Below are 54,503 nucleotides of genomic sequence, written 5' to 3'. Positions count from 1 at the left end.
CCCAAGCTCCGGTACACCGCCGGCTCGATGGCCGGACGCGTCAGCGTCCTGCGCCGGATCGTGCCCTCGCGCGCCTTCAACAGACAAATCCGCAAGCTCAACCGACTGGCCGGCTGACCCCGCAGTACACCCGGCGCCTGAGGAGACGCACATGTCCAAAACCAGAGACACCGAAGCCAGCATCAGCATCTCTCGTCCGACCGCTCTTGGAGAAGGCTGACACACATGGAGTTCGAACACGTCACCTTCGACCTGCCACACGGCACCTTTCACGCGCTGCAGGGTGGTGATCCCGATGGTCAACCGACGCTCGTCTTGCACGGCTTCCCGGACCATCCGCCGACCGCGAAGCCATTCCTTGCCGAGCTCGGCCGCCGCGGACGTCACGTCGTCGCACCCTGGCTTCGCGGTTACGCGCCGTCCCCGACCGCGGGGCCGTTCGACTTCGCAGCCCTCACCAGCGACGTGCTCGCACTGATCGACCGCTGGTCTCCGGGGCGAGCCGTGGAGTTGGTTGGCCACGACTGGGGCGCCCTGATCACATACGATGCCTGCGTCACCGCGCCGGAGCGGATCGAACGCGCGGTCACGCTCGCAGTCCCCCACCCACTCACGTTCCTGAGCCGGCCGCGCCCCGCTCAGCTACGCCGGAGCTGGTACATGGGGCTCTTTCAACTGCCGGGAAGCGGCTGGATGGTCACCGCCCGCGATCTCGCCCTCATCGACCGCCTCTGGCGTCAGTGGTCGCCCAGCCTCTCGCTCGATCCAGCTCTCCAGGCGGAGCTACACGAGCACCTGCGGGCGAGCATGCCCGCGCCTCTAAAGTACTACCGGGCGATGCTGCGACCCGGCATGCTTGGGGCGACGCGCCGCCTGTCTCAGCCGATCGCGGTGCCCCTGCTGCAGCTTCACGGTGCCGACGACGGCTGCATCCTCCCCCCGCAGGTCGACGACCGACATCGGTTCGCCGCCCCGCACGCGCTGGAGGTCGTCCCCGACGTCGGTCACTTCCTGCACATCGAGGCCCCCGAGGCGATCGCGGAACGGATCGCGGCATGGGCCGAGTAGCGGATCACTCGACCCTCGCGGCGAGACCACCGGGATGGGCGGCGCGGGGCGGACTCTGACATGGCGTTGTTGCGGACGGCGGGAGGGGGCGGATCTCCTCGTTCTCCTCGATCGTGACCCCGGGCGCCTCGCCGCCGTCAATCTCGGCCTGGGCGCCCCAGCGCCACAACGAACTTCTGCCTACCCCGACCTGCTTGGACACCGTCAGCACCGCCGCGGTATTTGGTCGGGTACTCGGCACGGCGCTACAGCACCAGCCGACGGCTCGGGCCCTCAGCTCGGGATCCAACTCTTCGGCATGACATGCATCCTTCCAACTCAGAAAGATGCGACATCAAACCGGCCGTACTTGACAACTCAGTACAGAACTGCCTAGGTTTCTGACTGTTCAGTACACAACCGTCCTGAGCTCACCGGACAGGCTGCGTGCACGCCTGGCGCCTCACCGTCCCGTCGCTCTACCTCCACGGGGCCGACGACAACTGCATCTCCGTGGAGTTGAGCGACGGCATGGACGACCTGTTCACGAACGGCCTCGAACGCATCGTCATACCCGGCGCAGGGCACTTCCTGCACCTCGAACAGCCCAAGACGGTCGCCGACCACATCCTGGGCTTCCTGAACGGCTGACCCCTCTCCGACCACCCAGAACTCGAAGGGCTGACCGAACCATGACTGACAAGGAAAGGCAGGAGGCCATGGCTGTGGCGACTCCTCCGTACGCGAGCGACGCACTGGCCGAGGGGACCGTCGACGCGGTGGTGATCGGCGGGGGCGCCGCGGGGCTGAACGGTGCACTGATCCTCGCCCGCTCCCGCCGCTCGGTCGTCGTGATCGACAGCGGCTCCCCGCGCAACGCGCCCGCGAAGGCCGTGCACGGCCTCCTCGCCCTGGACGGCACCCCGCCGCCCGAGATCCTTCGACGGGGCCGGGAGCAGGTGCGCCAGTACGGCGGACGCGTCGTGTTCGGCGAGGTGGTCTCGGCCGAGTCCGCCGCCCCGTCGGCGGACGGGGACCTGCGGTTCACCGTCACCCTGGCCGACGGCCGCAGCATCACCGCCCGCCGCATCCTGGTGGCCACCGGCCTCACGGATGTGCTGCCACAGGTGCCCGGGCTCGCCGAGCACTGGGGGCACAGTGTGGTGCACTGCCCGTACTGCCACGGCTGGGAGGTGCGCGATGAGCCCATCGGTATCCTCGCCACCGGACCGGTCTCCATCGGCCACGCGTTTTTGTTCCGTCAGCTGACCGAGGACCTGACCTACTTCACCCACGGCACCGACCTGGACGAGGACAGCCGCGTCCGCTTCGCCGCCCGCGGCATCCGCGTCATCGACACCCCGGTCACCGAGGTCGTCAACGACGAGGACGGTGCACTCGCCGGAGTGCGCCTGGCCGACGGCCAGATCGTGGCCCGCCGCGTCCTCGCGGTCGCCGCGCCCTTCCAGGCCCGCACCCAGGGCCTGGAAGGTCTGAGCCTGCCGGTGCAGGACCTGCCGAACATGGGCCGCGGTTTCGCCTCCGGCATCGCCGGCACCACCGAGGTGCCGGGTGTGTGGGTGGCCGGCAACGCCACCGATCTGACCGCCCAGGTCGGGGCCTCCGCAGCGGCCGGCGCACTGGCCGGCGCCGACATCAACAGGATGCTGGCCACCGCGGACACCGACGCGGCCCTCCAGAGGATCGCCGAGGGAAGCCCCAAAGCGGCCACACGATGATCTCGAAGCCCTGAGATCTCAGCCCGTCACCCGCTCGCCTCACCTTCATTGGTGAGAAACCGATCTGTTTCCAGACGGTTTTCAGCCATGCCCAGCAAGCAAGGGGAAAAATGAGTACCAGCATCGACCGCGGGGCGCCCGCCTCCGGAAAGACAGACTAGGGCCTTCGCGGCTCACATGCCGTGCGCTGGTGGGTGCTGGTCGTAATAGGCATGGCACAGCTCATGGTCATGCTCGATGCGACCGTCGTGAACATCGCGCTGCCCGAGGCGCAGCAAGACCTCGGCTTCAGCGACGGCAGCCGGCAGTGGGTCATCACGGGTTACGCCCTGGCGTTCGGCAGCCTGCTGCTGCTCGGCGGCCGACTCGGTGACCTGTTTGGGCCGACGTACCCTCTTCGTGATCGGCTTGGCAGGTTTCGGGGCCGCATCCATTCTCGGCGGCTCGGCCTCCAGCTTCGAGATCTTCGTCGCGGCACGCGTGGCCCAAGGCCTCTTCGCTGCACTGCTCGCACCCGCGGCACTCTCACTGCTCAGCGTGACCTTCACCGAACCGTCCGAAAGGGCGAAGGCCTTCGGTATCTTCAGTGCGTTGGGTGGTGCGGGCGGCGCGATCGGGCTGCTGCTCGGCGGCATGCTCACCGAATGGGCGTCGTGGCGCTGGGTGATGTACGTGAACGTCGCCTTCGCGGCCCCCGCCCTGATCGGTGCATTGCTGCTGCTGGCCAAGCCCGTGATCACCAAGAAGCCCAAACTCGACATTCCGGGCATCGTCGTGGTGAGCGCCGCGCTGTTCGCCATCGTCTACGGGTTCGCGCACGTAGAGTCCACCAGTTGGACCGACCCGGTCGCACTCGGCTCCATGATCGTCGGCGCGGTGCTGCTCGTGGTGTTCGTATGGCTGCAGTCCAAGGTCGCGCATCCGCTGCTGCCGCTGCGCCTCGTGCTGGACCGGACCCGCGGTGGTTCGCTCGCGGCGGTGTTCGTCATCGGCATGGGGATGTTCTCGATCTTCCTGTTCCTGACCTACTACTTTGCGGCCAGCCTCGGCTACTCGCCGATCAAGACCGGTCTGGCGTTCCTGCCGATGGTCGCGGCCGTCGTCGTTTCGTCGACCACGATGTCTTTGCTGGTGCTGCCCAAGGTCGGCCCGAAGATCGTCGTCAGCGCCAGCTTCCTGGTCGCCGCAGCCGGTATGGCCCTGCTGACCCGGCTCGAGCTGGACAGCACCTACGCCGCCCACATCATGCCCGGCATGATCCTGCTGGGTCTCGGCCTCGGCGGGGTGATGACCACCGCGTTCCAGGGGCGACCTCAGGCCTGCACCGCGATGACACGGGCGTCGCCTCGGCGCTGATCAACACCGGTCAGCAAATCGGCGGCTCCATCAGTACGGCGCTACTGACCACCGTTGCCTCGTCGGCCACGACCGACTACCTGACTTCGCACAGGCCCAGCGCGCTGGCCGCGGCGCAGGCCGGGGTCGAGGGCTACACGGCCACCCTGGCGTGGGGCTCCGGGTTCTTCGTGGTCGGTGCGGTGATCGCGGCGTTCCTGATTCCGAATCGGGCTCTGGAGCCGTCCGAGGGCGAGCCCGTGATGGCCCACTGAGCTCCAGGCGCCCGGGCGGGGACAGTGACGGCCCCCGCCCGGGGCGCCTGCCGGGTGCGTCTACCAGGTCTGCCCGCCCGACCGGGGCACTTCGCTGATATCCGCTCCCGCTGTGCACCGGCGCCCCCTACCGTCCGGTCCGACATGTGATCACGGGGGCGGGCGGAGCCGAGCAGTGGGGCGGGATCTGGGCCTGGACGGGGTGGTGGACCACTTCACCCTGAACAGCGACGAGGCGGGCTGGCTACGGAACAAGACCGGCGCCACCAGGCTGGGCTTCGCCGTTCAGCTCAAATTTCTGCTCTGGCGCGGCCGGTTCCCCCGGATGCGCCTGGAGCTGCCGCCCGACGCTATCGAGCACGTCGCCAAGCAGGTCGGCGTGGCCGCGTCCGAGCTGGCCTTCTACGACTTCACCTCCTGCGCCGCCAAGCGGCACCGCAGCGAGCTGCGGGATCTGACCGGCTGGCACGAGTGCACCAAGACCGACCAGGTGAAGCTCGTCTCGCACCTGGTGGACGTGATCTGGCACGACGAACGCCGCGAGGAGCAGGTGCGGGCCGAGTTGCTGCGGCAGATGCGCGCGGGCCTGATCGAGCCGCCGACCGCGGCCCAGGTCGACACGATCGTCCGCTCCGCGCTGCACCAGGCCGACGAGCGCGCCGTCGCCGAAGTCGCCGCCCGCCTCGCGCGGGCCGAGGGCTGCACCCGCCGGCTGGACGCGCTGGTCTTCACCGACCCGACCGCCGAGCAGGGCGACACGGCCGCCGAGGACGACGGCACCGACCAGGATGAGGACTTCGTGGAGTCGGTCCTGGCGGACATCAAGGCCCACCCGGGCAACGTCAGCCTCAACTCGCCGCTGGACGAGATATCCAAGCTCAAGCAGGTCCGCGCCGTCGGCGTCCCGGAGAAGGCGTTCGCCGGGATCGGCGTGCAGGTCATCAACGCCTGGCGGGCCAGAGCCTCGGCGTCCTCACCCAGCCACCTGCGGCGCTTCAACCCCGAGCTGCGGCACGTCCTGCTCGCCGCCCTGGCCGAACAATTCAGGGCCTCGGGCTTCGCCCTGGAATTCCTCAGCGGCGAGCTGCAGGGCTCGCACGACCCGGCCGGGATCGCGTTCACCGTGCTGGCCGCCCAGTCGGGCATGGAACGCGAAAACATCCGCGACCGCACCCTCGAAGGCCACGATTCCGCGCGCAGCCGCGGCAAGACCATCGGCGGCGCCGGCGTCACCGACGAAGCCATGCTCTCCCACGCCCTCCACCTGCGCGAACAGAACCACAGCCTGCGCGACATCGCCGCCCGCCTCGTCATCGCCACCGGCAAGAAGAAAGGCCGACACCCTCACCCGCAACCGTCATGCGCATGCTCCGCGACCACGACGAACAAACCGGCCACCTCGACCGCAGCCGATTCCCCGGCCTACTTTGCGGCTCGCCGCAGCTTCAGGAGTTCCGGGCCGTGTCTCATTCACCCGGGGCGATACGGCGATCGGCCATCGGCGATGCCGGGCCGGGAGACACGACGTACTGCGCTATCCCGTTGCCGAGCGACCAGTCGATCGCCTGGTTCTCGGTCACGGTGATGAACACGTTGCGCGGCTCGGTCCCGGCGTACTGGTGGGTCAGTTCGGCGATCCGCCGGTACAGCGCCTGTTTCTGGGCGGGTGTGCGGCCGGCGCGCATCGTGATCGCGACGTAGACGATGCCGTCGTCGCGGTGCACCCCGAGGTAGTCGTCGTAGCGCAGCGTGCTGCTGGTTCCGTCGTGGCTGGTCAGGATCTGGAACCGGTCGTCGGGCGGGAAGCCGATCGTCTCGACCAGTGCGTCGTGCACGGCGCGGCCGAGCGCGTCGAGCCGATCGCCGTCGGCCCCCAGCGCGTCGATGCGAACCAGAGGCATGTCAGCGGTTCTCCCTTCACTGATGCGGGTCATCGGGGTGCTGGGCACCGGGGTCAGGGTGCGGCGGGTAACGGACGTGCCCGGCGAGCAGGCCGAGGGCGCCGTCGATGGCCTGGGCGTAGATGCCGGGTGAGCCGGCGGAGCGGGCCAGCACATAGCCGCCCTGCACCACCGCGACCAGCGCGGCGGCCGTGGCCGCAGGGTCGAGCCCGATGTCGAGCTCGCCGTTGGCGCGGCCCTCCGCCAACAGCCCGGCCAGCCGGTCGGTGAGCCAGGCGAAGACGTCCTGGACCGGCCTGCGCAGTCGCGGATCCGCCATCACGTCCGGGTCCTGTGTGAGGCGCCCGACCGGGCAGCCCTTCACCGCGTCCCGTTCCCGCCGCAGGTAGCCGGTGACCCGCTCGACCACCGTGCCCGGGCGGGCGAACTCGACCTCCGCCGCGGCCTTGAGAGCCCCGGCGCTGCGACCGATCGCGGCGAGCGCCAGGGCCGGCTTGCCGTCGAAGTGGTGGTACATGCTGCCCTGGCCCGCGCCGGAGCGCTGCTGGATCGCCTTCGGGCTGGTGCCCACGTACCCGCGCTCCCACAGCAGCTCGCGGGTGCTCTCGATGAGCCGCTCCCTGGTATCCATGACCACGATCATACATACTAGTAGGTACAGTCGCGGCCCGGCCGTCCGGCACATTGATCCGGCAATGCCGCCACGAGCGACCACGCCATCGCGCCCATCGACCCCGAACGGTTGCCCTTCGACTCGGCCGCGTCCCGCGGCCCCGAGGCAGCCTCTTCCCGGTCGTGATCAACCGGTGGGGTCCCCGCGATGGCGACGACGACCTGATCAAACCGATCCGCGAGTGCGAGATCCACACCAACGCCGCCGAGAAGGGGCTGGTGGTCACCCGGTACGCCTCCAGCGGCACCGCGCTGCGAGCCCGCAAAGGCCAAGGGCGGCCGTAGCCGTCCGCTTGGTCATCGTGGACTTTCCAAACCGCGGTCGATGGCGTCGGCGTGTTGCCTCAGCCAGGCGATTTCATGGTGCAGCCAGGATCCGGGGGCGGCGACGCGCCCGGCACGTTCATGAAAGTCGCGCTCGGCCTCGACCCGGGCAACGATGCGCCTGCCGAAGCCCCGCCGGTACTCGTCCTCGAGCCCGTAAACGTCGAGGAAGGTGCGCAAGAGGGCCAATTGGCGGTCGAGAGGGCCGGTGATGTCGGCGCCGAGCAGCCACAGCCAGGCGGCGTAGGCGAGGTCACGCGTGCGGGGGCCGGGGGCGGCCTGGTCGAAGTCGAACGCGGAGACAGGAAGGCCTTCGACGAAGGCGACGTTGAGCGGGGAGAAATCGTTGTGGCACACCGTCTGCCGGCCACCCGCGATCGGCGTGCCGGCGGTCGCGTCGTGCAGCCGGCGCAGCAGCCGCGCCGCGGCGGTGATCTGGGCGGGCGACCAGTCACGGGCCCGAAAGGCGGTCGTGGTTTCACCGTGCTGGAAGCTGAGGATCTCGCGCCCCCTGCCATCGGTTCCGAGCAGCCTCGGCGCGGCGTCGCAGCCGACGTCCTCGAGATGCCGGAGCAACCGGTGCACGAACGGCGAGTGCGGCCCGATCGGCCGCCGCACCGTGTCCCCGACACGGACGACTCCCTTCGTGATCCGGCCTCCGGTCAACGGGATCTCCAGTTCCTGTTCCGTGCGCGTCGGCGCTTGACGGCCGGTCTCTGACGGCGCGGGATGGGCCACGCGCAGGAGTGAGCGCAGTTCGGCGGTGTCGATGATGTGGGCCAGTCTCGGGAAGACGCTGCTCATCAGGGTCTGGTGGGTGTGGGGGTCCGGGTCGGTGACGCCGTCGGACAGGATGTAGAGCTGGTAGTCGTGGTCGGCGGCGTCGGTGACGGTGGAGGCGCCGCTGGTGGTGATGCCAGCGATGACCAGGGTGGTGATTCCGCGGTCCCGCAGTTGCCGGTCAAGGTCTGTCGTGGACAGTGCGCCGTAGCGGGTTTTGCGGATGGTGATGTCGCCGGGCTCGGGAGTGAGCTGATCGTGGATGGCTGTGGCGGGATCTGTGTGGTGCAGGAGTCGCTGCCGGCCGATGAAGGAGAAGGTCTTGTTGGCCGTCGGGATCGCCGCCCAGTCGGCTTCGGTGAAGCCGACGCGCACATGGGCGATGGTGGCGCCGTGCGCACGCATGTCGGCGATGACGCCGGCCACCCGTGATAGCAGCGCTTCCGGGTCGGCCAGGTCGGGGAGGGAGGCCAGGACTGCCTCCTGGTAGTCCATGACGAGCAGTGCGGTTGTCCGGGGGGCTAGCGCCGGGGTCGTGACGGTCATGTCTCTCCTTAGGAGGTGAGGGGTGTTCTGGCTCGCGAGAGTGCGCGCCGTGCCGGCTGGGGCCTGCCAGCGGCCGTGGTTACGGGGGCGTTTTCCGAGCCTGCGATGGTGGCTTCACTGTCTGGCGGGTTCGGCCGGCGTGGCCGGTGCGGCGGCGATGGTCGTGCGCAGCGGCAGTTCCCTGATCAGCAGGGCGAGGGCGGCCGCCATCACCGCGGCGGCGGTGAGGAAGGCGATGTCCAGCGCGCTGGTGAAGCCCTGCCGGAAAGGCCGGGCGAGAACAGGGTGCAGGTGTTGCAGGAACGCTGTGTTGTCCAGGGCGGACTGGGCGCCGTCCGAGGCCAGGCGCAGGGGTTCGGTCTGTTCGCGATGTTGCGCCACCGCGGTGTGGAAGGCAGGGGTGGGACTCGCTCGCGTAAGCCGTCCTGATCGTGCTACCGGCGGTGCTGTATGTGATGGACAGGAACACCGCCGTGCCCAGGGTGCCACCTATCTGTCGGAAGAAGGTGGTGGACGAGGTGGCTACGCCAAGGTCGGCCTGGGGGAGCGCGTTCTGCGTGGACAGCGTGATGGTCTGTGCGTACAGGCCCGCGCCGGTGCCGAGCAGGAACGAGCCCGCTACTGGTAGGACCTTGTAGCGGCCGGTTCGCGAGGTGAACTGGCCGGCGATCACGGCGTAGGTGGCGACGAAGGCGGCGAGCATCAGGCCGGACAGGATCACCAGCACCTGACGTCGGCCGTGGCCGTCTGACGGGGTCACTTATACTCCTGGCGGTTGTCATGACATCCTTGGCGCCGCTCATCAGATCGGAGCTTGCCGTGCGGTGTCCAACAGCCGACACGCCGCCAGCGGACAACCAGGAGTTGTGAATGGAGCTCGATCTGGGTGCCGTCCGGGCCTTTCTCGCCGTCGTCGACGGCGGGCATTTCACCGAGGCGGCCGACCGCTTGGGCATGACCCAGCAGGCCGTGTCCAAACGGATCGCCAGGCTGGAATCGGACCTGGGCGTGCCGCTGCTGAACCGCTCGCGCGCCGGAGCCAGGCCTACCGAGGACGGTGCGGCCTTCCTCCCGCAGGCCCGGGCTCTGATCAGCCTGGCCGACCACGCCACCGCGATGCTCCGCGCGCGCGGCCGCGCCCTGCGCATTGACGTGCTCGGCCGTGCCGCGGCACCCATCGACATCGTTCGGGACTTCTATGAGGCCGGTGACGTCGAGGTTGACATCGTCGTCTCCCGCGGCACCGTCTCACGGTGGACGGCGCTCACCGACGGCTCGGTCGACGCGGCGTTCGGCCGCGTGAACGGGCCTCTTCCTCCGGGGATCGAGCGCATGCCGGCCTGCCTGGAGCCGATCCCCATCCTGGTCGGACACCGGCACAGGCTGGCCAGGCGCAAGCGCATGCCGATGGGAGACCTTTCGGGCTTGACGGCGTGGATGCCCGGCAACGCCCGCGACAGCGAGTGGGCAGAGTACTACCGCTTCCTCAGCGCCGAGTTCGGCGTCCAGATCGACACTTCCGGGCCGGTCTTCGGTCGTGACCACATCATGGAGAAGGTCGGAGCCTCATCGGACCTCATCATGTTCGGCAACAAGGCACAGTTTCCCGGGTACCCGGAGGTCGTCCAGATCTCCGTCATCGATCCCACGCCGGTGTACCCCTGGTCCCTCATGTGGCACGAGGCGAACCGCCATCCGTCGCTGCCGCTGCTCATCGCCCATGTGAAGAACCACTTCCGTGCCTTCGCCGCCGGGGATCAGTGGCTGCCCGCCCGGGACCGCCCCCTCTTCCCGGCCGATCCCGAACCAGCCCTTTAGGAGGACTGCAAGCCCTCGGCGTGTTGGCGGTCGGTGCTGCTCAGCACTCCGTCTCGGCCGTAGAGGTTTTTGTCGTCGGCGCTGTTCCGGCTCTCCAGCACCTGCCCTCGTGGATTTCCTGGCGGACAGGGTGCGGATGACGGGTCCGAGCTCGTCCAATGCCAGGGAGACCGGGTGCTTTGGGCCAAGAGCGGCGGTGGCATGACGCCTGCCGTGGGACAGGCAACCGGCCGGTGACCTCGAATGTCCCGGTCGCCACAGCCACCGGGCCGACTTCAGGAGCTATCGGTGCGGACGGCGTGGCATTGGCCCGCTCGAGCCGGGTCTTGCCGTGGGCCGGGTTCAGGAACTGGCTGGGGAGTGAGGAGCGGCCAGTGGCCGCTCCTCACTCCCATCCTCGTCCTTCTCAGCCGTGGGGGACCAGACCGAATACCGCCCGAGCCGGCGTCAGTCCGTCGGGCGGACGCGGGGACCCGATTGCGTCCGCATGCGGTTCCCATGGTCGGTGGCATCAGACTCGGGGGTTTGAGGCCATTAGGCGGCGGAGGCCAGGGCGAGGGTGGCGGCGACGGGCGCGAGGTAGAGCAGCGGGTAGGGGATGTGGGTGTAGGAACGGGCACGCACGATGGTGATGACGGCGCCGGTGAAGTACAGGATCAGGGCGATGCCGGCCAGGGTGCCCAGGGCGGGCACGAGCAGGCCGGCCAGCAGGCCTGCGGCTCCCGCGGCCTTGGCGGCGCCGAGCCAGGGCCACCAGGAGCGGGGGACGCGGTACTCGGTCAGCGGTTCGACGACCCACTGGGCGCGGGTGAGGATCGCGTAGGCGGAGAAGGCCACCCAGGCGGCGGCGAGAACGGTGACGACGATGTGAGCGGTGGACATCTGAGGCGCTCCTTGCCTGTGGTGCCGGGGCGGTGCCGCTCCGGCGGGTGAGTCCGTCACTGCCCTGACCCGGTCCGGGAGGCCGATGTGACCGGCGGGCTTGTGTGACGTGTGTCACCGGAGGCTTGCGGCGGGGAGCGTCTGACGGCGTCAGTCGAGGACGGCGAGTTGGAGCCGGTGGAGGCGGTCTGGTTCGGCGATGACGTCGATGGTGGCGATGAGGCCGTCGGCGATGGTGAAGGCGAGCGCCACGCGCAGGCGGCCGCCGGGTGCCATCACGAGGCCGACCGCGCCGTCGATGAGAGCCATCCCGGTGAACCGGGCCCGCTGCACGGCGGCCAGCGCGCCCTCGGCGACGGGTTCGGCTCCGAGGACCGTGATGGGCTCGGGGGTGGGGATGACGGCCTTGTCGGCGTGCAGCACCACGTCGGGGTGGAGCAGGGTGACCAGTGCCTGGAGGTCTCCGCCGCGGGTGGCGGCCAGGAAGGTCTCGACGATCTCCCGCTGCCGGGTGAGATCGGCGTCGGGTGCGGGGGCGGCGCCTCGCACGCGGCGGCGCGCACGGCTGGCCAGTTGCCGGGTCGCGTCCGGGGTGCGTTCCAGCATCGGGGCGATCTCCTCGAACGGCACCGCGAACATGTCGTGGAGCACGAACGCGACGCGTTCGGCGGGCGTCAGCGTGTCGAGGACCACCAGCAGCGCCACTCCCACCGAGTCGGCCATCACCGCCTCGTGCTCGGGATTCCCGCCGGACGCGGGGTCCAGCAGCGGGTCGGCGGCCTGGACGTCCAGGGACTCCTCCCGCCGGTGCTCACGCGAGCGCAGCATGTTCAGGCACACTCGCGCCACCACCGTGGTCAGCCACCCGGCGAGATTCCGCACGTCGCCGAGATCGGCCCGGTCGGCCCGCAGCCAGGCGTCCTGCAGCGCGTCATCGGCCTCGCTCAGCGAGCCGAGCATCCGGTAGGCCACGGCCCGCAGATGCGGCCGGTGCTCCGCGAACCGCTCGGCCAGCCAATCGTTGTCGTTCATCGGTCACAATCCTCGGTCCCCGGGCGCCAGTGCAGCGGGCCGGCGCCACACAAGATCAAACTATCGGACGTCGGACCTTCCGGACACTGTCGCTCGCCTTGAGGAGGCCCGTGACGTTCCGGCCCAGAACTCCGGTGAGGTAGGTTCGGCTCCTGGCGGTAATGAGTGCGGCTGGGTTTCAGCTTGATGAACGAAGCCCTATGCCGACCGGGTTTGCCCGCCACTGGTGACCAGGATGATAAGAGCGGAGTGCGGGAGACCGTCACGCTCTGTTCTGCGGGAATCCGGGGCTGAACTGCCCCGGGCTACCCGACCCGAGAATCTCAACTCGCCATGGAGGGATTCAACGGCGATCTCAGATGCCTAGTATTTCTACCACCCCGGCGAGGGACGTTACCTCGTAGGCGTGATAGAACGGCGCTGACGGCTCGTTTCCTCTGTTGAGGTACACCGTGTCTCTCACGCCGAGGTCGGTCGCTGACTGCAGGTCGTAGCGCGGGCTGGACGACACGTGCATCGTCTCCTCCGGCCGGCAGCCCAACTGCTCGTACATGAACTCGAATGCGCGCAGTCTTGGCTTGTAGGCCTGCGCCATCTCTGCTGTGTACACCGCGTGGAACGGCGCGCCGAGCTTCCCGGCGTTCTGATCGGCGTGTCCGTTTGCGGCGTTGGAGACGATTACGAGAGGGAAATGCCCAGCGAGCTTCGCGAGAGGCTCCGGGACATCGGGGTGGGGCCCCCATTCTGGGATCGCCGCGAAAATCTTGGCGGGGTCGCTCGGCCGGAACTCGACTCCGGTGCTATTGCAAGCCCGTTCGAAGGATCGAGCGATTACCTCATCATAAGGTCGCCAATCGCCCATCGCTTCATCGAGCTGGTAGCAACTGAACCGGTGGAGAAAGATGTCCAGCGTCTCGGGCGGGGCCACATCCTTGATCACCTCTCTGGCGGCGGGCACGATGGCGAAGTCCGTCAGAGTTCCGTACATGTCGAAGGTGATGAACTTGGGGTCAGGACCGCTCAACGGACTCTCCTTATAGAAGGTGGCTCTTTCAGCAGCCGCCACAGCGTGCCGAATCAGCCTTGCTCATGTGCCAACCGACCCGGCTGACCGGTCATTCCTCGCCCCAGCGGGCAGTTGCGCCGGATCCCGATCAACATCGCCGCTTCCTCCCACCCTCTCCTGCGGGGACATCACCCTGGCCCCGGCTCGCCGGGTGGCGTTCCGCGCAGGCCGCGTCTCGAACTCAGCCCGAAGGAGTCCGCGCTCCCTGGAACGCCTGCTCGCCCCACCAGGGCGGCCCCAGCTCATCATGGCCAAGACCCGGCACAAGAACCCCCGCACCGCTCCGTCGGCGATCTCAGGCGGGCGCTCGTCCTCTGAGGAGGCGCGGACGACGGTGCAGGACGTGACGCGAGACCGCGCGCCGGCCCCTCAGCAGCGCGCGCCTTCCCGCGCCTCCAGGAGCGGCAGGCCCGCCGCGTACCGCCGGAAGAAACCGGCGGTCGGGGTGTCCGCCATCGCGACGGCGTCCGGGGTGCCCTCGGCGACCACCGCACCCCCGTCCGGACCGGCTCCCGGCCCCAGGTCGATCACCCAGTCCGCGGACGCGGCGACGGGGATGTCATGTTCGGCCACGACGACGGTGTTGCCCGAGTCGAGCAGCACATCGAGCGCATCCACCACGCGCTGGATGTCAGACGGGTGCAGGCCCGAGACGGGCTCGTCGAGAACGATGAGGCCGGCCTTGCGGCTGGCGGCACCGCGCTGGATCGCGGACGCCAGCTTCAGCCGCTGCGCCTCACCGCCGGACAACTCTGTGGCGCTCTGGCCGAGTTGGAGATAGCCGAGCCCGACCTGGTTCAAGGCTCCCAGTGTCTCCGCGAGCTGCCGGGGCTCGGAGAACTGCTCCACCGCCTCGGCGACGGTCAGCTCCAGCACCTGGTCAATGGCCAACCCCTGATACGTGATCTCCAAAGCCTCCGGCTTGTAACGCCGACCCTCGCACGCGTCGCAGACCACCCACACGTCCGGCAGAAAGTGCATGTCGACCAGCCTGCGGCCATGACCGGTGCAGGTCTCGCACCGGCCGCCGCCCGCGGTGTTGAAGCTGAACCAGGAGGCGTTGACCCCGCGTCCGCGCGCCACGCCGGTCCCGGCGAACAGCTTGCGGACAATGTCGAACGCCTTGCTGTAAGTGGCCGGGTTGGACCGCGGCGTCCGCCCGAGCGGCTCCTGATCGACGACGGCCACCCAGCCGAACCCCTCAAGACCGGTCACCTCCCGCACCGTGTCGGTCGCCGTCCCGTTCAGGGCGGCCTCCACGCTCGTCCCGAGCGCGCCGAGCAGGCTGCTCTTGCCGCTGCCGCTCACCCCGGTCAGGCAGGTGAGCCGACCGGCGGGGAGACGCACCAGGTCCGCGGCCACGTTGTGCGCACGCAGGCCGTGCAGCTCCACCCAGCCGGTGCCATCCCCGGCCGGGCGGCGGGTCCGACGCAGCCGCGGCCCCTCACCCGCCAGATAGCGCCCGGTCAGCGACTTCGGGTGGGCGGCCGCGTCGGCGGGAGGCCCCGACACCAGGACCTCACCGCCGAAGCGGCCCGCGCCGGGCCCCACGTCGATCACCCAGTCGGCCCGCGCGATCAGCTCAGGGTCGTGCTCGACGAGGAGCACCGTGTTGCCGGCCTCGCGCAGCTCCAATGCGATGTCGAGCAGGTGCGCCTTGTCCACTGGATGCAGGCCGGTCCCGGGCTCGTCCAGGACGAAGATGATGCCGCTGAGCTCGGTGCCGAGCTGCGCGGCGAGCCGGGTCCGCTGCAACTCGCCCCCGGACAGCGTCGCCGCGCTCCGGGACAGCTGGAGATGGGCCAGGCCGAGCCGGTCAAGGATTCCGAGTCTGCGGCCCAGGTCCTGCAGCAGCGGCCCGCCCACCTCCTCGTGCCGGGCGTCCAGGCCGTCCGCCACGCGCTTCGCCCAGCTGCGCACCTCCCGTACTTCCACCTCGACCAGGTCGGGGTAGGTCAGCCCGCCGAGCCGCACGGACCGGGCCACCTGGTCGTACCCGCTGCCGCCGCAGGTGCCGCAGGGCTGCTTGCGCATGTACGGCAGGTAGCGCTGCTTGGCGCTGGAGGTCTGTGCGTTCACGAACACCCGCTCCACCTCGGCGAGCGCGCCCCGCAGCGGCTGACTCGAGGTGTAGGTCATCAGGGCCGTCTCCTTCTTGTTCGGCATGTCGACGGTCGCCTCGATCTTCTCGTCACCCGTGCCGTACAGCACGCAGTGGCGGAACTCCTCCGGCAGCGACTCCCACGGCCGGCCGAGGTCCACGCCCCGCTTCTCGGCAAGCGCCGGCACGAACGCGTGCTCCCCCGACCGCCACTTCGCGTACCAGGGTGAGGCCCCCTCGAAGAGCGGAAGCTGCGGGTGGGTGATGACCAGGTCCTCCTGCGCCTGCCAGCGCCCGCCCACCCCGTGGCAGTCCGAACAGCCCCCATCCGGCGTACCGCGGTCGAAGTGAGCGGTCGTCAGATGCCCGTCGCCACGCTCCACCGCCGGGTCCGCGCCGATCCCCGGAAGGCGCGAGTACAGCAGCCCCAGATGCCCGTCGATGCCGGTGATCGTCGCGACCGTGGAGCGGGGGTTGCGGTTCAGACGGCGCTGGTCGACCGCGAGCGTCGCGCCGAGACCCAGGATGCGGTCGACCTTCGGCCGGTTGCGCTGGGTGATGTACTGCCGTACGAACGGCGAAAGCCCCTCCAGATACCGCAGTTGGGCCTCGTTGTGCAGGGTGTCGATGGCCAGCGAGGTCTTGCCGCTGCCGCTCACCCCGGTGAAGGCGACGAGCCGCCCCTTGGGGATGCTCACGGACACGTCCCGCAGATTGTTGGTACGAGCCCCTACCACGTCGATGGTCTCGCGGCCCATGCTCGCGACGTCCCGTACGAATGCCGTCAACTTTCGTCCACCCTCTCGCGACGCAGCAGGACAGGGGCGGAGAGGCCCCCGCCCCTGCCGAACAAACCGATCACGCCACTACGCGGCGGCCGCTTCACCAGATCTCATCAACCGGCCGTTTCCGATGCGGCCCGTGCCATCGATCAGGACTGGGACGCCGCAGTGAGCTTTGCGAAGTCGGGGGCGTAGACGCTCATCCAGTGCGGGTGCAGCCGGTAGTAGACCACGTCGTTGTCCCAGTCGAAGAGGTCGTCGCCGTAGAAGTCCTTGAAGTACGCGAGCAGGTCCGGCCAGTCCGCGGCGGGCTCGCCGTCCTGGGGGTTGAGGATCTCCACCGTGCCGTGCGTGAACACGCCCAGGTCCTCACCGCGCATGTGCGCGGCACTGGTGGCGGACCGGGCGGCGAGGTGGCGGGCCTTGGCGGCCCCGCGCGCCGTGCCGAAGTGCCACTTTCCGTGCAGGAAGTGCCCGTCCACGCCGCTGATCCGCGGTTCGCCCTTCGCCGTCACCGTGGACAGGGCGAGGGTGCGCATGCCGGTGAGGACCTGGGTGAGCCGCTCCGCGGTCAGTGTCCTCTCGGTGTTGATGATCGAGCGGAGATGCGAGGTGGAACGGGAAAGGGAGGCGTCCAGGAGGGCTTGCAGCTCTTTGAGTTCTTCTCGCGTTTCGCGCATCGCGGTCCTTGTCCATCCGTAGGGCTTGGCCCACGCCGCCATCGGCGCCGACCGGTGAAACCATGCTGGCCCCAAAACCTGACATCTTGTGTCGGGTTTTTTTCATCCGTCTGCGGACACCACCGGTGGGCCCGGCCAGCGTCCTTCTCTCGAACGTGTCCCCAGCCGTCAGGTAGGCCTCCGGGGAGGGGCGGACCGGATTTTGGCGGTGCGCCATAAGGGGCCCCACTCGGGTCGGCGTCACCACGGGCAAAGTAGCTCCATGTGACGGGTTAGGTTGCGATCGCCGGTCATCGCGGTCGCGTTGTTGTGCCTGTCGGGTCGACTGCACGACCGAGGAGCTGCGCACACTGGAACAACGGCTGACCGAGTTGTGTGAGTCCATCGCAGCGGCGAACCGCCGGTCATGATGGGACTGAATGACGGCATGCCCGTACTTCGATGAAGAGCGCCGCTGGTTTGACCTTGACGCTGCGTCAACTTCTAGCATCGGGGCCATGTCGATCACTGTTCTTGATACCTGCTCCGCCATGAGGCGGATCCTGCTGGCCCCGGTCGCGGACCGCGTTGACCTGCTGCGTTCGATGCTGGAGCCCACCAGGGGCATGTACCGCTACCACCCCGGCGAGGTCGACCTGCCGGCCATGCACCTCGAAGCGTCCGGGTTCCCCATCGACCGCGACGAGGAGCGCTGCCTCGACGCGCTCGAAACCCTGGCGGCGGCCGGAGCCTGGGAGCGGATGCAACGCGCCCTCGACGACGCTCTCACCGTACTGCTGGAGGCGACGCCGGGGCTGGGAGCCCCGGACATCACCGTGCTGTTCGTGCTCGGCGATCCGGGTGACGAGCACTTCATGGGTCCCTGCCAAGGAGTGACCGGGTTCGGCGGCATCTCGGGCCACATCGTGATCACGCTCTGGCCCTTCCCTGAGAACGTGGAGCGGCTGGAGGCCACCTCCGTGCACGAACTCCACCACAACCTGCGGTTCGGCCCGGGCGGGGTCGTGTGGGACCCGGTGACCGTCACGGTCGGCGATCACATCGTCTCCGAGGGCCTGGCCGACGCCTTCGCCCGGCAGCTCTACGGCGACGAGCTCGGCCCCACCCGCATCGGCGTGCCGCACCTGCACGACGACGAGATCTTCGGCAAGGTACTCACCGGGCTCGACGTGAAAGGCATGCAGAACTTCACTGCCTGGGTGCACGGCGACCCCAGCGCCGAGCGCTTCGGCCTCACCCCGGTGGGACTGCCGATGGGCGCCGGGTACGCCGCGGGCAACCGGCTGGTCGACACCTACCTGGCGGCGACCGGGCAGACGGCGGCGCAGGCCCTGCACGCCGAAAGCTCGGAGATCATCGCAACCACGCTCCGCCGCAGGTAACACCGGAACGATGGAGTGGACGATCCAGGAACTCGCGACGAGGGCCGGCATCACCAGCCGTACCCTGCGTCACTACGACCGCTTCGGACTCTTGGCCCCATCCCGGGTCGGCGAGAACGGGTACCGCTACTACAACCCCACCGCGGTCGCCCGGCTACAGCGGATCCTGCTCATGCGCCGGCTCGGCATGGGCCTGCCGGCCATCGCCGAGGTCCTGGCCGACGATGTGGACACGTGCGACGGGCTCCGCGCCCACATCGCCGCACTGGAAGAGGAACGGGATCGCATCGAACGGCAGATCCGGTCTGTGCGTCACACGCTCGAGGCCCTGCAGGCGGGGGCGGAACCGCGGATGGACGTCATGTTGGCGGGCTTCAACGACCGCTACAAGGACGAGGTGATCTCACACTGGGGCGAGCGCGCGTTCCAAGTGAGCAACGACTGGTGGCACGGCAAGACCCTTGACCAGCAGCAAGCCTGGAAGCAGGCCACCGAAGACCTCGTCGCCGCATGGGTCGCCGCAGCGAAAGCCGGGGTTTCTCCGACATCGGAACACGCTCAGTCACTGGCTGCCCGGCACGTCCAGTGGCTGAGCCAGATCCCGGGTACCCCCACGGCCGAGGGCGACCGGGAGCGCTCGATCGAGATGGTGAAAGGCCTGGGGGACATGTACGTCGACGACCCCCGCTTCGCCGGCATGTACGACGACGCCGCGGGGGCGACGTTCGTCCGCGACGCACTGCGAGCGTACGCGCGGACCCGGATGTAGCTCGTGTTTCGCAGAAATATCGTCGTAGGACTGCGTACGACCCCGGTTCTCGGCAACCCCCTGGCCTGGTTCCTCGGCCTCACCTCCTCCTTCTTCGCCCCGCACGCGGACGGCAAGGTCTCGGGGCTGTTCACGCTGGAGTCCGCGGCGGCGATCGGCGCTGCGGCGGCCCTGCGCTGCCGGCGGCCGCAACGCGGCCTCGGCGACGCGGCGGCGTTCCTGCCCCGGGCCGTCAGGCCGATTGAGGACGCCGCAGCCCTTCGAGGAGGAGGTCGATCAAGCGCCGGGGGTCATAGGACGGGTCGCTGTCGCGTCCGATGCAGAGGTTGCCGATGCCGCGCATCAGTTCGTAGGGCTGTATGCCGGGCTTGATGGCGCCGGCGTCGGCCGCGGCGTCGAGAAGTTGGGCGCTTACGGGCAGCAGGCGGTCGATGAAGTAGGTGTGCAGCGTGGCGAAGCGGTCGCTGTCGGACTGCAGGGCGTCGGCCAGTCCGTGCTTGGTGACCAGGAAGTCGACGAAGAGGTCGACCCACTGGCGCAGTGCCTCGAACGGGGAGTCGGCACCGGCCAGGAGGCTCGGGCCCGCCTCGGCGCATTCCTCGATCTGGTGGTGGTAGACGGCGGTGACGAGATCCGCCCGGGTCGGGAAGTGGCGGTAGACCGTGGCCATCCCGACGCCCGCCCTGGCCGCGATCTGGCGGATCGGCGCGTCGACGCCGGAGGTGACGAACACCTCGGCGGCGGCGGTGAGCACGGCCCGCTGGTTGCGCTGCGCGTCGGCCCGCTTGCTTCGGGTCGACGCCTTCCCGCTGGGGCTCTCGGCGGTCATCACGTCTTCCTTCCAACGCCCCTTGACAAAACGGAGCAACGTTCCGGATATTAATTGGAGCGGCGCTCCACTTCAGCTTAGCCGAAGCGGGACGCCCCTGACCGCCTCGTCAGTCGCCGGTCGACCGAGACCGGCGGCAGGGGCCACAGAAGGGCAACCAACGCATCATGAGCGCATCCACCTCCACCACCGACACCTTGGGCTCGCCCCTCCCGGTCCTGTCCTACAGCCCGGTCGTGCTGCCCGTACCCGGACGTCCCGTGGACCTCCAGATCCGTGTCACCGCGCCCGAGACCGGAACCGGCCTACCCGTCATCCTGCTCTCCCACGGCCAGGGCCCCTCGAACAACCTTTCCTCGCTGAACGGCTACGCGCCGCTCGTCAACTTCTGGGCGGCACACGGATTCGTCGTCATCCAGCCCACCCACCTCACCTCCAGGACGTTGAGCCACCTGGTCGCCGAGGCTCCCGGCGCCCCCTTCTTCTGGCGCTCGCGCGCCGAGGACATGAGCCACATCCTCGGCCGGCTCGACGTGATCGAGAAGGCCGTGCCACTGCTCGCCGGGCGGATCGACCACACCAAGGTCGCCGTCGCCGGACACTCCTTCGGCGGCTTCACCTCCAGCCTCCTGCTCGGCGCCCGGGTCACCGACCCCGACAGCGGGGAGGAAGTGAGCCTCATCGAGCCCCGGATCAAGACGGGCGTGCTGCTGGCCGCGCCCGGCAGGGGCGACGTCCTCAACGGGCCCATGGCCAACGCGCTGCCGGTCCTCGGGACCATCGACTTCTCCACGATGACCACACCCGCGCTGGTCGTCGCCGGCGACGAGGACGACTCCCGGCACTTCACGGACATGGGACCGGACTGGCACGCCGACCCCTACGCCCTCGCCCCCAGCCCCAAGTCCCTGCTCACCCTGTTCGGCGCGGGGCACGCACTCGGCGGGATCCCCGGATACGACGTCGCCGAGACCACGGACGAGAACCCCGAGCGAGTCGCCGTCGTCGGCCGACTCACCGCGGCCTACCTCCGCAGCCGACTCCACCCCGGTGACAACGCCTGGCAGGCCGCACGCGAGGCGCTGGCGACAGGCCCCGACCCGGTCGGACGGGTCGAAACCAAGTAGCCGCCTGCGGGCACGACCTGCACGGGCGGTCCGCGCCGTCGCCGACCGGCCCGACTCTCCGCCCTGAACGACTGGCTGATCGCATGGCGGGCCGCCTCACCCTCGTACGCTGTGCCGAGGGGATCAGGACTGGCGGGCCAGGCGGACGCCAGCAGCCCGGGCTGGGAGCATGACGGCCCCCACCCGGGCCCCGGCGTCCCCCTCAGAGTCACAGTCGTCGGCGATGACGCCGCGGTTGCCGAACCCGAGCCACTGGGAGAAGCCGTTGAACGCCTCGACCTTGTTGGTCGCCGCGGTCACCCGCCGCCGCAGCGGGCCATCCGAGAGGTAGCGCAGCCGCAGCACGGTGCGGATCATGCGCTAAACGGCCCTCCACTCAGGCCCGGAGCCCTTAACTACACGGCCTCGGCCCTTGGCGAGCGGCTCGGTGGCATCCGGCCACGGAGCCTCCGCAAAAACCTGTTGGCGGACCACGGCGACCACTGCTACTTTTCCGGAGGCCGTGCCAGAGAACGAGGAGGTGGTACCCGTGAACGCAGTATCGACATGGGTGCTCCCCTCCGGGGTCACGGTCGGGCGATAGGTCGTCCGGGAGCGCCGTTCAAGAGCACTCCCGAAAGGCACGACCATGCAATTCACCTCCGAGCAGCGTCTCGACGACGGCGTCCTCGAACGCGGATTCACTCTCGGCGAGATCCCCGGCATCCTGTGGACACCCGGATCCGCATCCGCACCGGCGCCGCTGATCCTGATCGGCCACCCCGGCGGACTGCACAAGATGTACCCCCGGCTGGTGGCCCGGGCCCGGCACTCCGCGGCGGACGGCTTCGCCGCGGCCACCATCGAGCTCCCCGGAAGCGGTGACCGGCCCCGTTCCGCCGCCGCCGAGCAGGCCCGCGCCGACCTGCGCCGGGCGCTGGAGGCCGGCGAGCCGGTCGACGAGGAGATCGTCGACCGGCTCGTCCTCCCGCTGGTCGAAAAGGCGGTCCCGGAATGGCAGGCCGCCCTGGACGCCCTCCTTTCGCTGCCCGAGATCGGCGGCCCGGTCGGGTACTCGGGGGGAGTGATCGCCATCGGGATCCGGCTGGCGGCGGTCGAGCCGCGCATCTCGGCCGCCGTTCTGTTCGCCGGGAGTTTCGTGCCTCGCGCCCTGTTCGAGGAGGCTCGCCAGGTCACCATTCCGCTGCACGTCCTGCTGCAGTGGGACGACGAAGGGAACGACAGGCAGTCGGCCCTGGACCTGTTCGACGCCTTCGGCTCCAAGGAGAAGACGCTGCACGCCAATATGGGCGGGCACACCGGCGTCCCCCAGTTCGCGGGGGACGCCGCGGCCCGGTTCTTCACCCGGCATCTGAGCTAGCCGCCGACCACCCCCGTCGTCAGGCCGACAGCAGACGGTAGGCGGCGCCGGCCAGGACGCCGCTCATCGAGGACAGGTCCCGGCCCTCCTCGATGGCGGTGGCCAGCAGATGCACAACCGCCCCGATCGCGGCGGTACCGGCCGGTCGGGGCGGCGCCTGGCCACCAGCGCCTCCATCGGCTGGGACCACGCCGTCATGCACTCGGTCCGTACCTGCCGATCGCCGGCAGGCGACCGACTCGACCACCAGCACCTGGGCCGGGCCGGGGCTGGCGGCCGGCCGTCTGCGAACCAAGCGCGACATGGAGCACCACGCCAAATCCCACACCGAATGCTCGTCACAGGCCGTAGTGATTACTCCGCAGGGCTACTTGGGTCTCCTCGCAGCTTCCCGAGTGGAGGTCCTGAACGACCATGATCGTTCTCAGTGCCAACCGCCGCGCTTCTTGCTGGTGCCGCAACTGCGGGCGGAGTTGGAGATGAGGACGCCCCTCGATCGCGGTCCCGGCCGCATCTGGCAGCGGGCGCGGCGCGCGAGGCCGGCGAAGCCGCCCAGGCCGGGTCGGTCATGCCCGGTGCAGTACCGCGCAGCAGGAGCTGCAGAGCCAAATGGACGCCCTGTACCAGGCGGGGGGTGACCCGATTTTCTCGGAGAGGATCAGCACAGGTGTGAAGGTGCGGCCGGAGTTTCACCAAGGCGATGGACTTCGCCCGCACCATCAAGACGGCGGTTCCGCATCAGCAGGTGATCTTCACGGCGCACGAGATGAAGCGCCTGAAGCGGCGCGGCCGAACGGGTGACCCTCGCCGAACAGCTGCGGCGGGCCGAAATCCAGCTTGAGCTGCTCATCGGCCCGCCGCAGGGTGTGTGTACGACCCGCGCGGAGACGGGGCCGCGCTGTTCGCGCCGGGATGGCCGAGTCCGAACACGAGTACATCTGGGAGAAGCCGCTGGAGGGCCAGGCCTCGGCACGCGAGCGCGGAGGCCACGGCGCCGGAAGGTGTCCGGCGACGACATGGCGGCCTACACCCGCAGCCTGCGCGCCCGGGGCGTGTCCGTGCCGGAGATCAAGCTGGCCATTCCCACCGGCAAGAGCAAAGGCCGCCACCCGACGCTGGCCAGCGTCTATCGGGTCCCGGCGTCGGTGCCTGACCACTCTGGCGGCGGGCGCGCGGCCGAGCTGGATCACTCTCATCGCCCTGGGGCTCAGGCGCTCTCATGAGCACCGTCGTGGAAGGGACACCATGTCGGCGCGGGAGAAGGCGTAACGGCCCAGGGAGTTGAGGTGGTCGTACTGGATCGGCGACGGCCGCGCGCACACCTCATCGGTGACCGGGAACCCGTGCTCGCGCAGGTGGGCTCGTTCTGCTCTGCACGCCCGGCAGACCCCTCAGTGGGTGGATTGCATCGCAGCGAAGTCGGTGTGGGCCTGTTCGATGGCTTCGGGGTAGGTCTGGGCCTTGTCGTGTTCGGCAAGGGCGCGGTAGGTGCTGGCCAGTAAAGGGTTCTGTCCGCGGCGTTTGCCGGTGGGGATGATGAGGTCGCGGCGGATGTCGTCGGTGATGACGTGGGGGCGGCCGCCGTGGTGGCCTTTGCGGGCGGCGGCGTGGAGGCCTTCGAGGGTGGCTTCGCGGATGTTCTCGCGTTCGGTCTCGGCCAACGCGGCGAAGAAGGCGAGCAGCATCCGGCCCGGTCCGGCCGGGTCGTAGATGCCAGCGAGTGGTCCGGCGAGCATTTCCAGGACCAGGTCGTGGGCGGTGAGTTCGGCGGCGTCGCGGCCCCGCCGCTTCATCTCGTAGACGGTGAGGATGACGCGGCAGTGCGGGGCGTGCGCCTTGATCTGGCGGGCCAGGGTGAGCGCGGCCTCGAACTGCGGGCGAACCTTGACCCGGGTGGAGATCTTCTCGAAGAAGATCTTGTCTCGGGGAATGCCGTGCGCGGCGAGCGCGTGCAGTTGCGACTGTAGTTCCTGGTGAGGGAGGAGCAGCGGGCGTACCCGATGCGGATGTCGGCGGTGACCTGGTCGGGGTCGACCGGTGCGGGGGGTGCCGGGGTGGTGACCCACAGCAGCTTGGCCAACCGGGTCACCTTCGTGAACCGGCCGGTGTCCCGGCCGCCGCGCCCGAACGCGACCGGCACGGCGATCCGGGCTTGGATTCGGGCGTCGCTTCCGGGGCGGCGCTCGCGTTCTGGGAATCGACCGTTTATGAGAATGATCGATCGTGCGGATCCGGCCTCTGGATTCGGAGGAGGGCTGCGGCGGGTCAGCGGGTGGCCAGATCGAGCATGAGGACGTCCAATAGCGGAGCGCCGGGCCAGCCGGGCCGCGGCTGGGCGGTCTTGTGCCAGCCCCATTTGGTGTAGCGCTGGTAGGCGTGGCGGACCCGCAGGGTGGCGCGTTGTTCGGCACGGGGGCGCAGGAGCTCGTCGTGCAGGGCGTAGGCGATGTCGCGTCCGGTGCAGGACTTGCAGACCATGATCTCGCTCGGGGCGAAGGTGCGGGTGCCGTCCTCGGCGGTGAAGCCGGGTTCGGTTTCCAGGCCGTCCCACCATGCGGTCTCGGGGCCGACACAACGATGGGGAAGAAGCCCACGAACGCTACCGCAAAAGTTTTTAACCGAGACCCCTCGCCGCGCACAGCGTTCGACGCGCAGCTCAGATTGCCGGACTTATTCCGAGTCCCGGCACCCAGTCGCGTTCACCGATTAGCGGCCAGCACTGCCGCGAGGCCTTCTTGTAGATCCTTGACGAAATACTCGGGAACCTCCAGCGACGGGAAGTGTCCCCCGGTTTCGGGCGACCTCCATCGGACGATCTGTCGGTACCGCTCCTGTGCCCAGGCGCGCGGACACTTCTCGATGTCGCGGGGATACACAATGATTGCCGACGGGACGTCGACCCGAAGTTCGGGGTCGAGCGAGAGGTGGCTTTCGTAGTAAATGCGGGCTGACGATGCGCCGGTCCGCGTCAGCCAATACAGGGTGACGTTGTCAAGAATGCTGTCTCTGGAGATCGTCTCGAACGGGCTATCTTCGGTATCTGTCCACTCAGCGAACTTGTCAAGGATCCAGGCGAGAAGCCCGACTGGTGAGTCGACGAGCGAGTAGCCGATGGTCTGCGGTCGGGTCGCCTGCTGCTTCGCGAACGCCGCGCGCTGGCCGCCCCAGAAATCGCGGGTTTCCTCGGTCCATTTCCGCTCGGCCGCCGTCAGCCCGTCCGTTGTCAACCCGGGCGGTGCCTGCGCGGTCGTTGTGTGGATGCCGAGAACGTGCGCCGGGAACCTGCCGCCGAGGACCGTGGTGATCGGGCCTCCCCAGTCGCCGCCGTGGGCTGCGAACTTGTTGTAGCCGAGCCTTCCCATCAGTTCCACCCATGCGGCCGCGATCTTTTCGGTTCCCCACCCGGTGGTGGCCGGCTTGTCGCTGTAACCAAAGCCTGGCAGCGACGGGGCCACGACGTGGAACGCCGGCGCGTCTGCGTCTTTCGGGTCTGCCAGCTCGTCTACTACATCGATGAACTCAGCAATGCTGCCTGGCCAGCCGTGCGTCAAGATCAGAGGAGTGGCATCCGCGCGCGCGGATCGGCGGTGTAGGAAGTGGATTCCCAGGTCATCGATGGTCGTGCGGAACTGGCCGATCCGGTTAAGGCGCGCTTCGAACGACCGCCAGTTGTACCCGGTGCGCCAGTAGTTCACGACATCGACGAGGTCGGCGAGCGGAACGCCCTGTTCCCATCGGCGAGGGTCGGGCGCGGCGCGATAGACCGTCTCGGCCTCCGGTAGCCGCGCCGCGGCCAATCGCGCGCGCAGATCGTCGAGGTCAGCGTCAGTTGCGTGGGCTTCAAATGCTTGCACGCCGCTGGTTGGACGGGGCATGAGACCTCCTGGCCATCGTGGAACCGGCTAAGGCGGTTCTAGCATGTCTTCATGCCAGCGTGCAACCAGCCAACCCCGGTCTTTCATGAAGGTCGCTGGACCGGGGCGTTTGCGGCGTTACCCGTGACCAGGCTCTCTGGGTGCACTGGCGGGCATGGCGGGGTGCCGGCTGGCGCTGCCGGGCTACGGGTCTCTGAGGTTCCTCGTGGGTGGACAGGGTCTGGTCAGGCGGGTTGCGATGTTGACGGAGATCGCGGCTACCCAGGGCCAGGTTTCGGGTACGCCCGTCGCCTGCGGGCGCCGAGAGTGAGTCGGCCTGGGACGTGCAGGAATCGGTAGCCCATGGCCTTCGGCTCGCACGCGGCCAGGACCTGCGCGTCGCCGGTCAGGGCGAGCAGTCGGGTCCAGGCGACCAGGTCGGCGGCGATCTGGGTGAGCATCACCAGGTGGTGCTGATCGCGAACTCCCGCGACGGGAACCGGCCCAGCCCCGAGTCTTTGGCGTGCCGGATGCGGTCCTCGAATGGACGATCGAGGCTAAGGTGGTTCCATGCGTGCTGGCTTCCCTGACTTTCGCCTCGGTAACGTGCTGGCGACCAGCTTCACGGGGACTCTGACGGAGCGTCATGGCAACGCTGTGGAGCGCATTCCCACGCCGCAGCGACTCGTCGACTGGCTGGCAGTGAACGGCCTAGCCGTGGACTCCTGCACCACCGCCCAGCTCGAACTCGCTCGGGAACTGAGGGAAGCCATTCACGCGGCCGCGACAGCGACCGCGATCCAAGACGCTCTCCCTGCGTCCGCTATCCAAATCATCAATGACTGCAGCATTCAGGGTCGGGCCGCGGCTATCCTGACGCCTGAGAGCAATCGTCAATGGCGACTCAGCTCGGCTTCCTGCGTAGAAGATGCCCTAAGCGTAATCGCCGCCGACGCGATCAGCATCATCGCAGGCGAACGAGACGGAAAAATGGCCTTGTGCGCATCGCCAACCTGCCAAGCCGCCTTCTTCGACACCAGTCAAAGTCGCACCCGCAAATGGTGTGACATGAACACGTGCGGGAATCGTCAGAAGAAGGCGCGCTTCAATGCCAACCGGCGCAAGAACGGGACTGCGGAACGGACGGGTGTCATCTGATCTGGCTTGCCCGGGAGGGCGGGCCTGGAAGGAGGGACTGATGCACGAGCAGGTGTCAGTCTGACCGGATCGTGCATCAGTCCCATGAGACCTAAATGGCGCGGTGATTGCTCTGTGGCATGGGTGTTCGCCGTCTGATCAGCGTTCCAGGTGGGGCGCACGGAGCCTCGCGTACTCGGCGCGCGTTGCGACAGGCTGCAGGAACACGCTCAACCCGAGGCAGACGAGGATCGACGGTCCGAACACAGCCAGCATGGGATACCCGTCGCCTACGGGTGCGAGCAGAGCGCCTGCGAGGAACGAGATGGCAACGTAGAGGCCTCTGGCCCACGCGACGGAGAGTCCTTGTGCTGCGGCGATTCCGTTGCAGACGCCCGAGCCACTTGCCTTATCGGACGCGACGCCACCCGGGGCGTCCTGTTTCCGTAGTTTTCGGGACCGCTTCGTCAATCTCCGTAGCACGGCCGGCCGCATCCGCTCGAGGGTCGATCGCATCAGGTCTTCGCTGATGACGTCACTCTGGATGGAAGTGAGGTGGTCGCCAATTGACACTTTGAGGTCGCGCAGGCTCTCGTCCTGATCCACGTCTCCTGAGAGCGCATATCTCGCGTCAACGAGATACCTCAGGAGCAGCTGGTGCGCACCGGGGGTGAGGAGGAAGGTGGCCTGATGCCCGGTCAGTCGCAGATCTTCTTACCGCACGGTCTTCTAGGTCACATGGGATAACTCCGAGATCCTGCGCGTCAGCGACACGGCCGCGATTCACCTCCAGCTCCTCGCACGCTGCCAACCCCTCGACGGCGGCGCCCAGAGCACCTCTGCGGTCCCGGCACAGCGCAAGGCCCGCCGCGAGTACGCGAACCGCGTCAACGCCCTCCCAGCGGCTACAACCGGGACCGTGATCATTCTCACCCGATAGCCGCTGTACCGATGTTCCCCAAGGCCGGCCCCAGGACACTCCGCGGTTCCTTGCCATGCCCCTTGATCGTCCTGCCGCCGAAGTCGTAGAACGCGATCTCGGACGCCGGCGCCTTGACCTGTCTGGCCACGAACCCCACGGCCTCGTTCGGCAGATCCGAACGGCCACGCGGGAACCGGCCCCTCCACGGCAGGTACTCCGCCATGACCGCGAACCCCAGACGCGTCGCCCGGTCTTGTTCCGCAGCAGCGCCAGATCGTCGGGCAGCAACGTGAAGTGCTCGACGAGCCCGTCCAGGTCCAATGACGCAGGAGCCACAATCCAATACTGGACGTAGCAGACGGCCCCAGAACCAGCGGATCGCCCCCCCCTCTCAGCTACCTCGCCCCTGGTGCGGCGGCCCTTAACGGCACCCCGTAACGGATCAGCGCGGTCAGCTTCGGGGCTTGAGCAGCAACCGAACGGGCAGTCACGTTAAGGAGCCCGGCGGGCGCCTCTTATCGTGATTGGCCGTTCTGATGCCGATGGCCTACGGAGCTCTCTGGTCAGCCGATGAGGTTCACGGTGCGGCGGAAGGTGGTGGCGGCGGCCTCCAGGTCCGCAAGGGTCTTGCGCCAGTCGGCGGTCTTTTCTTCGTCCATGTCGACCCAGTTCTGCACGGCGAACTCGCGGGCGAACTCGCCGACGTGTTCGGCGGTTTCACATTCCGGGTGGTCGCTCTGCCGCTGCGAGGGTGCTGTCGCGCTGAAGCCCAGCTGATGAAGTGCCGTCGTGGGAGACTTGATCATGCCTGTGACCAATCCGTGGCTGGCCGGCCTGGCCCCCAAGAAGCGGCTCGATCCAGAGCGTCTGGAAGAGCGCATACTCAACCTCCTGTCGTCGCAGAACATGTGCGTGCTCGCGACGGCGGGCCCCGAGGGACCACTGGCGACTCCAGTGCGGTACTTCCATCTCGACTTCACACTGATCTTCACCGCGGCAGCCAGTTCACCGAAGATGCGCAACCTCGCCGCCGACCCCCGAGTCTCGGTGGGGCTGTTCGCTCCACTGGTGGGGCAGGCCAGCAGCCGAGGCGCACAGGTCTTCGGCCGGGCTCGCGTACTGTCTGACAACGACCCGGGCTTCGCGCACTACTGGCCGGCGATCCGGTGGCAATCCGATCATGTCGAGCGTTCACGTTCACTCGACGAGCCGCCCTCGGGACCTGTGGTCGTGGTCGAAGCCGAGCGCATCGTCTATACCGAGCACTGGCTGCGGCGCGAGGGTTTCGCGCCGCGTCAGTTCTGGACCAGGTCGAAGGGATAGGGGACGGTGCAACTTGTGACCGGGAGTGCGGTCAAGGGGCCTGCCGCTCGATCTCGCGGTTGATGTTGCCCAGGCCCGCGAGCGGCCCGTCGTGGATCACCTCCACCTCGGGGACGAGCCCGGCATTGATCGCCGTCTCCAGGTAGTTGCGGGCATCGGGCAGGCTGCCCTCACGTTCTTTGTCGGTCAGCTCCTCCCCAGGTCGGGGCGAGGACTCCTTCGTGAGCGAGCTGCTGGCGTGCTTTGGCCAGGGCCAGGACGCGCGGGTCGTCGAGCGGGATCTACGGCAAGCGTTCGGTGTGCTCGCCGGCCGCGATGCCCTCCAGCACCTTGACGCCGACGTCGCGCTGGAACAGGTCGTTGAGGACGATCAGGCCTTCCAGGAGGTTGCGGCCGAGGCGGTCGACCTCCTGGACGGTCAGCAGGTCGCCGTCGCGGATGTGGGACAGCGCGTTCAGCAGCGCGGGCCGGTCGTCGGTGTTCAGCTTGCCGCTGATCTTCTCCTCGAAGACCTTCAGGCAGATCGGGGCCAGGGCGTCGTGCTGCCGCTGGGTGTTCTGCTTGTCGGTGCTGACCCGGACCAGGCCGATAAGTGCCATCGAGGAGCACCCTCCGATCATCAAACGCGCCGTGTGAGGTAGCTGAACGCCATCGAAAGATGAACGGCTAGATGAACGGTTTGGTGAGACACGGAGGCTCGCCGGGACGCACTCTCGGTGGTGTTCATCAGACGCTCGTTAGACGAACGCCCGGACGCCTGCACCAGTCACACGCCGCAGTGTCTTGCTGCGGTATTCCGGCCGCCCCCAGGTGTTGGGTTTTCGTGGGATCCGTTGGGTCGGACGCTCGCGCGCGTTTGCGATTTGACTGGTCAGATCCGGACATCGGGATCGCGGTGGAGGGGCGAGCAGGAGGCGGCACGCCGCCCGCCGAGCGTTACGCCGCTCCGCCTGGGGCGACGTCGGCGCTCGTTGCCAGTGTTCCGTGGACGACCGCGCCGTCAGCAATGACCGTGCGAACCCGCAGGTTGTCCGTGAGGACGACGAGGTCGGCGTCTTTGCCGGGCTCGATGCTCCCGGTTCGTTCTCCCAGCCCGAGCATGCGCGCCGGCGTGGTGGCGGCGGCGACGGCGGCTTGGGTGATGGGGAGTCCGACGCACTGCACGGCGTGCCGTAGCGCGCGGTCCATGGTGAGGGTGCTGCCCGCGTTGGTGATCCCGTCGAGCAGGGTGACTTTCCCGCCGCGGGCGAGTACGGGCAACGGGCCCAGGTTGAACCGCCCGTCGTTCACCCCGGCCGCCGGGGTGGCATCGGTGACCAGGGCGATGCGTTCGGCGCCGGCGGCGGCGAACGCGAGACGTGTGGTCGCGCTGTGCAAGTGGACACCGTCGTTGATGAGCTCGCATGTGACGTTGTCGTGGGTGAGCGCGGCGCCGGCCGGACCTGGCTCTCGATGGTGGAACGGTCGCATGGCGTTGAACAGGTGGGTGGCCATGCTGGCGCCGGCCTCGAACGCCTGGTGTGCTTCGTCGTAGCTGGCGTCGGTGTGCCCTACCGCCACGACCGCGCCGGAGGCGACGACTTCGCGGACGAGGTCCATCCCACCGTCCAGTTCGGGGGCGAGGGTCACGGTGCGGACGGCGCCGTCGCCGCTGGCGAGCAGGTGCCGCAACGCGTTGACGTCCGGTGCAAGGACGTAGTCATTGTGATGGGCGCCCCGGTGGTTCGGGTTGAGAAAGGGCCCTTCGAGGTGGATTCCGGCGATCGACCGGTGCAGCGGGTCGGGTGACCGCATGAGGGCGGCCACCGTGCGGGCCGCGGCCACCATCTCCTCGACCGGTGACGTGACGAGGCTGGCCAGTGTCCGTGTGGTTCCGTGACGGCGGTGAAACGCAATCGCGCGCAGGATCTCCTGTGGATCCTCCGTGGTGACCTGAGCGCCGTCGCCGCCGTGCATGTGCAGATCCACGAACCCGGGCAGCACGTAGTCCGATCCGAGATCATGAACCTCGGTGTCGGCCGACCGAGGCGGCTCCCCGGCTCCCACGGCCGAGATCCGGTGACCGTCCAGGGCGACCCAGCCGGGATCCAGCAGCCGGTCGGGTGTCACTACGCGGGCGGTGGCGAGGATCATGACCATCAGGCTCCCTTGCTGGGCGTGTACATCACCAAAGGTGATCAACGCATATTATCTTCTGCTAGAGAAAAAATCTGCGCGTGGAGACGAGGACTCTTGGTTGCGATCGGTGTGCCGGATACCGGCGACGACGGCGGGCCGGCGGCCGGACGCGTCCTGACGCTGCTGCATCGGCGTGGCCCGCTGACCCGCGCCGCGGTCACGGCCGAACTCGGCCTGGCTGCGAGCGCGGTGGGCACCGCCTTGGGCGACCTGACGGCGCTGGATCTGGTCCGCATCGGCGAACCGCTACGCGGCTCCTCCGGCGCCCCACCCGGACGCGGCAGGCCGTCTCCTGTCGTCGAGGTGAACCCCGACGGACCCGTGGCCGTCGCCGTCCAGTTGAGTGCGGACCGAGTAACGGTCAGCCTCGTCGGTCTGGATCGCAGGATCAGTCACGTTCGCAAGCACGTTCTGGACGGCTCTGAGACCGACCCCGCCACCCTCATACCGGCACTGGCGGACGCGGTCTCCGATGCGGCACTGCGGACCGAGCGTCGATGCGTCGGGGTATGCGTTGCGATGCCTGGCTTCATCAGGGAACCTGACGGCTTCGTCCGGTCCGCCTTGCATCTGGGCTGGAACGAAGTACCACTCGCACAACAACTGGGCAGCATGTCACCGATCGGCGTCCCCGTCGCCGTGGGGCGGGCCGCCACGCTGGCCGCCCTGGCCGAGTTCCGTTACGGGGCTGGACGCGGCGCCGCGAGCATGCTGGCCCTGAGCAGCGAGCGCGTCGGCGTCGGCGGCGGGTTCATCGACGCGGACATACCGCTCACCGGGGGCGGCCACGCCTTGGAAGCCGGCCACATCATCGTCGAGCCAGGGGGACTGCCATGCCCCTGCGGTGCGCGCGGCTGCCTGGAAATGTACGCCGACTCGCGTGCACTGCTCCGTGCCGCTGGCCCGCGCCCTCACCCCGGCCATGAAGACACCGTCACCGAGATCTTCGATGACGCCACGGCCGGTGACCGCGCCGCACAGGAGGCGATCCGCCTCACCGCCGGCCACCTGGTGACGGGGTTGACCAGCCTCGTCAACACACTCGCTCCGGAGCGCGTGGTACTCATGGGCTTTCTGGCCGACCTGTATCGGGCCGCCAAGGACTTCGTGCGCGATGGGCTGATGGCCTCCTCCGCCGTCGCTCGCGCCGGCCAGATCGACATCGTCACAGGCGACCTTCGACATGCCGCTCTCGTGGGCGCAGCCGAAAAAGCCTTCGCCCCGCTGCTGAGGCAACCGCGCACCATTCTGCGCACCGACCCATCATGAGGCCGAAATCAGCCGACGCAACCGCCTCGGACCGATGTCAGGGTTGCCGAGATGTTCAGCGCCCAGCAGGGATCTACACCGAGCAGGCGGAACGCTTCTTCGTCTGCGACCTCTGACCACGCCGTTACCCCTGGCGAGATCATCCCCCCCGCCAGGTCAGATCTCGTCGTCGTCCTCGGCGGCGTCCGGATCGCGAAGGTCGCGGATGGCACCGGCGGCCAGCTCGGGCATGGCGAAGGTGTAGGTGCCGTGGACGCCCAGGTGGGAGTGGACGAACGGGGACAGCCGGGCCATGTCCTCCTGGCGCACCGGGTAGCCCTGGGCTTTGAGCCGGCCGACGGCGGCGTCCAGGTAGACGGTCGTCCAGAGGGTGACGCAGTTGAGGACCAGGCCGAGAGCGCGGAGCTGGTTCTCCAGGCCGCGTTCGTAGCGGTGGTAGAGCTCGCCCTTGCGGCCGTGGCAGATCTTGCGGGCCAGGGAGTGTCGGTTCTCCTGCAGGTTGCGGATGTCCTTGATGTCGTCTCGTCGACGTCGATGCACTGGAGGATGTGCAGGGTCTTGAAGATCCGGCCGTAGGAGGCGATGGCTTCACCGAGCGCGGTGGGGTGGCCGTCGCGCTGGAGCATGGTGACGACGTCGTAGGCGCGGACGGTGCCGGTGTAGATCGAGGCGACTACGCGCAGGACGTCCTCCCAGTTACGGCGGATCTTGTGCAGGACGATCTTTTCCCGGGCGAAGGTGTTCAAGGACCCGTAGTCGGCGGACGGGCTGATCCGCCAGCCCTTCTGGTCGGGCAGGTCGGCCAGGGCGGGCCGGTAGGAGATGCCGAGCAGTTCCAGCAGGCCGAAAACCAGGTCTGAGTAAGAGCCGGTATCCGAGACGACGATCTCGGGCAGGTCGCCGCCGTCCAGGCCGAAGATGACGTCGACCATGTGCAGGGAGTCGCGGATCGTCCCAGACACGACCTTCGCGCCGCGTCCCATGCCGCGGTCGTTCATGGCGTTCAGCCAGGTCATGCCGCGCTTTGAACCGAAGTACTTGCGGTTGGGGCGGGCGAAGGCGGCCGGGACCGGGACGACGAACCGCATCCCGTCGACCGCGGCGACCAGCCCACCGCCCCACGCCTGGGCCAGCGGCAGCCCGGCCTGCTTGTCGACCAGCGGCGCGTTGGCCAAGCTCAACGTCTCGGCCCTCCGCTCCCGAACGTGTCCCCAGCCCCAAAGTAGGAATTGATCTTGGGTGGCGTCCTCGTTAGAGGGGTGTCTGGCTTTGTAGGCGAGAACGTCAGTGACACAGCCAGGTGTCGGGATTAGATGGTTTCCCGACAGCCTCCCGACCGACCCCAGAAAACCGGACGGCAGGGGATGAAACACCTCCCCGGCAGGCTGTCTTGGGACATGAATTGACGACAGGATTTTCCGCCAGATAGAAGGGGTTCCGAACCTCCCCGAAGGAGCGCCCGGTGCGGATCGTCTACTCCCGCTCGTCCACCGCGACCCAGTCGCTGCTGCGCCAACGGCACATCCTCACCGAGGCTGGCCTTCTCGTCCGATTCGAGGACCCGGCGACCACCTCCAAGATCCCTGCGCTGGAGCGGCCCGCGTTCGCCAAGGTCGCCGCCGCCGCCCACCCCGGCGACGTCCTCACCGTGCCGGAGCTGTTCCGGCTCTGCCGCGACCTGGTCGACATCCAGGCCGTCCGCGACTGGTGCCAGGCCCGCGGCGTCGCCCTGCGCGTGTTGTCCGGACCGCTGTCGAACTTCCACGACCTGGCCGCCGACGACGCGACCACCGCACTGCTCATCAACGTGATCACCGCCGTCGGGCAGTTCCAGCGCGATCTGCAGAATGAGCTCACCGCCGAAGGGATCGCCGCCGCCGAAGCCGCAGGACGCTACCGCGGCCGACCACCCGCCCTCGACGGCGCCCGCCGCGAGGAAGCGCGGGCGGCCTACCAGGGTCAGGGCGCGTCGATCGCCGCCCTCGCACGCGCCCACGGGGTCAGCCGCGCCGCCGTACGGACCGCGCTCGCCGACCTGCTACCCGACCAGCCTGACCCGACCTCCTGAGTGCGGCTCAGCCCTTGACGCCATTACCCGGCCGGATCTTCCAGGGATCCCTACTTTGCCCCCGCCGGCGCTTTGGGAGTTCTGAGCCTTCTAGGGGGCGAGCCGGATTTTGGTCGTCGCGTGGTGCGGAACTGGCGAGAAATGGGTCAGTGCTTCATTTCTGGGTCTCCCAGGGGTTGCTCGGGAAATGCGGTGGGGGCCGGGAGGGCGACGGTGATGGTGAGCCCGCCGTCCGGGTTGGCCGTGGCGTGCACGGTGCCGCCGTGAGCGTGGGTGATGGCGGAGACGATGGACAGGCCGAGACCCGCGCCGTCGGCCGATCCGGTCCGGTCCGGCTGGAGCCTCCGGAACGGTTCGAAGAGCTCGTCGACCTGGTCGGGCCGGATGCGGTGGCCGGTGTTCCGGACCACCAGTCCGGTGCCGGGGGACAGGTCGACCAGGATGTGCCCGCCGGGGCGGTTGTACTTGATCGCGTTCTGCACCAGGTTGGCGACCAGCCGGGTGAGCAGCACCTCATCGCCGGTGACGGTGATCGGGCCGGTGGTGCCACCGATGGTGATCCCGGCGCGTTCGGCGAGCGGCCGGTGCTCGGCGATGGCCTGCTCGACCAGGACGTTGAGCTCCACCGGGGCCGGCACGTCGAGGCCGCGTTCGCCCTGGGCGAGGACGAGCAGGCCCTCGATGAGCCGTTCCGACCGCTGGGTGTTGCGCATCAGTTCGGTGCGGATCCTGGCGATCTTGGCGGGCGAGGGGTCGGCCAGGCCGACTTCGATGGCGGTTCGCTGGACGGCGAGGGGGGTGCGCAGCTCGTGCGAGGCGTTGGCGACGAACCGGCGCTGGCTGGCCACTGCAAGTTCCAGCCGGTCGAGCATGGCGTCGAAGGTGTCGGCGAGGTCTTTGAACTCGTCCTGTGGTCCGGTGAGCGCGATGCGTTCGTGCAGGGTGGACAGCGACAGCCGGCGGGCGGTGCCGGTGATGCGGTGGAGCGGCCGCAGCAGCCGCCCGGTGAGCCACCAGCACACCACGAACGCCAGGACCACGATCACCAAGATGGCGATCAGGGTGCTGGTCCGCTGCGTGCCCTCCAGGGTGTCCTGCAGCTCGGCCGCCGGATGCCGCACCTGCGCACCGGGCGTTTCCGGGGTGAAGGGGAGTGCTTTCGAGGAGTCGTACGGCACGCCCGCACAGGGGGCGCCGGGGGGCCGCGTTTCGCAGGGCGTCCCGCTGACCGGCCGGAAGGCATTGTTCACTTCGCTGTCGAGGATGCTCTTCTGGATCCGCTGCGCGACGATGAGCACTCCCCCGGCGATGACGGTGAAGGCAGCGCTGTAGAGCAGCGTCATGCGGACCCGGACCGAGCCGCGGGCCGCCGGCCATCTCCGCCGTACGGCACGTACCGGCCTCACAACCCGTATCGGCCTCACAGCCTGTACCCGCTTCCCGGGACGGTGACGATGACGGGCGGGGCGCCGAGCTTGGCCCGCAGCTTGCTCATCGTCACCTTGACGACGGTGGTGAACGGGTCGATGTGCTCGTCCCAGGCCCGTTCCAGGAGCTCCTCGGTGCTGGTGACCCTCCCCTGTGCCTGCATCAGCACTTCCAGGACGGCGTACTCCTTACGGGACAGCGCCAGGTAGCGGCCGTCGCGGTGGGCCTGCCGGCGTCCGGTGTCCAGGGTGATGCCGGCGCGTTCGAGCACCGGGGGCAGCGGCGGGCCGGCCCTCCGGGCGAGCGCCTGGATCCGCGCCACCAGTTCGTCGAAGGCGAAGGGCTTGGCCAGGTAGTCGTCGGCTCCCAGGTTCAGTCCGGTGATCCGCTCGTGTACCGCGCCGGAGGCGGTCAGCATCAGGATGCGCACCGGGATGCCGCGCTGGGCCAACTCGCGGCAGATCTCGTCGCCGTGCACCAGGGGCAGGTCCCGGTCCAACACGAGCACGTCGTAGTCGTTGACCGCGAGGCGTTCCTGCGCGGCGGCCCCGTCATAGGCGATGTCGACCGCCATGGCCCGCTCGCGCAGCCCCTCGGCGATCAGGTCGGCGAGGAAACGCTCATCTTCGGCCAGCAGTATCCGCATGATCCATATTGGCGCAGATACGCGATAAGGCGGCGGTTAACACATGCGCTCACCCTGGGGAAACCGGTCTCCGTCCAGGCTGACCTCCGGCAAGTCGTTCCAGCGGACGACCGGAGGATGAGGGTGCTGGATTCCGAGACCGATACTCCCGTAGGCGATGAGGCGCCGCCTCCGCGGCGGCGTCGCCGTAGACGCCGGATGGTGCTGGGCGGAGCCGTGATGGCGTTGGCGGCCGCCGCAGCCGGAGGCGTGTGGGCGCTGCAGGACAGCCCGAGCACGCCGGCGCAGAACGCCTCGGCGCTGCCGACCGCGACGGTCGCCCGTACCGACATGGTCAGCACCGCTGACGTGGACGGCACGCTGAGCTTTGCGGGAAGGTACACCGTGCTCGCCGCCGGAGGCGGGCGGATCACCTGGCTGCCCCGCACCGGCGGGGTGATCGAGCGGGGCGAGCGGGTGTACGGGGTGAACGGGCACGGCGTCCCGCTGTTCTACGGCTCGACGCCGTTCTGGCGGGACCTGAAGCCGGAGATGTCCGACGGACGCGACGTGCTGGAACTGGAACGCAACCTGGTCGCCCTCGGCTACGGCAGCGGCCTGGCGGTGGACCGCAGCTTCACCTCGGCGACCGCGCAGGCCGTCAAAGCGTGGCAGAAGGACCTGGGCGTCAAGCGGACGGGGGCGGTCAAGCCCGGCGACGTGGTGATGCAACCGAGCGCGATCCGGGTCACCAAGGTCGAGGCGATCACCGGGGCCGCCGCCGGCGGCACCGTGCTGACCGCCAGCGGCACCAAGCGGCGCATCTCGGTGAAGCTTCCGGTGAGCGAGCAGAACCTCGCCCGGAAGGGCGCCGAGGTACGGGTCACGCTGCCAGGCGGGAAGACCGCCACCGGGCGGATCTCCTCGGTCGGCTCGGTGGCGACCGCCGGTTCCGCCAACTCCCAGTCGCAGACCGGCGACGGCACCCAGAACGCCACCATCCCGGTCCACATCGCCCTGGACGGCACGAACGGCGCGGGAATCCTCGACGGCGGCCCGGCGACGGTCGGGTTCACCAGCACCGAGCACAAGGACGTACTGGCCGTGCCGATCAACGCACTGCTGGCCGCGGCCGACGGCAGCTACAAAGTGAACGTCGTGGACGCCGCCGGGAACGTCCGCCCCGTGCCGGTCAAGCTCGGCATCTTCGACGGCGACGCCGTCGAAGTCGGCGGCGACCTCGACGCGGGCATGAAGGTGCAGGTGCCACGCTCATGACCGGTGACTTTGCGACCGATGGGGATCCGACTGCGGTCATCGCGGTGGAGAACGCCACCAAGGACTATCCCGGTGGCGTGCGGGCCCTGCGCCAGGTGTCGCTCGCCGTCCACCCGGGTGAGCTGGTGGCGATCGTCGGGCCGTCGGGCTCGGGCAAGTCCACCCTGCTGCAGCTGATGGGGACGCTGGACACGCCCACCTCCGGCCGGGTCCTCGTCCAAGGGCACGATGTGGCCGGGCTGCCGGACCGGCGGCTGGCCGCGGTACGGGCCCGCTGGATCGGGTTCGTGTTCCAGCAGTTCTTCCTCACCGCGCACCTGGCCGCGCTGGACAACGTGGCCGCGGGGCTGCTGTATCACGGCGCGTCGCCGCGGCGACGGCGCCGGCTGGCCAGGGAGGCGCTGGAACGCGTCGGTCTCGGCCACCGCCTGCACCACCTGCCGCACCAGCTGTCCGGCGGGGAGAAGCAGCGGGTCGCGATCGCGCGGGCGGTCGTGGGGGACCCACCGCTCCTGCTGGCCGACGAGCCGACCGGCAACCTCGACACGGTCTCCGGCGCCGGAGTGCTGGAAGTGCTCACCGAACTCAACCGCGACGGCACCGCCGTCGTGGTCATCACCCACGACCTGCAGGTCGCGTCAGCGCTGCCACGGCGCCTGGAGATCCGCGACGGCCGGATCCACGCCGATACGGAGGTGCCGGCATGAAAGCCCTGCCAGAACCGGTCCGGCTACGCGCGAGTGACCTGGCCGCCGTCGGCCTGGAGGGGCTGCGCGGTCGTCCGCTGCGCGCCGTGCTGTCCGCGCTGGGCATCGCCATCGGCGTCGCCGCCATGGTCGGGCTGGTCGGCATCAGCACCGTCAGCAGGGCCGGGCTGATGGCCGAGATCGAGCGGCTCGGCACCGACCTGCTCACCGTCGAGCCCGGAACGACGCTGCTCGGCAAGCAATCGCGGCTGCCCGCGGGCGCGGAAGGCATGGTCTCCCGCATCCCCGGGGTGACCGGCGTGTCGGCGACCGGCCTGGTGAAGGACGCGACCGCCCGCCGCACGGACCGGATCCCGTCGACGACGACCAGCGGCGTCTCCGTGCGCGCGGCCCGGACCAACCTGCTGGAGACGCTCGGCGGCACCGTGTGGTCCGGAACCTTCCTCAACGCCGCCACCAGCCGGTATCCGGCGGTGGTGCTCGGCTCGACCGCGGCCGAACGGCTGGGCGTCGACCGCGCCGGCGCGCACGTCTACATCGGCGGCCGGTACTTCCTGGTGATCGGGGTGCTCGACGAGGTCAAGCTCGCCCCCCAGATCGACCGTTCGGCCCTGATCGGCTGGTCGTACGCCGCCCGGCTCGGGTTCGACGGGCACGTCACCACGCTGTACGAGCGGTCCACGGAGGCCACCGTGCAGTCGGTGCGCAGCAGGCTGAGCTTCACCGTCAACCCCGAGCACCCCGACGAGGTCAAGATCAGCCGCCCCTCGGAGGCGCTCATCGCACAGGCCGCGGCGGCGCGCGCCTTCAACGCGCTGTTCTTCGGGCTCGGCGCCGTGGCACTGCTCGCCGGCGGCATCGGCATCGCCAACATTATGGTCATCTCGGTGCTGGAGCGACGGCAGGAGATCGGGCTGCGCCGGTCGCTGGGCGCGACCCGCGGGCACATCCGCCTCCAGTTCCTCACCGAGTCGGTCACCCTGTCGACGCTCGGCGGCGCCGCGGGGGTGATCATCGGGCTGGTGGTCTGCCTGGGCTACGCCGCCTACCGGGACTGGCCGCTCGCCCTGCCCGGCCAGGCCATCGCCGCGGGAGCCCTGGCCGCCATCGCCATCGGCGCGCTGGCGGGCCTGTATCCCGCCCGCCGCGCCGCCCGCCTCACCCCGACCGAAGCCCTCGCCGCCACCTGACCGGCCGTTCCTCAGACCGGTCACCAGGGGTGCCTCCGAGCCCGCCCAGCGGGCGCGGAGGCACCCCCGTTCCCGTTCGCGCCACCGGACCGCACGCCCGCGATGAGTGACGCTCGGCGCCGTAAGGGAGCGGTTAACAACGATGCTCACCGGGGCGAAACCTCGCGGCGGCGATGCTGGTGGCCATGAAGACGATCGCTCTCGCCGCCGTGATCCTGGCGGCCGCCATGCTCGGACCGGCCGCGTGCGGTAGCGGGTCGCCCAGCGCGGCTCCCACGAAGATGTCGCAGGCCGACGCGGATCGCATGCAGAAGTTCAGCCAGTGCATGCAGAAGCACGGTATCGACGTCCCCGACAAACCCCGCAGCGGGAAGGAGGGCGAGATGGAGGTCCCCAACATCAAGGGTTCGAGCGCCAAGCTCGACGCGGCCAACGCGGCCTGCGCGAAGTACGCTCCCCAGCAGGACGCGACGGAAGACCTCTCCCAAGCCGACCAGGACCGCGCGGTGCGGAAGGCGGAGTGCCTGCGCAAGCAGGGGATCAACGCCAAGGACCCCGAGCCCGGAACGGAGAGGATCAGTGTCGAGGAGGCCCCCGGGGCCACCCCCGAGAAGCTCGTCGCGGCCTACACCGCGTGCAACAAGCAGACTCCGAGCTAGACCTCGCCGAGCACGACCCCCGCGGCGCGTGGCCCGCCCGCGTCAGCCTGCTCGCCGCTCGTTCACGATCCCAGAGCGCCCCGCCCGCTCGGTCGGGATGATCGAGCGGACAGGGCGACGGCGGCCCGGTCGAACAACCTGACCTTGATGGTCAGGCCGCGAGGCCGAGGTCGAGGCGGCGGCCCATGTCGATGTCGATGGTGCCGTAGAGGTTGGCGTTGGACCAGAACAGCGGGGACAGGCCGCGTTTGTCGGCGTCGGTCATCTTCTGCTGCCAGGCGGGGTCCTTCAGGACGGACTGGACGAGCAGGGTGTTGATGAACACCAGCGCGGACTGCAGCAGGTGCAGGCAGAGCATGGACACCTCCTGGTGCTCCTTGTCGCTGCCGGGGATGGTGCCGGCGCTGCCGTAGAACAGGTCGGTGTTGGCGGAGTTCCAGTTCTCCACCACCTGAAGACCCTCGTGGATCTCGCGGCGCAGCCCCTCGGAGGCGACGTACTCGGCGACGAAGATGCTCTTGACCGCCTTGCCGAGTTCCTCGATGGCCTTGTAGGTGGGGTGCTTGGGGCCGCCGCGGGTGAAGCGGCGCAGCACCTGCTCGGCCTCGGCCGTCCCCAGGCGCAGGGCGGTGGCGTACTTGACCATCTGGTCGTACTGCTGGGCGATGATCTCCCAGTCGATCGGCTTGTCGGCCACCATGCCCGTCAGGCAAGACGGGACCTGGTCATCGGGGTCGGCCTTCACCAGCTTCTGGTGGGCGATCCTCTTGATCCGCGGCAGCAGCTTGAACCCCAGCAGGTGCGAGAACGCGAACCCGGGCAGCGACTGGCCATGGCTGTCGGTGTACTGGCGGTCGATCTGCGCGTCGGTGCAGTGCCGCAGCACGCCCTCCATCATCGCGGCGACCTCGGAGGCATTGCAGGACCGCAGCTGGGAGTAGACGCACACCGATTTCCGGTCGACGTGCCAGTAGATCATGACGCCGGGGCCGCCGTACCGGGCGTGGTACTCGGTCATCAGGTTCGACGACCAGGACCCGAACTTCTTGGAGTCGGACGCGCACGCGGTGCCGTTGCCCCACCACAGCGGGTCCCGCATCTTCAAGGTGGCGTTGACCAGGGTCGCGATCGCGTTTCGCAGGTTGTCGCGGTTGATGAACAGGTGCCTGGTGGCGCGCAGCGCGGCCTCGGTCTCGCCGTGGCGGCCGCCGTCGGCGACCCGTTTGATCCCCACGTTGGTGCCCAGCGCGTACAGGACGAGCAGCAGCCGCTTGCGGATCACCTCGCGCGGGGTCGCCTCCCGGGTCGCGACCGTGGTGAACGCGTCGGTGAAGTCGGTGACGAAGTCGGACTCCTTCAAAAAGTCCAGCAGGTCGATGATCCCCCAGCGGGCGGCGACCTCGGTGTGCAGCGCTCGCAGGTTCTCCGGCACCTTCAGCTTGCCCAGGTCGGGGATGTGCCAGCGCGGCTCGCCGCGGTGGGCCTTCACCTTCGTGCCACCGGAGGTGTTCCTGGCCACCGCCTCCCCGCAGGCCGCCATCGCCATGCGCATCGCCTCCTTCAACGTGGCGATGAACACCGCGCTGTCCAGCGGCTGGCGCAGGGTCTCGTAGTGGACGTCCCGGTTGTCCTCAAAATCGGCCGGCAGGTCCTCCTCGGGGTTGCGCCAGCGGCGGGCACCGGCGACGTAGATCTCGCGGCGCCGGAGCGCGTCCTTCAGCGACACGATCACGCACAGCTCGTAGGAGGCCCGCTCGATGACACCGTTCTCGTCGACGACCGCCTCCAGCCAGCCGTCGGGTACCACGCCCTTGATCGGGACGTTCTCCGAGGCGCTGTAGTGGCGGGTGGTGTTGGGGATGTCGGCGTACCGCTGGAGCAGGTCCAGAGCGTCCATCACCGGCCGGTAGGCGGTGTTGTTGCACTTGAACTCGATCGCGGCCAGCAGCTTGGGCAGCATCCGCCGGTAGTAGGAGGTGTAGGAACTGGTCAGCACCGTGCGGACCCGAGCCTTGTAGGCCTTGGCGTCCGCCTTGGCCTCGGCGACCAGCGCCCGCAGCGTCCTCTCCCCGCCCGGCACCGCCGGGAACACCACGTAGCGGACCGTGCCCTCCGGCGCGGCCAGCGACGCCTCGGCGATCGAGAACAGCTTCTCGGTCTTGCGATGCACCTTCTTGGCCTCGGCCTCGATCGCCTTCTCGACCTTCCGCTCCGCCCGTGTATTGATCTTCGACACCAGGCCGGTGAACAGATCGACCAGCGCGTCGGTGATCTCCGTCGTCCGCGACCACGCCAGCGCGGCCACCAACGTCAGCCGGACCGGCGGCTGGTTCGCCGCCAGGTCCGAGGGATGCGAGGCCATCGCTCGCGCCCGCCAGGAGGCCACCAGCCGATCGGAATACCCGCCGAACAGATCCTCCGGCAGGCCGAGCGCCTTGGCCCGCCGGAGCTTGACGATCTCCTCCAGCAGCGTCTCCAGGCCCAGGCGGCCCGGGTCGGACTTCAGCTCCAGTAGGAACCCGTCCTCACCCGTGGCCAGCTCCCACAACGACCGCGCCGCATCCGCCGACAACCCGTTCAGCACATGCAGGCAAAACTCCCGCTCGAACCGCGCCCGGCCCGCTCCTGCGATCCGGTCCATCCGCCCCGGCGGCTCGATCTTCAGGCTCCGGCAGCGCGCCAGCAACGCCGACCGCAGCCCCTCATCGGTGAACACCATCGGACAGATCTTGTCCGCCAGCCACTCGGCCAGCACGTCCTCATCCGCCCGGGTCGACTCCCGGAACCCCAGGGCCTGGCGCACCTGCGCCCGGTGGTACTCAATCGTCGACCCCGACCACCGATACTCTGCGAACAGCGCCGGATCGACCTTCACCTGCCCCGCCACGTAGTCGACGGCAGCCTTGGGCACCTCGCCCGCGTGCCGCGGGAACCGGCCCTCCTGCTCGAAGAACTTCAGCAACACACCAAAGCCCAGACGCGTCGCACCCGTCTTGTTCCCCACCAGCCCCCAGTCGCCATCCAGCAGCGTCCAGGCCGCGATCAGCTCCTCCGGCTCCCACTCTCGACGCATCCCCGCCGCTCCCTTCGCCCGACCCACCCCCGAGAACAGAGCAACACGATCAAACGGGGAACACCCCCTACGCCCCGGTATGCGTGATTCGTGACGACCACGAACCGCAACCGTGATCTAGCTCATCGCTACTTTGGGGCTGGGGCCACCTTCGGGAGCGGAGGGCCCCCACGCCGCGAACTCGCCGTCGATGTCGGCGAAGTCCTTCCACCCGTACGCCCTGCGGATCTCCTGCTGATGATCGAACGGCGTCGGTCCCCGCTCGATATACCGCTTCACCTGGGAGGGATCCTCAACCCCCAACTGGCCGGCCACGAACTCCAGCACCGCCCCCGGCACATCAAGGGGGTCCTCCAGGAACGTCCCGAGCCAGCGCACCGTCACCATCTGGAGCGCGAACCCGAGCCTCATGTGCTCGCCGCGCCGCTGCCCGACCAGCGCACGTCCTCGTCATCGAGGAAGAACACACGCTGCAAGTCCGCCTGCGGGCCCCGCGAACCGCCCGTACGCCGCCGCCTCATCATCGGTCAAGAACTCCACCGGCATAGCCCGCAAAGTAGAACCAACCAGCAGATCATCTACTCACAGCGACCAAACCGTTACAAGAACCCCACCCATCTGACGCCAGCCGCATCAGAACGGCCAGGCACGACAAGAGGCGCCCGGCAGGGCTCCTTAACGTGACCGGCCGTTCGGTTGCTGCTCAAGCCCCGCTTCACCGCTGGCACCTGCTCCACGACCACCCGCTGTTCCACTACTTGTCGCCTATCTGGCGCTCAACACATCGATCACGCGAGCTGGCCGTGCCGAGCCCGGCATACGACCTTCGCGGGAGAGCCATCCAGGGAACTACATGATAATGGCGATTGTCATGTAGTAAAGTTTCACGGCAATGAAACCGCGTAACTCGTTTCACGTTTCACGTGAAGTCGATACAGTCACTGTGTGAACAACGACGCCGAGACTGCATCCGCGCCTGCGCCGACGACGGCCAGCAAACCGGCGGCGGTGTGCGAGTGGTGTCAGCAGCCGCTCCCTCCGCCCCGCAACCCCCGCCACGGCGGTCGGCCGCAGCGCTACCACCAGGCCGGCGAAGGCCCCGACGGGCAGCACTGCAAGGCGCTCGCGGACGCCGCCCGCAAGTCGGCCACCGCCGCGGCCGCCGCCGAACCCCTGGCCGGACTCCGTGCCTTCACCGAACGCGCGGCCGCCGAACGTGCCGCGTTCGCCGAGCTGCTCGGCCGCAACATCACCGCCCTGCACGACTTCGCCGCGCTCGAGCGGGAAGGCGCAGACCGTCTCCGTGAGGTCGTCGACGCGGTCACCGCGCGCAACACCGAACTCGAGCGCCAGGCCACCGCCGCCCGCGCCGGCGCCACCGAGGCCCAGGCCGAGCGAGAGAAGGCCGAAGAGCAAGCGCGAGACGCGCTCGACGCCCGCACCAACGCTGAGCGCGAACGCGACCAGGCCCGCTCCAACGCCGTGGCCGCCGACACCCGCGCTCGGCTCGCCGAGGAACTCGCCCAGACCCACCAACTGGCCCGAAAGCAGGCCGAAAAAGAGATCCAGCAGGCCGGGGAAAGCCGAGACGAAGCACGCGCCGAACGCGATACCGCCCGCGCCGAACACGCCGCCACCGGGCGGCAACTACAACAGGCCCGGGAGGAGTTGGAGCGTGTACGCGCGCTCTTGGACGAAGAACGCCGCCAGCGGCAATCCCTCACCGAGGAGGCCAACCGAGCCGACGCCCTGGCCCAGGAGAACGCGAACCGCGCCGAACACGCCGAACAGGAGGTCGCCGCAGTCCGCGCCGAACTCACCGACGCCCAGGCCGACACCGACGCCACCCGCACAGAACTCCAAGCCGCCCGAACCGAGCTGGTCGCCGAACGCGCCGCGCGTCAGGCTGAACAGGCGGCCCTGATCCGGGACCGTGACGCCGCTCGCGACGCCGCCGACGCCCAACGCGAACGTGCCGCACTCGCCCAGCAACGCGCCGAAGCCGCCCAGGCCTTGCCTTCTGCCGCAGAACTGCCCGCAGTCACCAATATCGGTCCAGGTGACGGCGTCCGAATCGGCGACAGCGCCGCCGTCCTCGTCGACGAGGGTGGACTGGTGCTGGAGCACCTACCCGCACCCGTTCCGCTTGAGACGGCCTTGCAGGTCGCCCACGCCATCATCGCCCTCCATGCACACCGGGCCCGTTCCGTCGATCCCACGGAGCGGCGGTGACGTCTCCAGCCTCGGCGGGAAGACCTCCGCCACCGCCAGATCCGTTCCAATCCCTCGTCGCGGGCCTGTACGGCCACTGCACGAAGGCGGAGAAGGAGGCCAGCTACAAGTCCCGAAGTCTCGGATGTGACGGCCAGGGCGCGGCCATCGCTTCACAGCTGTCGCGTACGCCGTTGTTCGGGCGTGAACAGTTGAGGAACAGGAAATCCGGGTGAGATCGATCATGGTCGGCCAGCTCACCGGGCTGCGCTACCAGTTCAACATCCACGACAGCGGGCAGGGCCTGCTCCTGCTGCGCGATCCGGACGCCCAAGCGATGACGACGGCGAAGAGGAGCAGGGCGGCAGCGTTGGACTCTCCCACCGGGGGAGAGTCCACCATGATGGCGTGCTTCTCACCATCGGGCGATTCGCCCGCCTGTGCCTGCAGCTACGGCACTACGACGAATCGGGGCCATTGGCTTCGGTCCGCATGGACGCCGGTTCCGACTACCGCTATTACGCGCTTGAACAGGCACGTGATGCCCTCACATCGCCCCGGGCCGCGAGATGGATCTTCCTCTGCCTGTGATAGCCCAGGCGGTGGCCGCCGAGCCTGAGTCCAGGACGCAGATCCCGCGCGCGGAGCGGGACCGGCTGGTCGAGCGAAGCAGCCGGGGGACCGGGCACGGTTGGACAAGGTTGATCGGCCTGCCCGGCTATGGGGTGACGATAAGCAAAGAGCCGGAGCGACGGCTGGCAGTGGTGCGAGCGGTCTGTACCCGTGAGGAGATCGAGGAGAAGAACAAGGAGTGCGTAGGCCGGCCACCGCCCGTGCTCGGCAAGGCGGGAATCACATGGGAGGCGCCGCTGTACCCGCTGGATCTGGACGAGCGGACGGAGATCGCTGGGGGAGTGTGGACGCCGCAGGGGAAAGGGCCGACCTGCTGGCAGACCCGTTGCCGAGACCACGCCCATCGGGCCCTATGCCCAACTGCCCTTGGCCTACAACGCTCTTCGCCGCCATCCACGAGCGCGGGCCGGCAGAAGCACCGCAAGAAGAACTGATGTCCCGGCTGATCCCGTCCAGGAAGGCATGGCATGACCACGGTAATAGACATTGATGCCCGCGGAACCCAGCACTGCGAGACGACGGCGCTGGGGGTGCTGCTGCGGCACCAGGGACTCGATCTGTCCGAGCCCATGCTCTTCGGCCTCGGTGCCGGTCTGTCCTTCATCTACTGGGATAGCAAGAACATGGACTTCCCCTTCCTCGGGGGACGGGTCAAACCTTTCGAACTCACCAGAAACCTGGCCACCAGACTCGGGCTGGAGCTCCTGGTCCAGGAGACCACCTCCCCCCGCAGGGCATGGGAGAACGTGGTGGCCCCCATCGACGCCGGCCGCCCCGTCGGACTGCAGCTCGACAGCTACCACCTGGACTACTTCGGGTCGAAGGTGCACTTCGGCGGTCATGTCGTCGCCATGTACGGCTACGACGACCACGACGCCTACCTGGTGGACACCGACCAGCAAGGCGGAACGGTATCCACCAGCCTGATCAGCCTCGCCCAGGCCAGGGCCGCACGCGGCCCGATGACCGCCAATCACCGGTCCTTCACCCTCAGGGCTCCGAGAAACCCGCCCTCCCCACAGGGCCAGATCATTCCCGCCATCGCCGCCTGCGCCGACGCCTTCCTCAACCCGCCCATCGCCAACCTCGGCCACCGAGGCATCGAGAAGGCCGGCAAGCTGGTACGCACTTGGTTCCAGCGGGCCGACAACCCGCAGCGGGACCTACCGCAGGCTGCCCTCCTGATGGAGAAGGCAGGCACCGGCGGCGCGCTGTTCCGTAACCTCTACCGCGACTTCCTCGCCGAATGCATCCAACAGCTCGACAGCAGCCACCTGCGCACCGGCCACGGACTGTACACCGAGGCGGCCACCCAATGGACGGAAGTCGCAGCACTGATCACAAAAGCCGGTGAATCAGGCAATGCGCATTGCCTCGCACAGGCAGGCGCCATCCTCTGCGATCTTTCACGCATAGAGCGCGAGGCCATGCAGGCGCTGAACCGCCTGGGAAGTTAAAGCACAAACACGATCCAGCCCTGGGTTTCAAAAACCTCCGTTTTCTTAAGATCGTCCTGCGGGCCGCGTGAACCCACAGGTCCTTCAAACCTGGGGCATTCAACACCGGGTGTCGGTAAGACTCGTGCAGCCAGGTACAGGCATTTGAGTTAACCCAGGTCAGCAGGGGTGTCCGAGGCCTTGTGGCTGGCCGCGAACGTGTGCGACGAGGAGCGGCAGAACGGCCGGGTCGAGAGGCGCTGTTGGTTCACCTGCGGGAGAAGAAAGCCCGCTCCCGACCGGATCCGCCGCATCATCGGCTCTGCGATCAACAAGCCTGAGAAGGCGCAGACCGCGTCGATCTCCAGCCGGGAACCGCAGGAGGCGGGGCGGCCCGGATGCTTGGGCCGATCGCCCAGAGCTCGGCCCCGGGCGCCGGGGAGGATCGCGACGATCAGGACCTGCACTGTTCGACGCGGCGGAGGTGACCGGCGTCGATTTGTCCGCGGGTGATCCGTGAGGAGCCCGGAAACGTCAGTGTGAAGACGATCCAGGGGGAGGTGTTCAAGCTGGCGCGATCAAGGCGGTCGGCCTGCCGGAGGGACTGGTCGCGGACGTGGCCTGCCAGGGACTGCGGCTCGCCGAGCGCACCGAGCCCTGCGACGTCCAGCTTCACCCGGCCGCTGTCGGTCGCCTCGGTGCTGACCTTCGCGGCCGCCCCCGCCTCCGCGAGGCGTTCGGCCAGCAGCTTCCAGCCCGCGTCCAGGGCCCTGCGCTCGCGTAGCTACGGCGAAGGGACAACTAGCTCAGGGTGACAGTGGCTGGTGGATCTCTTCCGCCTGGAGGGCGGCGAAGTCGGTGCGGGCCTGGGCGACTGCTTCGGGGTACGCCTGGGCTCGCTCATGCTCGGCGAGTGCCCGGTAGATGCTGGCCACGCCCGGGTTCTGGCCCTTGCGCTTGCCAGTGGGGATGATCAGGTCCGGGCGGATCTGTTCGACGGACTCGCCGTTCGCCCTGCGGCGGAGCACGGTGTGCAGCATGTCGCCGGTGATGACGGGGGGCGACCGCCGTGCTTGCCCTTGCGGGCGGCGGAGTCGAGTCCTTCGAGCGTGGCTTCGCGGATGCTCTCACGCTCGGTCTCGGCCATGGCGGCGAAGAAGCCGAAGAGTATCCGCCCGGGACCGCTGGGCTTGTAGATGCCAGGTAGCGGGCCCGCCAGCATCTCCAGGACTAGGCCGTTCCAGCCGGTCATGGACGCCTTGGCGCTGCTGGACCGCTATGCCGACTCCGACGCCGAACACTACGACAAGGCCGAGACGGTGCCGCTGGAGCACGTGGTGCCCGACGACTGGCGAGAGGCGGTCCTGGATCCCGACACCGGCCTGGTCGAGCGGATCCCGTACGAGCTGTGCGTGCTGGTCGCGCTGCGCAAGGCGATCCGGCGGCGGGAGATCTGGGTGGTGGGCGGCAACCGGTGGCGTAACCCCGAGGACGACCTGCCCGGCAACTTCACCGAAAACCGCGACGTGCACTACGAGGCCCTGAAGAAGCCCCGCGACCCCGCCGAGTTCATCGCCGACCTGCAAGAACGCCACATCGCCGCGCTGAACAAGCTGAACAAGGCGGTCAAGAAAGGTACGACGGGCGGCGTGAAGATCACCCGCCGCAAAGGCGAACCGTGGATCAGCGTCCCGCCGCTGGCCCGCCAACCTGAGCCGGCGAACCTGAAGCGGCTGAAGGAGGAGATCTCCCGTCGCTGGGGCGTCATCGACCTGCTCAACGTCATCAAGGACGTCGACCACGTCACCGGCTTCACCGCCGACTTCACCTCGGTCGCCTCCCGCACCGTCACCGACGAAGCCACGCTGCGCCGCAGGCTGCTGTTGTGCCTGTACGGGCTGGGCACCAACGTCGGGATCAAACGGGTCGCCGACGGGGTCGCGGCCGCCGCGGTCGATCTGGCGCTGGCCGACACCGAGGCCGCGCTTCGGCGCACCCGCCGGTTGTTCATCAACCGCGACAACCTGCGGGACGCGATCCGCACCGTGGTCAACAAGACCCTCGCCGCCCGCGACACCACCCTGTGGGGCCCGGGAACCTCGTGCGCGTCGGACTCACGCAAGTTCGGATCGTGGTCGGCCAACCACATGACCGAGTGGCACCAAAGATACGGAGGGCCCGGGATCATGGTGTACTGGCACGTCGAACGAAGTCGGTCTGCATCTATTCGTAGGTCACAAGTACGACGGCGTCCGAGGTCGCCTCGATGATCGAGGGTCTGCTCCGCCACCTCACCTCGGCGGAGATCGATCGGCAGTACACCGATACCCATGGCGCCTCGATCGTGGGGTTCGCGTTCGCGCACCTGCTGAACTTCAACCTGCTGCCCAGGTTGAAGAACATCGGGTCGGCCCGGCTGTACCGGCCCGGCGTCGGCGAGGACGAGGCGTGGCCGGCCCTGGACGAGGTGCTGTCGAACAAGACGATCGACTGGGACCTGATCGCCAACAACTACGACCAGATGGTCAAGTACGCCACCGCGCTGCGGCTCAAGACCGCCGAGGCGCACCAGATGCTGCGGCGCTTCACCCGCGGCGGCCCCAAGCACCCCACTAACCAGGCCATCGAGGAGCTCGGGCACGCCATAAGGACGATCTTCATCTGTGACTATCTCGCGGATGAGGAGCTCAGAAGGGAGATCCACGAGGGCCTGAACGCGGTGGAGAACTGGAACAGCGCGAACAAGGACATCTTCTACGGCAAGGCCGGCGACCTGACCGGCGACGACCGCGAGCACGTCGAGGTGTCCGCCCTGGCCCTCCACCTGATCCAGGCCACGATCGCCTACCTCAACACCCACCTGGTCCAGATCATCCTGCGTGACGACCCCAAGCTGCGCGCCCGCCTCACCCCCGAGGATCTGCGCGGACTGTCGGCACTGTTTCGGACCCACCTGAACCTGTACGGCCGCCTGGAACTCGACATGACCAACCACCTCGACAACCGCGGCGCGGCATAACGCTCTCGACTCGGCCTGGCCGCCTGAAGATCTATCGAGTCCCACTGCGGCGCATGTCCCGGGGGGCGGGCCGTTAACAGCTCAGGCGCCCTGCCAGTGCGGAGTATGCGATTCGATGGCCTCCGGCAGGCCAATCCGTCCGTTCAACAGAACGAGCGGCGTAATCTCGGCCTCCTCATAGAAGCGCATGTACCCGACGAAGAACGGGATATCGCCGACGTTGGCGTTGACTGAATGCGGGCCAAGCCAGTCCAACAGCGCCCTGAGCTGGTAGAAGCTGTCGGGATGGAATTCCTGGCGTACCGTCAGTGACCAGCCATCCGGTTTCTGCCGCCGCACCAACTCAACGACAAGTGCGCCCCCTATCTTCCAGCCGACACCGCGCTGATCGAACACGGGCGCTGGCTCGTCGGTATCCCACTCGCAATCGGGGTCGTTGGGATCACCTAGGGGGCGGGTGCCCAGGAAATTGTCAGTGCCCATCGTCAGCCGCTCGGGTTGTGGTCCTTGACCCACATGCCACAGCAGCTCGGCAAGCTCATCGTCAGTGACGTCGGCACGAATGTCCATCGCCAGCACGACCTCGTACATATCTCCCACCGGGCACACTTTACCGAGCCGGACCGCCACCACACCGACGGGTGGTGACATGCCGGGCCACCGCCGGGGGCATGCTGGAACCGCTTGGAGAACACGACCGCACTGTCAGGTCGTCGGCTTTCCCGTGGGTGTGGTGGTCCCAAGATGCCGGTAGATGGTGGGCCGTGTGACGCCGAACTGCTCGGCGATCTGCTGGACGGTGTAGCGGCGTTTGCCGCCGGGGCCGACTTCGTCATACATCTGCCGGGCCAGCGTGACCTGCCGGGGGCCGAGCTTCGGCTTCTGGCCGCCGGTACGCCCGCGGGCACGTGCGGCCTCCAGCCCGTCAAGCGTCCGCTCGGACATCAGCGCGTGTTCGAACTCGGCGATGGCACCGAGGATCTGGAAGAACATGCGGCCGATGGCGGTGGAAGTGTCGATGCCCTGGTCGAGTACCACCAAGTCCACACCGCGCTCGTGCAGCTCCTTCGACAAGGTGATGAGGTGTTCCAGGGAGCGGCCGAGCCGGTCGAGTTTGGTGACGACGAGTTGATCGCCGTCGCGGGCGACCAGCAGAGCCTTGTTCAGCTCTGGGCGGCTGGCCAGCTTGCCGGAGGCCTTGTCGATGAAGACATGCTCACAGCCGGCTGCCGTTAGGGCGTCGTGCTGGGCTTCGGGGTGCTGGTCGCGGGTGGAGACCCGGGCGTAGCCGATCCGCATGGCCCGCGAGCGTAACGCGAAGGTCCGACAGTGTGACGTAGGCGCGTACACGGGAAGCGTTACAAACCTGTCCTGCGGAAATGCTCGGCGCCGAGTGGTGTCTCGCGAACGATCATTACCGGACAGCGCGAGTGCCAGGCCTGCCGCCCTCAGAGCAAGATCCTTCCTGCTCCGGACCAGAGGGGTCGGCATCGCGAAGCGCCTGCACGCCGGAGCCGGGCTCACGTTCCGTCGCAGCTGATGCCGATCGACAGTACCGTCACCACCAGTCACCAGAACTACGCAGAGCTACTTTTCATCTGGTCGCACGGACCCGAGCGGAGGGCCCGGAACCTCGAAGGTCCCGGGGCGCGCCGAGCAGCCTGCGAGCGGCTACCCGACTGGTGCGACCAGCTGCTGCAGAACCGGGCAGGCCGCCTCAGCATCCCCGCGGGCGCGGTGGCCACCGCCCAGCGGGAGCCACCGGCCGATCCGCAGCCACGTCGATTGCGCCTCCATGAGGCAGCCCCACCGGCCGAGCGCGGGAAGTTGTGCGGCGTCCTGGCCCGCGTGAGCGTGGGTCGCGGCGATCCGCGCCGAGTCGAAGGCGGCGTTGTAGGCCAGGAGCCGCCGATCGCCGACGGCGGCGAGGAAGCCGGGGAGCACCTGCTCCCAGCTGGGAGCAGCGGCGAGGGAATCGTCGTCGATGCCGTGGACGGCCCGCGCGCCCTCCTCCACCAGGACGCCACCGGGGTTGACCAGGGTGTCCAGCAGCACCTCCCCGGTTGCGGCGTCCAGGACGGCGAGCTCGACGACGACGCCGTCCAGTCCGGTGGTCTCGACGTCGACCACGACCGCGGCGCCGGGCTCCAGGTCGGCCCGGGCCTGGCGGATGACGTCACCGACCGCAGTGGACAGGGTGATGCGGTCGCTGTGCTGAGACGCGCCATGGTGAGCGGCCAACGCCGCGGCGACCTCGGCCTTGGTCGGGTGCCCGTCGCTGCGCTGCTCACGACCCGTCGCCTTGAGGGCTTCTAGCCCTGGTCGCCCAGGGACAGCAGGAGTTTGCGCAGTAGCTTGGCGAGTACGGCCTGTTCGTCGGGCGTGAGGCCGTCGATCAGGGCCAGTTCGGTGGCGACGTGGCCGTCGATGAGGTCGTTGGCGATACGGCGGCCCTGGTCGGTGAGGGCGGTGCGCACGAGCCGTCGGTTCTCGGGATCGGTCGCGCGGGTGACCAGGCCCTTGACGACCAGCCGGTCGATGCGGTTGGTGAGCGCGGCGGGCGAGATCATCGCGGCCCCGGCCAGGTCGGACATGCGCAGGGTGCTGCTGTCTCCCGCGCGCAGCAGCGTGCTGAGCAGGTCGTACTCCCATGTTTCCAGGCCGTGCGCCTCGAAGTACTCCTTGATGCCCTGGTCGAGCAGCCGCGCAGCGCGGAAGACCCGCACCACCACGCCGATCGGCGTGGTGTCCAGGTCGGGGCGGAGGGCGCCCCACCGTTCGATGATCCCGTCGACGGCGTCGTTCATACGGCGAGCCTACCATTCATTTCGACATCGAAGTGTTTGACATCGATGCGATCTCGGGCATAACGTCCATGACATCGAACAGTTTCACATCGAAGTGTTCGTGATGGAAATTTTGGGAGGTCGTGGGCATCCCCCGCGGCCCCGCACCAAGGAGCACGCCATGCACTACGTCCTCTTCGTCAGGACCGACGCCACCCCCGACGCCGAGCTTGGCCGCTACCTCGCCGGCGTCGGTGCCA

The 54,503-nt window shown here is 68.6% G+C and carries 59 protein-coding genes and 2 pseudogenes (2 of these 61 running past the window's edge); 27 read left to right on the top strand and 34 right to left on the bottom strand.

Features of this window, described 5'->3' with window-relative positions:
- From ABD340_RS33005 to ABD340_RS32990, 4 genes are all read left to right on the top strand, one after another.
- On the top strand, positions 1-117 hold the 3' portion of the coding sequence (locus ABD340_RS33005) for an oxidoreductase (RefSeq protein WP_344594329.1). It extends 699 nt beyond the left edge of the window; only the last 117 of its 816 coding nucleotides appear in the window; the start codon falls outside the window, past its left edge; its stop codon occupies positions 115-117.
- 108 nt (positions 118-225) lie between these two features.
- Positions 226-1,068, top strand: coding sequence for an alpha/beta fold hydrolase (locus tag ABD340_RS33000; protein ID WP_344594328.1), 843 nt, complete (start codon positions 226-228; stop codon positions 1,066-1,068).
- Positions 1,069-1,494: 426 nt separating this feature from the next.
- Positions 1,495-1,698, top strand: coding sequence for an alpha/beta fold hydrolase (locus tag ABD340_RS32995; RefSeq protein ID WP_344594326.1), 204 nt, complete (start codon positions 1,495-1,497; stop codon positions 1,696-1,698).
- Between the two features lie 68 nt (positions 1,699-1,766).
- The gene (locus tag ABD340_RS32990; protein ID WP_344594325.1) at positions 1,767-2,786 is read left to right on the top strand and encodes an NAD(P)/FAD-dependent oxidoreductase; all 1,020 of its coding nucleotides are present in this window, start codon (positions 1,767-1,769) and stop codon (positions 2,784-2,786) included.
- A gap of 173 nt (positions 2,787-2,959) precedes the next feature.
- Here the strand turns inward: ABD340_RS32990 and ABD340_RS32985 are convergent, their stop codons facing one another.
- Positions 2,960-3,334 carry a hypothetical protein gene (locus ABD340_RS32985; RefSeq protein ID WP_344594351.1) on the bottom strand — a complete coding sequence of 125 codons (375 nt, stop codon included), beginning with the start codon at positions 3,332-3,334 and terminating at the stop codon, positions 2,960-2,962.
- Between ABD340_RS32985 and ABD340_RS32980 the strand changes: the two genes are divergently transcribed.
- Both ABD340_RS32980 and ABD340_RS32975 read left to right on the top strand, forming a co-directional pair.
- Complete coding sequence (locus tag ABD340_RS32980; protein ID WP_344594349.1) at positions 3,219-4,142, top strand: MFS transporter; 924 nt, start codon at positions 3,219-3,221, stop codon at positions 4,140-4,142. The genes ABD340_RS32985 and ABD340_RS32980 overlap by 116 nt on opposite strands.
- A gap of 429 nt (positions 4,143-4,571) precedes the next feature.
- Positions 4,572-5,981 carry a DUF4158 domain-containing protein gene (locus ABD340_RS32975; RefSeq protein ID WP_344594323.1) on the top strand — a complete coding sequence of 470 codons (1,410 nt, stop codon included), beginning with the start codon at positions 4,572-4,574 and terminating at the stop codon, positions 5,979-5,981.
- Here ABD340_RS32975 and ABD340_RS32970 read toward each other — a convergent pair.
- The gene (locus ABD340_RS32970) at positions 5,863-6,297 is read right to left on the bottom strand and encodes a tautomerase family protein (RefSeq protein WP_344594321.1); all 435 of its coding nucleotides are present in this window, start codon (positions 6,295-6,297) and stop codon (positions 5,863-5,865) included. The two genes, ABD340_RS32975 and ABD340_RS32970, sit on opposite strands and share 119 nt — an antisense overlap.
- Positions 6,298-6,313: 16 nt before the next feature.
- Positions 6,314-6,928 (bottom strand): TetR/AcrR family transcriptional regulator, encoded by a 615-nt coding sequence (locus ABD340_RS32965; RefSeq protein ID WP_344594320.1) that lies wholly within the window; start codon positions 6,926-6,928, stop codon positions 6,314-6,316.
- Positions 6,929-7,092: 164 nt separating this feature from the next.
- Here ABD340_RS32965 and ABD340_RS32960 point away from each other — a divergent pair, with 164 nt between their 5' ends.
- The gene (locus tag ABD340_RS32960; RefSeq protein WP_344594318.1) at positions 7,093-7,254 is read left to right on the top strand and encodes a hypothetical protein; all 162 of its coding nucleotides are present in this window, start codon (positions 7,093-7,095) and stop codon (positions 7,252-7,254) included.
- Positions 7,255-7,266: 12 nt separating this feature from the next.
- On the opposite strand, the gene ABD340_RS32955 is transcribed toward ABD340_RS32960, so the two are convergent.
- Both ABD340_RS32955 and ABD340_RS32950 read right to left on the bottom strand, forming a co-directional pair.
- Positions 7,267-8,619 (bottom strand): isochorismatase family protein, encoded by a 1,353-nt coding sequence (locus ABD340_RS32955; protein WP_344594316.1) that lies wholly within the window; start codon positions 8,617-8,619, stop codon positions 7,267-7,269.
- 114 nt (positions 8,620-8,733) lie between these two features.
- Positions 8,734-9,000 carry a hypothetical protein gene (locus ABD340_RS32950; protein WP_344594315.1) on the bottom strand — a complete coding sequence of 89 codons (267 nt, stop codon included), beginning with the start codon at positions 8,998-9,000 and terminating at the stop codon, positions 8,734-8,736.
- Positions 9,001-9,489: 489 nt separating this feature from the next.
- Between ABD340_RS32950 and ABD340_RS32945 the strand changes: the two genes are divergently transcribed.
- Complete coding sequence (locus ABD340_RS32945; protein ID WP_344594314.1) at positions 9,490-10,437, top strand: LysR family transcriptional regulator; 948 nt, start codon at positions 9,490-9,492, stop codon at positions 10,435-10,437.
- Between the two features lie 534 nt (positions 10,438-10,971).
- Here ABD340_RS32945 and ABD340_RS32940 read toward each other — a convergent pair.
- The 5 genes from ABD340_RS32940 to ABD340_RS32920 all read right to left on the bottom strand — a co-directional run bounded on the left by ABD340_RS32940 (position 10,972) and on the right by ABD340_RS32920 (position 16,980).
- Complete coding sequence (locus ABD340_RS32940) at positions 10,972-11,319, bottom strand: DoxX family protein (RefSeq protein WP_344594313.1); 348 nt, start codon at positions 11,317-11,319, stop codon at positions 10,972-10,974.
- Between the two features lie 150 nt (positions 11,320-11,469).
- On the bottom strand, positions 11,470-12,351 hold the full coding sequence (locus ABD340_RS32935) for a sigma-70 family RNA polymerase sigma factor (RefSeq protein WP_344594311.1): 882 nt from the start codon (positions 12,349-12,351) through the stop codon (positions 11,470-11,472).
- A gap of 355 nt (positions 12,352-12,706) precedes the next feature.
- On the bottom strand, positions 12,707-13,375 hold the full coding sequence (locus ABD340_RS32930) for a haloacid dehalogenase type II (protein WP_344594309.1): 669 nt from the start codon (positions 13,373-13,375) through the stop codon (positions 12,707-12,709).
- 411 nt (positions 13,376-13,786) lie between these two features.
- Positions 13,787-16,306 carry an excinuclease ABC subunit UvrA gene (locus ABD340_RS32925; RefSeq protein ID WP_344594308.1) on the bottom strand — a complete coding sequence of 840 codons (2,520 nt, stop codon included), beginning with the start codon at positions 16,304-16,306 and terminating at the stop codon, positions 13,787-13,789.
- 143 nt (positions 16,307-16,449) lie between these two features.
- Positions 16,450-16,980, bottom strand: coding sequence for a pyridoxamine 5'-phosphate oxidase family protein (locus ABD340_RS32920; protein ID WP_344594306.1), 531 nt, complete (start codon positions 16,978-16,980; stop codon positions 16,450-16,452).
- A 497-nt stretch (positions 16,981-17,477) separates the two neighbouring features.
- Here ABD340_RS32920 and ABD340_RS32915 point away from each other — a divergent pair, with 497 nt between their 5' ends.
- Together ABD340_RS32915 and ABD340_RS32910 are read left to right on the top strand one after the other, a co-directional pair.
- A complete protein-coding gene (locus ABD340_RS32915) occupies positions 17,478-18,362 on the top strand; it encodes a DUF2268 domain-containing putative Zn-dependent protease (RefSeq protein WP_344594305.1) in 885 nt (294 codons plus the stop codon).
- Positions 18,363-18,372: 10 nt separating this feature from the next.
- On the top strand, positions 18,373-19,131 hold the full coding sequence (locus ABD340_RS32910; protein WP_344594303.1) for a MerR family transcriptional regulator: 759 nt from the start codon (positions 18,373-18,375) through the stop codon (positions 19,129-19,131).
- Between the two features lie 232 nt (positions 19,132-19,363).
- Here the strand turns inward: ABD340_RS32910 and ABD340_RS32905 are convergent, their stop codons facing one another.
- Positions 19,364-19,960: a TetR/AcrR family transcriptional regulator gene (locus tag ABD340_RS32905; protein WP_344594302.1), complete on the bottom strand. Its 597-nt coding sequence runs from the start codon at positions 19,958-19,960 to the stop codon at positions 19,364-19,366.
- Between the two features lie 167 nt (positions 19,961-20,127).
- Between ABD340_RS32905 and ABD340_RS32900 the strand changes: the two genes are divergently transcribed.
- The gene (locus tag ABD340_RS32900; RefSeq protein WP_344594300.1) at positions 20,128-21,087 is read left to right on the top strand and encodes an alpha/beta hydrolase family protein; all 960 of its coding nucleotides are present in this window, start codon (positions 20,128-20,130) and stop codon (positions 21,085-21,087) included.
- Positions 21,088-21,288: 201 nt separating this feature from the next.
- Here the strand turns inward: ABD340_RS32900 and ABD340_RS32895 are convergent.
- Positions 21,289-21,447, bottom strand: a pseudogene (locus ABD340_RS32895) (Tn3 family transposase); the annotation flags it as partial.
- Positions 21,448-21,715: 268 nt separating this feature from the next.
- Between ABD340_RS32895 and ABD340_RS32890 the strand changes: the two are divergent.
- A complete protein-coding gene (locus ABD340_RS32890) occupies positions 21,716-22,447 on the top strand; it encodes a dienelactone hydrolase family protein (protein WP_344594297.1) in 732 nt (243 codons plus the stop codon).
- Between the two features lie 1,001 nt (positions 22,448-23,448).
- Positions 23,449-23,670 (top strand): hypothetical protein, encoded by a 222-nt coding sequence (locus ABD340_RS32885; protein ID WP_344594296.1) that lies wholly within the window; start codon positions 23,449-23,451, stop codon positions 23,668-23,670.
- Positions 23,671-23,838: 168 nt separating this feature from the next.
- On the opposite strand, the gene ABD340_RS32880 is transcribed toward ABD340_RS32885, so the two are convergent.
- The 4 genes from ABD340_RS32880 to ABD340_RS32865 all read right to left on the bottom strand — a co-directional run bounded on the left by ABD340_RS32880 (position 23,839) and on the right by ABD340_RS32865 (position 26,762).
- Positions 23,839-24,513, bottom strand: coding sequence for a recombinase family protein (locus ABD340_RS32880; protein ID WP_344594295.1), 675 nt, complete (start codon positions 24,511-24,513; stop codon positions 23,839-23,841).
- Positions 24,514-24,712: 199 nt separating this feature from the next.
- Positions 24,713-24,925 (bottom strand): hypothetical protein, encoded by a 213-nt coding sequence (locus ABD340_RS32875; protein WP_344594293.1) that lies wholly within the window; start codon positions 24,923-24,925, stop codon positions 24,713-24,715.
- Positions 24,926-25,146: 221 nt separating this feature from the next.
- Positions 25,147-26,322, bottom strand: a complete 1,176-nt coding sequence (locus tag ABD340_RS32870) for an epoxide hydrolase family protein (protein ID WP_344594291.1) — start codon at positions 26,320-26,322, stop codon at positions 25,147-25,149.
- Between the two features lie 257 nt (positions 26,323-26,579).
- Positions 26,580-26,762 (bottom strand): hypothetical protein, encoded by a 183-nt coding sequence (locus ABD340_RS32865; protein ID WP_344594290.1) that lies wholly within the window; start codon positions 26,760-26,762, stop codon positions 26,580-26,582.
- A 109-nt stretch (positions 26,763-26,871) separates the two neighbouring features.
- Here ABD340_RS32865 and ABD340_RS32860 point away from each other — a divergent pair, with 109 nt between their 5' ends.
- Complete coding sequence (locus tag ABD340_RS32860; RefSeq protein ID WP_344594288.1) at positions 26,872-27,459, top strand: CGNR zinc finger domain-containing protein; 588 nt, start codon at positions 26,872-26,874, stop codon at positions 27,457-27,459.
- Positions 27,460-27,597: 138 nt separating this feature from the next.
- Here ABD340_RS32860 and ABD340_RS32855 read toward each other — a convergent pair whose 3' ends face one another.
- The 3 genes from ABD340_RS32855 to ABD340_RS32845 form a co-directional block, all read right to left on the bottom strand.
- On the bottom strand, positions 27,598-28,044 hold the full coding sequence (locus ABD340_RS32855; protein ID WP_344594287.1) for a PspC domain-containing protein: 447 nt from the start codon (positions 28,042-28,044) through the stop codon (positions 27,598-27,600).
- A gap of 323 nt (positions 28,045-28,367) precedes the next feature.
- A complete protein-coding gene (locus ABD340_RS32850) occupies positions 28,368-28,703 on the bottom strand; it encodes a DUF4158 domain-containing protein (protein WP_344594285.1) in 336 nt (111 codons plus the stop codon).
- Positions 28,704-28,923: 220 nt separating this feature from the next.
- Entirely contained in the window at positions 28,924-29,166 is a 243-nt protein-coding gene (locus ABD340_RS32845; RefSeq protein WP_344594284.1) for a hypothetical protein, read from the bottom strand.
- Between ABD340_RS32845 and ABD340_RS32840 the strand changes: the two genes are divergently transcribed.
- Positions 29,165-29,683, top strand: coding sequence for a pyridoxamine 5'-phosphate oxidase family protein (locus ABD340_RS32840; RefSeq protein WP_344594283.1), 519 nt, complete (start codon positions 29,165-29,167; stop codon positions 29,681-29,683). The two genes, ABD340_RS32845 and ABD340_RS32840, sit on opposite strands and share 2 nt — an antisense overlap.
- Positions 29,684-29,964: 281 nt before the next feature.
- On the opposite strand, the gene ABD340_RS32835 is transcribed toward ABD340_RS32840, so the two are convergent.
- A complete protein-coding gene (locus tag ABD340_RS32835) occupies positions 29,965-30,282 on the bottom strand; it encodes a recombinase family protein (RefSeq protein ID WP_344594281.1) in 318 nt (105 codons plus the stop codon).
- Between the two features lie 337 nt (positions 30,283-30,619).
- Positions 30,620-31,822 (bottom strand): N-acetylglucosamine-6-phosphate deacetylase, encoded by a 1,203-nt coding sequence (nagA, locus tag ABD340_RS32830; protein ID WP_344594279.1) that lies wholly within the window; start codon positions 31,820-31,822, stop codon positions 30,620-30,622.
- Positions 31,823-31,840: 18 nt separating this feature from the next.
- On the opposite strand from nagA, the gene ABD340_RS32825 reads away from it, so the two are divergent.
- Positions 31,841-33,130: an ROK family protein gene (locus ABD340_RS32825; RefSeq protein WP_344594277.1), complete on the top strand. Its 1,290-nt coding sequence runs from the start codon at positions 31,841-31,843 to the stop codon at positions 33,128-33,130.
- 156 nt (positions 33,131-33,286) lie between these two features.
- On the opposite strand, the pseudogene ABD340_RS48165 reads toward ABD340_RS32825, so the two are convergent.
- Positions 33,287-34,503, bottom strand: a pseudogene (locus ABD340_RS48165) (Tn3 family transposase).
- Between the two features lie 89 nt (positions 34,504-34,592).
- On the opposite strand from ABD340_RS48165, the gene ABD340_RS32810 reads away from it, so the two are divergent.
- On the top strand, positions 34,593-35,198 hold the full coding sequence (locus ABD340_RS32810) for a recombinase family protein (protein ID WP_344594272.1): 606 nt from the start codon (positions 34,593-34,595) through the stop codon (positions 35,196-35,198).
- Positions 35,199-35,344: 146 nt separating this feature from the next.
- Here the strand turns inward: ABD340_RS32810 and ABD340_RS32805 are convergent, their stop codons facing one another.
- Both ABD340_RS32805 and ABD340_RS32800 read right to left on the bottom strand, forming a co-directional pair.
- Entirely contained in the window at positions 35,345-36,604 is a 1,260-nt protein-coding gene (locus ABD340_RS32805; protein WP_344594270.1) for a sensor histidine kinase, read from the bottom strand.
- 14 nt (positions 36,605-36,618) lie between these two features.
- On the bottom strand, positions 36,619-37,272 hold the full coding sequence (locus ABD340_RS32800) for a response regulator transcription factor (RefSeq protein WP_344594269.1): 654 nt from the start codon (positions 37,270-37,272) through the stop codon (positions 36,619-36,621).
- A gap of 219 nt (positions 37,273-37,491) precedes the next feature.
- Between ABD340_RS32800 and ABD340_RS32795 the strand changes: the two genes are divergently transcribed.
- The 4 genes from ABD340_RS32795 (at position 37,492) to ABD340_RS32780 (ending at position 41,085) form a co-directional block, all read left to right on the top strand.
- A complete protein-coding gene (locus ABD340_RS32795; protein ID WP_344594268.1) occupies positions 37,492-38,529 on the top strand; it encodes an efflux RND transporter periplasmic adaptor subunit in 1,038 nt (345 codons plus the stop codon).
- The gene (locus ABD340_RS32790) at positions 38,526-39,236 is read left to right on the top strand and encodes an ABC transporter ATP-binding protein (protein WP_344594266.1); all 711 of its coding nucleotides are present in this window, start codon (positions 38,526-38,528) and stop codon (positions 39,234-39,236) included. The genes ABD340_RS32795 and ABD340_RS32790 overlap by 4 nt, the downstream gene beginning before the upstream one ends.
- Positions 39,233-40,426, top strand: coding sequence for an ABC transporter permease (locus tag ABD340_RS32785; RefSeq protein ID WP_344594265.1), 1,194 nt, complete (start codon positions 39,233-39,235; stop codon positions 40,424-40,426). Before ABD340_RS32790 ends, ABD340_RS32785 begins: the two co-directional genes overlap by 4 nt.
- A gap of 185 nt (positions 40,427-40,611) precedes the next feature.
- Complete coding sequence (locus ABD340_RS32780; protein WP_344594264.1) at positions 40,612-41,085, top strand: hypothetical protein; 474 nt, start codon at positions 40,612-40,614, stop codon at positions 41,083-41,085.
- A 151-nt stretch (positions 41,086-41,236) separates the two neighbouring features.
- Here ABD340_RS32780 and ABD340_RS32775 read toward each other — a convergent pair whose 3' ends face one another.
- Together ABD340_RS32775 and ABD340_RS32770 are read right to left on the bottom strand one after the other, a co-directional pair.
- Positions 41,237-44,158, bottom strand: coding sequence for a Tn3 family transposase (locus ABD340_RS32775; RefSeq protein ID WP_344594263.1), 2,922 nt, complete (start codon positions 44,156-44,158; stop codon positions 41,237-41,239).
- 117 nt (positions 44,159-44,275) lie between these two features.
- Entirely contained in the window at positions 44,276-44,596 is a 321-nt protein-coding gene (locus tag ABD340_RS32770; protein ID WP_344594347.1) for a DUF4158 domain-containing protein, read from the bottom strand.
- A gap of 507 nt (positions 44,597-45,103) precedes the next feature.
- On the opposite strand from ABD340_RS32770, the gene ABD340_RS32765 reads away from it, so the two are divergent.
- The 3 genes from ABD340_RS32765 (at position 45,104) to ABD340_RS32755 (ending at position 48,459) form a co-directional block, all read left to right on the top strand.
- Positions 45,104-46,390, top strand: a complete 1,287-nt coding sequence (locus ABD340_RS32765; protein ID WP_344594261.1) for a coiled-coil domain-containing protein — start codon at positions 45,104-45,106, stop codon at positions 46,388-46,390.
- A 387-nt stretch (positions 46,391-46,777) separates the two neighbouring features.
- Complete coding sequence (locus ABD340_RS32760; RefSeq protein WP_344594260.1) at positions 46,778-46,960, top strand: MerR family transcriptional regulator; 183 nt, start codon at positions 46,778-46,780, stop codon at positions 46,958-46,960.
- Positions 46,961-47,469: 509 nt separating this feature from the next.
- Positions 47,470-48,459, top strand: a complete 990-nt coding sequence (locus ABD340_RS32755) for a BtrH N-terminal domain-containing protein (RefSeq protein ID WP_344594258.1) — start codon at positions 47,470-47,472, stop codon at positions 48,457-48,459.
- A gap of 149 nt (positions 48,460-48,608) precedes the next feature.
- Here ABD340_RS32755 and ABD340_RS32750 read toward each other — a convergent pair whose 3' ends face one another.
- The 4 genes from ABD340_RS32750 to ABD340_RS48160 all read right to left on the bottom strand — a co-directional run bounded on the left by ABD340_RS32750 (position 48,609) and on the right by ABD340_RS48160 (position 49,660).
- Entirely contained in the window at positions 48,609-48,905 is a 297-nt protein-coding gene (locus ABD340_RS32750) for a hypothetical protein (protein ID WP_344594257.1), read from the bottom strand.
- On the bottom strand, positions 48,893-49,114 hold the full coding sequence (locus ABD340_RS32745) for a hypothetical protein (RefSeq protein WP_344594256.1): 222 nt from the start codon (positions 49,112-49,114) through the stop codon (positions 48,893-48,895). Before ABD340_RS32745 ends, ABD340_RS32750 begins: the two co-directional genes overlap by 13 nt.
- A 130-nt stretch (positions 49,115-49,244) precedes the next feature.
- Positions 49,245-49,478 carry a hypothetical protein gene (locus ABD340_RS32740; protein ID WP_344594254.1) on the bottom strand — a complete coding sequence of 78 codons (234 nt, stop codon included), beginning with the start codon at positions 49,476-49,478 and terminating at the stop codon, positions 49,245-49,247.
- On the bottom strand, positions 49,412-49,660 hold the full coding sequence (locus ABD340_RS48160; protein ID WP_425547494.1) for a recombinase family protein: 249 nt from the start codon (positions 49,658-49,660) through the stop codon (positions 49,412-49,414). Before ABD340_RS48160 ends, ABD340_RS32740 begins: the two co-directional genes overlap by 67 nt.
- A gap of 28 nt (positions 49,661-49,688) precedes the next feature.
- Here ABD340_RS48160 and ABD340_RS32735 point away from each other — a divergent pair, with 28 nt between their 5' ends.
- Both ABD340_RS32735 and ABD340_RS32730 read left to right on the top strand, forming a co-directional pair.
- Complete coding sequence (locus ABD340_RS32735; RefSeq protein WP_344594253.1) at positions 49,689-50,708, top strand: Tn3 family transposase; 1,020 nt, start codon at positions 49,689-49,691, stop codon at positions 50,706-50,708.
- Positions 50,705-51,457, top strand: coding sequence for a Tn3 family transposase (locus ABD340_RS32730; RefSeq protein ID WP_344594252.1), 753 nt, complete (start codon positions 50,705-50,707; stop codon positions 51,455-51,457). Before ABD340_RS32735 ends, ABD340_RS32730 begins: the two co-directional genes overlap by 4 nt.
- Before the next feature lie 81 nt (positions 51,458-51,538).
- Here the strand turns inward: ABD340_RS32730 and ABD340_RS32725 are convergent, their stop codons facing one another.
- The 4 genes from ABD340_RS32725 to ABD340_RS32710 form a co-directional block, all read right to left on the bottom strand.
- A complete protein-coding gene (locus tag ABD340_RS32725; RefSeq protein WP_344594250.1) occupies positions 51,539-52,048 on the bottom strand; it encodes a hypothetical protein in 510 nt (169 codons plus the stop codon).
- A 114-nt stretch (positions 52,049-52,162) separates the two neighbouring features.
- Positions 52,163-52,756 carry a recombinase family protein gene (locus tag ABD340_RS32720; RefSeq protein ID WP_344594248.1) on the bottom strand — a complete coding sequence of 198 codons (594 nt, stop codon included), beginning with the start codon at positions 52,754-52,756 and terminating at the stop codon, positions 52,163-52,165.
- 372 nt (positions 52,757-53,128) lie between these two features.
- Positions 53,129-53,698 carry a 3'-5' exonuclease gene (locus tag ABD340_RS32715; protein WP_344594247.1) on the bottom strand — a complete coding sequence of 190 codons (570 nt, stop codon included), beginning with the start codon at positions 53,696-53,698 and terminating at the stop codon, positions 53,129-53,131.
- 71 nt (positions 53,699-53,769) lie between these two features.
- Positions 53,770-54,264, bottom strand: coding sequence for a MarR family winged helix-turn-helix transcriptional regulator (locus ABD340_RS32710; RefSeq protein WP_344594246.1), 495 nt, complete (start codon positions 54,262-54,264; stop codon positions 53,770-53,772).
- A gap of 160 nt (positions 54,265-54,424) precedes the next feature.
- Between ABD340_RS32710 and ABD340_RS32705 the strand changes: the two genes are divergently transcribed.
- A protein-coding gene (locus ABD340_RS32705; RefSeq protein WP_344594245.1) for a DUF1330 domain-containing protein crosses the window boundary here: on the top strand, positions 54,425-54,503 show its 5' end (the start). The gene runs 218 nt beyond the window's last position; 79 of the gene's 297 nt are visible here — the first part of the coding sequence; the start codon lies at positions 54,425-54,427; its stop codon lies beyond the right edge, outside the window.

The sequence above is a fragment of the Actinomadura vinacea genome (assembly GCF_039532545.1).
GTDB lineage: Bacteria > Actinomycetota > Actinomycetes > Streptosporangiales > Streptosporangiaceae > Spirillospora > Spirillospora vinacea.
Note: the sequence above shows the minus strand (reverse complement) of the source record. Positions and strands in the feature narration are given on the sequence as shown.

What these genes read in the sequence shown, in the direction of transcription:
- ABD340_RS32835 (WP_344594281.1), bottom strand. Translation starts at nt 30,282, where the DNA reads ATGGCACTTATCGGCCTGGTCCGGGTCAGCACCGACAAGCAGAACACC.
- ABD340_RS32780 (WP_344594264.1), top strand. Translation starts at nt 40,612, where the DNA reads ATGAAGACGATCGCTCTCGCCGCCGTGATCCTGGCGGCCGCCATGCTC.
- ABD340_RS32860 (WP_344594288.1), top strand. Translation starts at nt 26,872, where the DNA reads ATGCGTGCTGGCTTCCCTGACTTTCGCCTCGGTAACGTGCTGGCGACC.
- ABD340_RS32790 (WP_344594266.1), top strand. Translation starts at nt 38,526, where the DNA reads ATGACCGGTGACTTTGCGACCGATGGGGATCCGACTGCGGTCATCGCG.
- ABD340_RS32865 (WP_344594290.1), bottom strand. Translation starts at nt 26,762, where the DNA reads ATGCTCACCCAGATCGCCGCCGACCTGGTCGCCTGGACCCGACTGCTC.
- ABD340_RS32725 (WP_344594250.1), bottom strand. Translation starts at nt 52,048, where the DNA reads ATGTACGAGGTCGTGCTGGCGATGGACATTCGTGCCGACGTCACTGAC.
- ABD340_RS32755 (WP_344594258.1), top strand. Translation starts at nt 47,470, where the DNA reads ATGACCACGGTAATAGACATTGATGCCCGCGGAACCCAGCACTGCGAG.
- ABD340_RS32840 (WP_344594283.1), top strand. Translation starts at nt 29,165, where the DNA reads ATGCCTGTGACCAATCCGTGGCTGGCCGGCCTGGCCCCCAAGAAGCGG.
- ABD340_RS32915 (WP_344594305.1), top strand. Translation starts at nt 17,478, where the DNA reads ATGTCGATCACTGTTCTTGATACCTGCTCCGCCATGAGGCGGATCCTG.
- ABD340_RS32920 (WP_344594306.1), bottom strand. Translation starts at nt 16,980, where the DNA reads ATGCGCGAAACGCGAGAAGAACTCAAAGAGCTGCAAGCCCTCCTGGAC.
- ABD340_RS32910 (WP_344594303.1), top strand. Translation starts at nt 18,373, where the DNA reads ATGGAGTGGACGATCCAGGAACTCGCGACGAGGGCCGGCATCACCAGC.
- ABD340_RS32965 (WP_344594320.1), bottom strand. Translation starts at nt 6,928, where the DNA reads ATGGATACCAGGGAGCGGCTCATCGAGAGCACCCGCGAGCTGCTGTGG.
- ABD340_RS32800 (WP_344594269.1), bottom strand. Translation starts at nt 37,272, where the DNA reads ATGCGGATACTGCTGGCCGAAGATGAGCGTTTCCTCGCCGACCTGATC.
- ABD340_RS32935 (WP_344594311.1), bottom strand. Translation starts at nt 12,351, where the DNA reads ATGAACGACAACGATTGGCTGGCCGAGCGGTTCGCGGAGCACCGGCCG.
- ABD340_RS32720 (WP_344594248.1), bottom strand. Translation starts at nt 52,756, where the DNA reads ATGCGGATCGGCTACGCCCGGGTCTCCACCCGCGACCAGCACCCCGAA.
- ABD340_RS32970 (WP_344594321.1), bottom strand. Translation starts at nt 6,297, where the DNA reads ATGCCTCTGGTTCGCATCGACGCGCTGGGGGCCGACGGCGATCGGCTC.
- ABD340_RS32785 (WP_344594265.1), top strand. Translation starts at nt 39,233, where the DNA reads ATGAAAGCCCTGCCAGAACCGGTCCGGCTACGCGCGAGTGACCTGGCC.
- ABD340_RS32735 (WP_344594253.1), top strand. Translation starts at nt 49,689, where the DNA reads ATGGACGCCTTGGCGCTGCTGGACCGCTATGCCGACTCCGACGCCGAA.
- ABD340_RS32940 (WP_344594313.1), bottom strand. Translation starts at nt 11,319, where the DNA reads ATGTCCACCGCTCACATCGTCGTCACCGTTCTCGCCGCCGCCTGGGTG.
- ABD340_RS32775 (WP_344594263.1), bottom strand. Translation starts at nt 44,158, where the DNA reads ATGCGTCGAGAGTGGGAGCCGGAGGAGCTGATCGCGGCCTGGACGCTG.
- ABD340_RS32875 (WP_344594293.1), bottom strand. Translation starts at nt 24,925, where the DNA reads ATGGTCTGCAAGTCCTGCACCGGACGCGACATCGCCTACGCCCTGCAC.
- ABD340_RS32945 (WP_344594314.1), top strand. Translation starts at nt 9,490, where the DNA reads ATGGAGCTCGATCTGGGTGCCGTCCGGGCCTTTCTCGCCGTCGTCGAC.
- ABD340_RS32730 (WP_344594252.1), top strand. Translation starts at nt 50,705, where the DNA reads ATGATCGAGGGTCTGCTCCGCCACCTCACCTCGGCGGAGATCGATCGG.
- ABD340_RS32955 (WP_344594316.1), bottom strand. Translation starts at nt 8,619, where the DNA reads ATGACCGTCACGACCCCGGCGCTAGCCCCCCGGACAACCGCACTGCTC.
- ABD340_RS32740 (WP_344594254.1), bottom strand. Translation starts at nt 49,478, where the DNA reads ATGCTGCACACCGTGCTCCGCCGCAGGGCGAACGGCGAGTCCGTCGAA.
- ABD340_RS32905 (WP_344594302.1), bottom strand. Translation starts at nt 19,960, where the DNA reads ATGACCGCCGAGAGCCCCAGCGGGAAGGCGTCGACCCGAAGCAAGCGG.
- ABD340_RS32890 (WP_344594297.1), top strand. Translation starts at nt 21,716, where the DNA reads ATGCAATTCACCTCCGAGCAGCGTCTCGACGACGGCGTCCTCGAACGC.
- nagA (WP_344594279.1), bottom strand. Translation starts at nt 31,822, where the DNA reads ATGGTCATGATCCTCGCCACCGCCCGCGTAGTGACACCCGACCGGCTG.
- ABD340_RS32795 (WP_344594268.1), top strand. Translation starts at nt 37,492, where the DNA reads ATGGCGTTGGCGGCCGCCGCAGCCGGAGGCGTGTGGGCGCTGCAGGAC.
- ABD340_RS32900 (WP_344594300.1), top strand. Translation starts at nt 20,128, where the DNA reads ATGAGCGCATCCACCTCCACCACCGACACCTTGGGCTCGCCCCTCCCG.
- ABD340_RS32845 (WP_344594284.1), bottom strand. Translation starts at nt 29,166, where the DNA reads ATGATCAAGTCTCCCACGACGGCACTTCATCAGCTGGGCTTCAGCGCG.
- ABD340_RS48160 (WP_425547494.1), bottom strand. Translation starts at nt 49,660, where the DNA reads ATGCTGGCGGGCCCGCTACCTGGCATCTACAAGCCCAGCGGTCCCGGG.
- ABD340_RS32710 (WP_344594246.1), bottom strand. Translation starts at nt 54,264, where the DNA reads ATGAACGACGCCGTCGACGGGATCATCGAACGGTGGGGCGCCCTCCGC.
- ABD340_RS32990 (WP_344594325.1), top strand. Translation starts at nt 1,767, where the DNA reads ATGGCTGTGGCGACTCCTCCGTACGCGAGCGACGCACTGGCCGAGGGG.
- ABD340_RS33000 (WP_344594328.1), top strand. Translation starts at nt 226, where the DNA reads ATGGAGTTCGAACACGTCACCTTCGACCTGCCACACGGCACCTTTCAC.
- ABD340_RS32870 (WP_344594291.1), bottom strand. Translation starts at nt 26,322, where the DNA reads ATGCCCCGTCCAACCAGCGGCGTGCAAGCATTTGAAGCCCACGCAACT.